Here is a 55,575-nt window from a genome sequence, read left to right as displayed (position 1 = left end):
CGGCACCACCTCCACTTCTCAAGGCGCTGCTCGACCGACCAATGCCTTGGACGGATCAGAGTCCCTCGGACCAGCTTCGCCTCCGTTTCATCTTGTGGCGTGAGACGCCGGAAGGAGGCCGCAAGGCGATCGAGTTCGGCACTGAAGACCCGGCAGCCATTCCGGCGCTTCAGTGGGGCGATATCGTTGAATCGGCTGTCGCCCCCGCAGGCGATACATCCCCGCCGGTTAGGATGCGGCCAGGTGGAGCCCCCATCCATTCCGCCTCATGGTTGCTCCGGAAGGATTTGGCTTTCGGGATCACAGTTGAGCAAGGCAGCGAGAACCGAAACTATCGAGTCAATGGTGCCCGTCTTGCTGATGATCCTTCGGGGGATGAGTTACCTTATGTCGGGGCCCGCGCACTGGCGGCGATAGCCACCTATCGGGACGAACCGTGGCGATCCGACGACCACGTTCTGGTCAGGCGGACGGATTGGCCGGAAATCAAGCTGCCCTTGAATGCGGACGGACGCGACTTCCCGCTCGAAGCCGGCGACCATGTGAAGCTCGTGATTCGCGAGCAGGCGGAGGACATGGAGAACGAGGCACGCATGGAGCGTGTCCGTGTGGTATCTCCTGGGTCGCGGTTCAAACGGGACTTCCGCTTTCCTTCCCGTTGGAACACCGGGTGGTCCCAAGCCGACGCGGTTCCCACGCTACTCCAACTGCTTGTCGAGCTTGAGGGCTCGAATCAGAAAACACTGAAGGATGCTCCTGCAGATCCCACGCTACTCGCGCCTTGGCTCTGCGAGCTGCAGCAAGAGCGCAAGGTGATACTCAGCACCTTCTCTCATCCTGACCTCAGCCGCATCGTTATTCATCGGCTCAAGGATGTCGGCAGCGACGAGAAGATTTCCGTGGATCTCACAGCTGCCTTGGAGGCCGCCAACGATTCACTGTCGGTCGAAGTCGCCCGCAACTTCGACGTGGCTTTGAAAGCGGGGGATATCGTCGAGATCCCCGTCCGTTCGCCCTTGCCTGAAGAGCCATGGAAAGGCTTCGGTCCGCGCGAGCAGCTACTCTTCTCAAAGGCGCTGGATGCGCAGATCCAATACATCGATCAGGAGAACCAACTCTCGGTGCGGCAGATCCGTTATCAGCCGCCCCGCTATGTCCAAGCGGGAGCAAGTTGGATTCCGCTGCCTCCGCAGGAAGGCACCTCGACGTTCATCGCCGAAGGAGCCTTGGGGATCGACGCCGATGTCAAAACAACCGCGGGGAGCGGGAGTTCTTGGGATGGCCCGACTCGCAACCTTTTCCTCAAAGATGGTTTGAAGATCCAGTGGAGCGGCAACACATCGCTTGAGCTGCCGAGCACCCGATGAAGGGAAAAAGACATTCCGCGAAGCTCCCGCTGTGGCCTTGGCTGGCGGTGATTCTACCGCTGGTTGTGCTTGTAGCGCTAGCGGTCATGGGAACCCGTGCTCAGATGAAAGCGGCTTGGGCAGATGCGCGGGGAGAGGCCGAGCGTATGGCCCCCATCCTTGCCGGGGCGCTCGCCAAGGATCTGCAAGCGCAGATGACGACCATCCCTATCTATCCCGACCCGCCGGTTCCCGGAGAAGCATCGGAGCTCGATGCGATTCTCGATGGCGAAGATCTTACCGCTCTTGAGAAGCTAAGAGACGATCCGAATGCAGGGATATCGCCGGGAGGAATTCCGCGGCGAGCTTTGGCAGCATTGCGAATTCAGACTCTGGATCGGCATCGCCAGAAGCAGGATCTTCTTGAGCAGATTCTGGTGAAGGAGGCTCCATCAGTCATCACGCGTGCTGCTTTCAGCAAGCGCCTTCTGGTTCTTGGCCGGAACACGTGGCACGAGCATGAAGCTGTGAGGCAACTTGCAAGAAAGGCGCATAACCCGGAAGGCAAGTGGTTTGAACCTGCGCCCGAGCTTGGGACCCAGATCGTCTTCGTGAAGGTCGGCGGCAGATACGCCAGCTATCTTAGGCCAGGCGCAGCGCCTCTCGTAGCGACTGAACATAAACTCGGCCTACCACGTTGGGCCTTCAGTTACATCTTTGCGGAAAAGTCGCGCTGGCCCTCGCTCGCTACTGCTCCTGTTCCCCTCGGCGATGGGCTCACACTGGGAATTTACGCCTACGGCTTCGGAGATCAGCTCGAAGCACCGATCCGTCGACAGCAGCGATGGACATTCCTCACTCTTGGACTCGCAGCCGCCACCGTTCTGGGGGCCCTTGCTGTTATGCAGCGGAGCCTGCGCCGCGAGCGCCAGCTAAACGACATGAAGAGCCAGTTCGTCGCGAGTGTTTCGCATGAACTTCGTGCACCGGTGGCCTCGATCCGATTGATGGCGGATGCCCTGGAAGCCGGGAAGGTGGCACCGGAGACGGCGAAAGAATTCCATCGCCTGATCGCCCGGGAGGGAGCACGACTTTCGACCTTGGTCGGCAACGTGCTCGATCACTCACGGATCGAGCGAGGGCTGCGGCAGTGGAAGCTTGAACCCTCCGATCTGGAATCCTTGGTAGCGGACACGGTTCTGCTCATGGAGCCTCTCGCGAAGGAGAAGAACATCAGCCTTGAAACCCGGCTTGCGCCCGTGGAAGCCAAAGTTGATGCCGGAGCGATTCAACAGGCATTGGTCAACCTGCTCGACAACGCGATCAAGTTCTCGCCGGCAGACAGCCAGGTCGAGGTCTCGCTTTACGAGGATGGGCCGAGATTCCAACTTCGCGTGAAGGACGAAGGAACCGGCATTCCGAAGCACGAACACAAGCGGATCTTCGAACGTTTTTACCGCCCGGGCGATGAACTCCGCCGCGAGACACAGGGCAGCGGCATCGGGCTGAGCCTGGTGAAGTCCATCGCCGAAGCCCATGACGGCTCGGTTGACCTCGAGAGCGAGCCGGGCAAGGGAAGCACCTTCATCCTCCACCTCCCCCGATGAGACTTCTGGTGATCGAAGACGAGGCGCCGATGCGCACCGCATTGGTCGAGACACTCCGCGCCGAGGGCTACCGGGTCACTTCCGCTCCGGATGGGATCTCCGGACTTGAACTCGCCTGCACCGAAGGTTTCGACCTTATCCTGTTGGACGTGATGATGCCCGGCCTCGATGGCTTCGCATTGTGCCGTGAGCTGCGCAAGCGTGGCCGTGACAGCGCCGTGCTCATGCTAACGGCCAAGGGTCAGGTGGAAGACCGCGTCAACGGACTCGACAGCGGAGCGGATGATTACCTCGTCAAACCCTTCAGTCTCGACGAGCTCCTCGCCCGGATCCGGGCACTGCTACGCCGGAAGGATCGCGAGAGCACGATAAGCGACGAGTTCAGCTTGGGGAACGCGAGGATCGATCTCTCCAAGCGCCTGCTGGTTCGCGACGGCACAACGCTGGAGCTTTCCGAGAAGGAAGCTGGAATGCTGCGCCTTCTCGCGTCTCATCCGGGAGAGACTGTAAGCCGCGAGAGATTCCTGGATGTCGTCTGGGGTTACCATGCCTATCCCAGCACGCGGACCGTGGACAACTTCATCGCCGCGCTGCGGACCAAGCTGGAAGACGATCCCGCACGGCCACGATACCTCGTAACCGTGCGAGGGACCGGTTACCGCTTGGAGCCTTGAGCTCGCTTAGAATGTCCAAACCAGATCAGCGTGACGCGATCTTCCATGATGCCGTCGCCTTTATCCTTGAGCGGGATTTCGTAGGCCAAGCCCGCATCGATATCATCGGCAAGCCGGGAACGAAACCCGACCGCCGCCGTCACGAAATCCCGGTTCTGCGAGGCATTCGATGATCCGAAGTCCAGCAGATCCATCCCCTCGAAAGTGGCCACGACAGGGACCGCGCCGCCCGCCTGGCTGAAGAAGGGCCCCAATGGTCGAGTTTACGAAATCCGGCAGCCGCTGGTAGATGGCGATGGGGTGAATATGGGTTGTCGGCAGAGCCAGATCGAAAAGCGTGGGATTGCTGATCGGACGCCGGGCATTGGAGAAGCCTCCTGTCGAAGCAGGCGATTCGGTCACGATGGTCCCGGCCTGCGCCGCGGAGAGGGAAACGAGAGCGGCAATGACCGCGGAATTGATGGTGATCATGGCGTCTTCAAGGATCGCCACCATGATGCCGGAGCATCGAATCACGCGCTAAGCGCTGCTCCGCTCAAGCTGCGCAGATCCTGCGGGAATCGCCATAGATGGTTAGACCACAGCCAAGCGCAGGTCCGCGATGAACTGACGGAACTCGATTTCCTTCTTCATCTCATCCACCTGCCGTAGGAGAAAGGAGGGGTGCACCGTGAGGATCACGCGGGACGCGAGATGCGGAGCTTCGATCAAGCCATGCATCTTGGACACTTGAACGCCCGGCCCGAGGAGAGACCGTGCGGCAGTGTTCCCGAGGAGAACCAGAACCTGAGGTGCCAGCCTTGAAAGCTCCGCGAGGAGCCATGGCTTGCAAGCTTCGATCTCCCCGGCACCGGGTTTCTGGTGGAGGCGGATCTTTCCACGAGGAGTCCACTTGAAGTGCTTCACGGCATTCGTGAGATAGGCGGAACCCCGATCGATTCCTGCCTCGGCAAGTGCGCGATCGAGAAGCTGACCCGCCGGCCCGACGAAGGGCTTTCCTTCGAGATCCTCACGATCACCCGGTTGCTCACCGACGATCATGATCCGGGCATCGCCGGGACCGACACCGGGAACGCCGCAGGTCGCATTGTTCCACAAGGCGCAGCGGCGGCAAGCGGTCACCATCTTCGCGATCTCATCAAGGGAATCTGGTTCGGCTTCGCGGGGCGGCAGGGAGATCTCCCGCAAGTGGGATAGATAGGCATTGCGCGGCTCGGGACGCACGTCCCGCCCCTCCTCCTCGATCATTCCCTGGGTACGGACCGCGCTCCCGCGTGCCAACTCCTGAATCAGGCCCGCCTCCGGCAAATTCTTCCAATAGCGTTTGGGCATCTCCGCCTGCATGGCTTTCATCTTGAGCCGGGCCGGATTGAAGATGCTGCGATAATAGGTACGCCAGATCTCCTCCATGAGGTCCGGGTCGTCGCAGGGATCTTTCTCCACACCGGGACTGAAACGCATCTCTCCACCGATCCAGTGGGCGCAGCCCTTGGGAGTGAAGATCGACCAGTCCATATTCGCGAAGCGCTTCCGGAAAAAGGGCACGCCGGGCTCCACGATGAAGTGATCCGGCTCGAAACATGCGACGAAGCGTTCGCGCCGCTCTTCGTTCTCGCCTGCTTTCCGAAAGCGTACGAAGGCATGCATCTTGTGAATCTCCCGGCGCACGTTCTTCGCCATCAACCTTGCCCGCGCGACATCTGGATCGCTGGCGATTTCGAGAAGACTGCGCTCGCCCAAGCACGCAATTCTCCAGAGCAAGCGATAGAGCAAGGCCCAGCGCCGCGCATCCGAATGGCAAGCAACCTCTCGTGCGAGATCGAGGAAAGCGGGCGGGACCGGTCGAACCGAAACCGTGACCGGGGCGGTCTCTTCAAAGCCGAAGAGCGAGCCGTTCTCTTCCGCCTCCCACAGCACCTCGCCGGGCGGCACACCTTCGCCAAGCAAGCCCCGGGCAGCCTTCCGCCACGACTCGAAACCATTTCCCGGGTCAACCCTACGCACGACCGAAGAGTTCGAGTTGCTCGGGCTTCGGCGCGAAACGCGCCAGCAAGCGATCGCTATCGAGATGATAGCGGGCCGGGTGATGATCCGCCGTGATCACGAAGGGCCGCACCTTATCCAGCGAGACGCGCAAGCGGGCGAGATCCTCCAGCCGCAAATTCTTGTGACGGCGAATCACCAGAAGTCGATCAACATTCTTCACCCCCAAACCCGGGATACGGAGAAGCCGGTCACGGGAAGCACGCTGGAGATCCAAGGGGAATTCCTCCCGGTTTCTCAAGGCCCAGGCCAGCTTGGGATCCATGTGGAGATCCAGATGGGGATGATCCGCGGGGACGATCTCCGATTTACTAAAGCCATAGTAGCGCATCATCCAATCCGCTTGGTAAAGGCGATGTTCGCGGAGCAGAGGCGGGGCAGCGGCAGGGAGGATCGAGGACGGCTCGGGAATCGGGCTGAAAGCCGAGTAGTAGACCCGCTTCAGGCGATAGGAACGGTAGAGCTCGTCCGAGCGCGCTAGGAAATCGGCATCGGTCGAAGCATCGGCACCCACGATAACCTGCGTGCTCTGCCCGGTGGCATGGCGCAACTTGCGGTCGCCCGTCCGCTTCCGTTCCGCCGCATCTTCCAGCTTCACGCGGATGCGCCCCATGGCCTGCTTCGTCCGTCCCAGATTCTTCTCGGGTGCAAGTGTTTCCAGACTTTCCTGGGTGGGCAGTTCGAGATTGATGCTGATCCGGTCCGCATAGCAGGCCGCTTGCTCGATCAGTTCCGCAGACGCCTCGGGAATGGTTTTGAGATGAATGTAGCCCCGGAAGTCATGTTCCTCCCGCAGGGTGCGGGCGACATTCACCACCTGCTCCATGGTGTGATCGGCGCTGCGGATGATTCCCGAGCTGAGGAAGAGGCCTTCGATGTAATTCCTCTTATAGAAATCGAGTGTGAGCTTCACTGCCTCCTCCGCCGTAAAGGCCGCGCGGCGGACATTGCTCGAACGTCGATTGATGCAGTAGTGGCAATCGTAAAGGCAGCGGTTCGTCAGAAGAATCTTGAGCAGGGAGATGCAGCGGCCATCCGGCGCATAGCTGTGGCAGATGCCCGCGCCGCCTGCGGAGCCAACTCCCCTACCACCGGTAGAATCCCGGCGATTCGCCCCGGAACTTGCGCACGAGGCGTCATACTTCGCCGCATCCGCTAGAATCGCCAGTTTTTCGCCAAGCTTCATACCGTTCACCCGAACAGTATATTGCCTAGTTGAGCTTGGCCACCGGATTCTAGCCGCATCTTTGCGGCACCCGCTCAGATCCCAATTTCGTCCATCGCCTCATCCTCTTCCGCCAGGCGCGCAGCACGGGCGCGCTCGCTCTTGCAAAGCGCATAGACCCCGACCGCAAGCAGGCCCACGATGGCAGCTCCGGCCACCACACCCGCAGCTTGCCGGGGAGCGCTAGAGCCGATCGAGCGGAGGTGTTGCGCCGCATAGCTGCGCCCGTCCAGAAGGCCCTGACGGGCGGTGCCGGCCAGCTCACGCGCCCCCTTCGGCAAGGTGTAACGGGTGGTATAGGTGAGCAGCTTGGTGACATCCCCGCGGAGAAGGGAGATGTCCTCCCTCACTCGTGAAAGAAGTTTCGAGGCACCGGGATCTTGAAATGGATTGCTCATAGCGGTCGGGCGTCTATCGCGCATCGCGAGCTAACAACTACATCGATGCGGGCGCAAGTTTGCCGTTGTTGCAAAGCGCTCAAGAATCGATCACCGAATCGAAGGCCCGCACGGCCAGCTTTACCTCCGACAAGGCATCCGAGAGAACTTCCCGGTGCTCTTCAAGAGTATGTTCATCCTCCAAGGCCGCTTGGAGGGTTCGGGCCAGCTCTTGTTCCCCTCGCACGCACTCGGCAAGGATCGCATCGGCATCCTGGCCCGTCATCTTCTCGCGAAGGCGGATCCACCAGCGATGGATTCCCGCTTCCACACTGCCTTCTTCGTCCGGTTTTGTGCCCTGTTGTTCGATCAGGGCAGCCACCTTGGAGGCAATCAGGTCGCGGCGCTGCGCGATCAAGCTGAAGGTTTCGGACAAGCCGGTGGATTGCACCAGCTTGGAAGCTTCAAGGTAGCCATCGCGCGAATCGACGTAGCGCGTGAGAACTTCTTGGAGGCGAACGGAATCGGAAGTGTGAAGCGGGATGGTATCCATCCCTTCCCTTTCGCATCCTTGATGCCAGAGAGGCCAGCTCGTGCGCAGGTCTGCCATTCAGCTACTTAGCCGCGGGAAACCTTCGCGAGAGGAGGTCCGAAAAAGCACCCCTCGCACCCCGCCCATGCATTTCGCCTGACCGTCGGGCGCTTACTCCCCGCCGGTGATCGTGGCGAGATCGATGATTTTTCGAAGCGAGATCTGCCGCTCGAAAGGATGAGGCAGTTCCCGCTCAAAATCGAGTTGGTAGGAGTTGTTCCGACCGGCTTTCACGATGTGGAGGAATTCTGAGCGACCGAGGGAGCCGATCAAAAGACGGACCGAACGCTCCGTGAGATCCATGTCCCGCGCCAGATCGACAAGCCGCATGCGTGGATTGCGGGCAAGATGGATCAACGCGTGCCCGTGCCGACTAAGCAGGGCCCATGGGCGTGGTGCAGAGTTCATAGGAAGCAACTTAGCCGAACCTCAAATAAAGGTGAATAAAAAAACCGGAAATAAATTTTTGCTTTCCGCGAAATGCAGGGAACCGTTCCTCATACCGGAAGAAAAATACCGGTTAAAACCTACGTATGATTACCGACCAACAGATCCCGAAGATTGAGGAGTTCCGCTCGTGGCCGGCACTGGCCTTTTATGTGGATGCCCTCTCGCGAATGAGCCGGGGCAAGGTAACCTGTAGCTCCGGCGATCCCGCTCCCGCCGACCTCTGCGCGGCGGAAGCATGGTCGCTTTCGCTTCCGAAGAACGACGGTGCATGGCTGATCCGTGTGGATCGCCCGAAAGATCCGGAGGGGCCCTTGGCTTGGCGCGAGCCCGCGCTCATTCGGATGCTGTCCGCAATGCAGGAAAATCTCGGCGGCCCCCGCACCATCAACCACTGGCCAGCCGCAGTAAGAGCAACTTGGCAACTGGTGACCGGTCACCCTTGTCGACCCATGACCTTGGCCGAAGTGGCCTCATGTGTAGGCCTTTCTGCAGGCTATCTTGGCGAACAGTTTGAAAAAATCACCGGCAGCAGCTTCAAGCGGATACTGCGCGACGAGCGCATGGCGCGGGCTTGCGAGATGCTGGAAGATTCCGGCCAGCGCATCGCCGAGATTGCAGCCAAAATGGGCGGACTTTCGCTGTCCCAATTCAACCGGAGCTTCGTGGCGGCGACCGGGATCAGCCCCACCGAATGGCGGCGCAACTACGCGGTGAGGAAACCGGCGGAATACGGCCCGACGCCGGAGACCTCGTGAACACAGCGGATTTACTGCGATAGAAAAAGCCAACCACCTCCCGGCTTCCCTTCAATCGTTCGCTCCGGGAATCTTGAGCGGGAACACCGCGTTATCCGCCACCTCATTCTTCAGCACGCCGACAGCCTTCCCGATCAATTCCGGTTTTTCTTTTGCGAGATCCTTGGTTTCGCCTCGGTCCGCCGGGATATCGTAGATTTCCCAATCGCCTGGCTTCTTGGTGAGAAGTCCCCTGCGAAGAACCTTGTAGTCGCCGATGCGGACAACCACTTGCCCGCCGTATTCAGCGAAGGTCCAAACCATCGGCTTCTGACGTTTTGCAGAGGCCTCTCCTTTGAGGATCGGGAGCAGGTTTTCGCCATCCAGTGCGGCTGCAGGCTCGGTGCCGGTGGCAGCGCACAGTGTTGGGAACCAATCGGCGAAGTAGCCGGGAACATCCGATGAAGTCCCGGGCTTCAGCTTCCCGGGGTAGCGGACGACGGTAGGTACGCGCAATCCACCTTCGTAGACGCTGCCCTTGAAGCCGCGGAGACCGGCGGTGCTGTTGAAGAAATCGACGTCCGCTCCACCGATATTGAAAGGCGATTTCTTATTGTTCTTGTGGGTGGTGCCATTATCGCTGGTGAAGACGATCAAGGTCCGCTCGTCCACCCCGGCCTTCTTGAGAGCAGCCATCACTCGACCCACATGGGAATCGAGATCCGAGATCATGGCAGCATAGGCAGCCCGTGGCCGTGGATGCGGGAGATAACCGGACTCCCCGAGATAAGGCTGTTGATCCCACTCCTTGGGAAATCTCTCCACCGAGTCCTTGGGCGGGTGCATGGCCACATGGGGCTCGATGAAGGCAAGGTAGAGAAAGAAGGGCTGATCCTTCTTCTCGGCGATGAATTTCTCCGCCTCGTCGATCATCAGCTTCGGAGCATAGTTCTCGCCAAGGTAATCCTCCATTCTGGCCTCGCTCACCGGCTTCACGTGCCCGGGGATCGGCTTGGCATTGATCTCCACCTTCTCCGCATTCCGCCAGAGGTATTTCGGGAAGTAGCTGTGGGCGATGGCCTGGCAGTTGTAGCCGAAGAAAAGATCGAAGCCGTGCTTGTTCGGATCGCCGGTGCTACCAACCGGGCCGAGTCCCCATTTGCCGATCGCAGCGGTGGCGTAGCCGGCTTTCTTGAAAAGCTCAGGCATCAGGACGGTATCCGCTTTGATCGGATGCTGGCCCTCTTCGAACTGCGGGAAGGAGACCTTGGCCTGACGATTGCCGCGGATGTCCGCGTGCCCGAGGTGCTTGCCGCTCATGAGCACGCAACGCGAAGGAGCACAGGTGGGGGCGCCGCTATAAAATTGCGTGAGCTTCACCCCCTCCGTTGCGAGGCGGTCGATATTTGGCGTGGGGATCTTCTTCTGTCCGAAGCAACCAACCTCACCGTAGCCAAGGTCATCCGCGAGGATGAAGACGACGTTTGGCTTTTCGGCAGCGGAAGCCAGGGAGCAGAATAAGGCGACAAACGCTACTTTTGAAGCCAATTTAAGATGATCCAGCACGCAAACACTACGACCCGGAACCTTGCCTCTTTCAAGGCCGAAAAACCATGGGGCGCCTTGCATGGGCTCCTGCATCCTGCTACACGTCGAAGAACTGGAGGGATAGCCATGCTTGATCGTCTGATTCCGCTTATCGTCGTATTCGCTGCAGCTCCGATCCACGGGGCCGAATTACCAACTGAACTGAAGGTGCTCAGCTATGATGAACAGGTGGAGGCCTTGAAGTCGGAGTCTTCCAAAACCTTGGTTCACTTCTCCGCCAAGAAGATGCCGGAGCCGACGCCAGCCGAGATCCGGGAATATGAAAAGAAAGCCATCCCGGTAGAGGTGAAGCTCACACGGGGCTCCGAGTCCGGGCTGATGCCGCTTGCTCCCAATTGGACACTGACGCCGAAGCACGACAGGGGGATCATCAACCGATCCTTGGATCGTCGCTGAGATCGACAGCCCTCAGCTTTCGATCGGGATCGCTGCGGCAAACGTGATCAGGGCGGAAAGCTGGGTATTGAAATTGTGGATCTCCGCACGCGGGGCTTCCTGCCATTCCAACGGGTAGAGCCCCTCTTCCGGACGGCTCTTCAAAATCGCGGCCACGCTGGAGGACAGCACCTTCTCCAAACCCTCCGCCACCTCGAGGTGCGCATTCTTCCTTCGCAGGGACTTGGCGAGAATACCGAAGTAACGGCAGCAGATGCCCTTGAACATTCCGACATCCCAGCCGTCGGTACTAAGCTTCTCGTACAAGACACCATCCTCGCGGACGACACCGGTCTTGGAGAGAATCGTGACGGCTACCGCAGCCGCCTCGTCGAGGTACTCGCTCTTACCCGTGGCGGCGTGGAGAGCCTCCAAGCCACCGACATACGCTCCTTGGTTGTAGGTCCAATAGTCACCGACATGGCCCGGCCGGTCGACAATCCCCGAGCCGTCGTAGAGCTTCGCCTCCTTTTCCCAAGCGAGGGTCTTCAGCGCCCAGTCGAGGAAGGCCTGCTGCTTGGTCACGCGGAAGAGCCGCGCCGATAGCACAACGAAGAGGCTGTTGGTGATGGCATTCGGGTCGCGCTTGTCGGCATCCTCCGCCCAAGACACGCCGCCTTCCTTGCGCCAGTTGTTCGCCATGTGCTCGTGGATAGCGCGAGCGGTGCGGAGATAGCGCGGATCCTTCGTGCGTTCGTGAAACTTGAGCCACGCGATGCCCCACCAGGCGGAATCGTCGAGGTACTCGTTGCGGAACTCGGTATCGTGAACGCGCTTGGGATCGAGGCGCTTCATCCTACGGCGCAGCTTTTCCTCGTCTTGATTCGCCCACTTGCCAGCCTTCTTAAGGCCCGCGGCGATCTCCGGAAGACGGCTGCCTCTCAGGACATTACCCGCGTGCAGCTCGCGCAGACGGGCGTCATAGATATCCGTGCCGGTGAGATCCATGTAATCGACCATGGCCTCCACCGCATTCGCGCAGGACCACCATGGCGGATTGATGCTGCCATCGAAGTGTCCGCGGAGATCCTTGCCGGGGCGGTCGAGCCAATTGGCGATCTCCGGCACCCAGAAGATCTCGTCTATTTTCGCCATTCCCTCCCGGAACAACTTCGCGAGCTCTTGCTTGCCGGTCTTCTCATTTGCTCTTGAGAAAACGGGGAGAAATGCGCTTGCCGAGAGCAGCTGGAGGAATCGGGCACGGGTGATCATCGCCGTGAGGAAACGGAAATCAGCACGGAGAGAGAATGAAAAAGGCGCACGATTTCCGGCTCAGATGCCTTCCACCTTCACCGCCTTGCCCTCGCGTATCGACTTGTAGATCGCCTCGATCGCCAGCAAGTCCTTCAGGCCCTGCTCACCGGAAGGCGCGAAGGGCTTGTTCGCGAGGATCGCCTCCGAGAAGGCATCCATCTCCACCTCGAAGTGGTCGGTCGCGGGGAACTCGATTTTTACCTCCGGTCTTGAGGTCCACCCCTTCAATCCGTCGTAGCTGTAGGCAGGATCCATGCCGAAGCGACCCTTCTCACAGGTGGCCGTAAAGTAGTTCGCCCCGTTGAACCCGTAGGTGGTCATCACGGAGGCAATCACGCCGGAGGGGAACTTCATCGACCAGGAAATCGTCTCGTCCACCTCGGCGAACTTCACCGGATCGGTCTTCGTTTCTTGCGCCGCGATCTCCACCGGCTCCTCGCCCGCAATGTAGCGGCAAGCCTGCAGAGCATAGATTCCCACATCCATGAGGGCACCGCCGCCGGCCAGGTTCTTACGCAGGCGCCATTGGGTGGGATCACCGATCTGGAAGCCGAAGCCGGCCTCGATGAACTTCAGCGCGCCGAAGGTCTTCTCGCGGGCTAGCCGCATGCACTCCCGATGGTGCGGCTCGAACTGGCAGCGATAGCCGACACCAAGCATCTTCCCCGCCTGCTTCATGGCGGCGATCATGCGGCGGCATTCGTCGGCCGTGTTCGCCATCGGCTTCTCGCAGAAGACATGCTTCCCGGCTTTTGCGCCGCGGACTACGAATTCCTCGTGCATCGAATTCGGCAGCACGATGTAGATGACATCCACGTCCGGGTTCTCCGCGATCTTGTCGAAAGTCTCGTAATTGTAGATGTGCGAATCCGGGATGGCATACTTGGCTTTCCATTGCTCGGCCTTGGCGGGCGTGCCGGTCACGATGGCGGAGAGCCTGGAGTGCTTCGCCTTCGCAAGCGCGGGAGCAATCTGATGTGTGCTCAGGGAACCGAGACCGACAAGCGCCCAGCCGAGCTTCTTCCCGCCCTCCTCCTGGGCACGGGCTCCGGAGGCGAAGGCGGCAGCGGTGGCGCCAAGGGTGGCGAGAAAGGGACGGCGTTGCATGGGTTTGTTAGAGATCGTCGGTCTGAAACGTGTTGTTCGGGTCAAATCGATCACTCTGCAGCCCTTTCTTGAACCAACGCATGCGCTGGGCGGAGCTGCCATGGGTGAAGGAATCCGGCACCACGGTGCCCTGAGCCTGCCGCTGCAGGGTATCATCCCCGATCTGGTTTGCCGCCCGCAGTGCTTCCTCCAGATCTCCCTCCTCGAGGAAGTCGAACTTCTGCTGTCCCTTCCGCGCCCACATGCCCGCCAGGAAATCCGCCTGTAGCTCCAGCCTTACCGAAAGATCGTTGCCCTCCACCTCGCTGGAACGCTGGCGCATCTGCTGCACTTTTCCGGAGATGCCCAAAAGATTCTGCACGTGATGGCCGACCTCGTGGGCAACGACATAGGCTTGCGCGAAATCACCCGGAGCCCCGAAGCGTTCGCTCAGTTCATCGAAGAAGGAGAGATCGATGTACACCGTGCGGTCCGCAGGACAGTAGAAGGGGCCCATCTGGGCACCCGCGAAGCCGCAGCCGCTCTGAACCTTGCTGGTGAAGAGCACCAACCGGGGTTCCTCATACCTCTTCCCCATTCTCGCGAATTCCTCATGCCAGATCGTCTCGGTGTCCTTCAGCACCGTCGCGACGAAAGCCTTGGCCCGTTCCTCCCCCGGCGAGGCTGGCGCTTCCACCGCGGAGCCTCCACCGCCTGTCTGCTGCAGGAGCTGCATGGGATCTCCGCCGAGAAGCCAGACGATCAACAGAAGCACAAGCGTGCCGAGACCACCGCCCAAAGCCATCCGCCCCCCACCGCCACCACGGCGGTCCTCCACATTGCCACTCTGCTCACGTCCTTCCCAGCGCATGACTCTTCTCCGGTTTCGACGCTAACACTGCGCCGATCCCGGCACGGCGGCAACATCGAATCGATGCCGAAGGCACAACCGCAGATTTGCTACCGCGTGTATCGGCGCTACTTTGCGAGTCGGGTTTTGCCCGGGCCTGCCGTTCCGCGGCGGGGTCATGCCACACTCAATTGTCCGACACTGAAAAAACCTCCGGAGCTCACCCGATACTTATCTAGCCATGAATACCGCCAAAACCCATCTAAGCCGGCGCGGGGCCATGAAGCTTGGCATCGCGGCAGGAGCCGGTGTCAGCCTGAGCCAATTCGCACTGCACGCCGAGGAAGCCGGAGCGCTGCCACTCATCACCCGGGCTATCCCCGGTTCGGGGAAGAAAATCCCCGTGATCGGCCTTGGCACCAACCAATATGGCGTAAGCACCGAGGAGGAACTCGCACCCCGCCGCGACGTGCTCCGCCAGTTCCCGAAGCTCGGGCTGAGCCTCGTCGATACTGCCCCGGGCTACGGCAAATCGGAGGAGGTCCTCGGCAAGCTGGTGACCGAGCTCGGCATTCGGGACCAACTCTTCTTCGCCACGAAGGTCACTACTGACGACGGCGACGAGGCCAAAGGCATCGCCATGCTTGAAGAGTCTTTCAAGCGGCTTCAGACCAAGCATATCGAGCTGATCCAAGTGCACAGCCTGCGCGGCTGGAAGACGCTTCTGCCAATCCTGCGGGAGTGGAAGAAAGAAGGCCGCATCAGCTACTACGGCGTCACCACCTCGGAGGACAATCAGTACGATGATCTGGCGAAGATCCTCGAAACAGAGGAGCTGGATTTCGTACAGTTCGACTATTCGGTGGGTAACCGGAATGCGGAAGAGAAGATCCTCCCTCTGGTCGCGGAGAAGAAGATCGCCGCCCTGGTCAACATGCCTTTCGGAGGACGCAGGGGACCACACATCATCGCCAAGACTGCGGGCAAAGCCCTACCGGATTTCGCCAAGGAGATCGATGCGAGCAGTTGGGCACAGATTCTCCTGAAATATGTCGTCTCTCATCCAGCCGTCACCGCGGCAATCCCCGGCACCACCAAACTGAAGCATCTGCAAGACAATGCCGCCGCCGCCCGTGGCGCGCTGCCGGACGCGGGGATGCGCAAGAGGATCGAAGAGGCCTTCGCCGCTCTCTGAACCAGCGGTGCCATGAATGGAACCTTCTCCCGCCTCATCCGACGTACGGTGGACGTGAAGGAGCAGGAGTTTGCCGCCCTGCTCTGGTCGGCCGCCTACTTCTTCTTCGTCCTCTGCGCCTACTACGTTCTCCGGCCGATTCGCGACGAGGCCGGCGTTGCGGGCGGAGTGGAGAATCTGCCTTGGCTCTTCACCGGCACCTTGGTAGGCATGCTTCTGGTGCACCCGATCTTCGCCTCTCTGGTAAGTCGGCTTCCGCGTAGACGCTTCGTCCCCCTCACCTACCGCTTCTTCATCCTCCATCTGGGGATCTTCTACGTTCTTTACAGGTTCACTGATCCCGCAAAGGACGTCTGGATCGGGCGGGTGTTCTTCATCTGGGGCAGCATCTTCAATCTCTTCGTCGTCTCGGTCTTCTGGTCCTTCATGACCGACATTTTCCGATCCGGGCAGAGCAAACGGCTCTTCGGGATGGTCGCGGTGGGCGGCACCATCGGCGCCATCACCGGATCATCCATCACCTCCGCCCTCGCTGCCCCCCTCGGTCCGGTCAATCTGCTCTTGGTCTCGGCACTACTTCTGGAGCTCGCCTGTTTTGCTTCCAAGGCCCTCGAACGCCACGAAGCCGCACTTGCCACCGCAGCCGATGAGGAAGACATCGGCGAAGCAAAGGGCAGCAGCGACGAGCTTATCGGTGGCAGCTTCTTTGACGGCATCAAGAGCGTCGTCGCCTCCCCCTACCTTCTCGGGATCTCGGGGCTAATGCTGTTCTTCACCATCTCGTCCACCTTCATCTATTTCCAACAAGCGGACATCATCTCGCAAGTGTTCGGGGATGATCGCACGGCCAGGACGAAGCTCTTCGCCAATCGGGATCTGGCGGTGAACGTGTTGACCTTGCTCACACAGCTGTTCCTCACCGGGCGAGTCGTCCGATGGTTCGGCATCGGTGTGGCCCTGGCATTCGTCCCGGCATTGGGTATCGCGGGCTTCGCGCTGCTCGGAGCATCCCCGGTTCTCAGCGTGGTATTGATCTTTGATGTTCTCCGCCGCGCCGCGAACTTCGCGATCCAACGCCCCGCTCGCGAGGCCCTCTACACCGTGCTACCACGGAGCGATAAGTACAAGGCGAAGAACTTCAACGATACCTTCGTCTACCGCGCGGGAGATCAGATCGGCGCATGGTCCTATCCCGCGATGGGGGCCCTGGGACTGAGCATGTCCGGCCTCTCCTACAGCATGATCCCGCTATCGATCCTATGGCTGGCCCTCGCGCTGTGGCTCGGCCGCAAGTATCTCCGGCTCCACCGTTCTCCCGCTCCCGGGCACGAGTCCACCTGACGAGATTCGTCACCGGAGTTCTACAAGAAAAAGCCCGGCCGCACTTTCGCACGACCGGGCTTTTGAATTCTTGCCTGGATTAGGCGATCACGCTCATGCGCTCTCGACCGCTTCCTCCGTCTCGCGGGCTTCCGGCACGAAGATCGGCTCGGGCTCCTCGACGGTGAACTCGATGTCCGAGTCGCGGTGTGTCTCGAATCCGGAGCCGGCCGGGATGAGGTGACCCATGATCACGTTCTCCTTGAAGCCGGTGAGGTAGTCCACCTTGCCGAGCGTCGCCGCTTCCGTCAGCACGCGGGTAGTGTCCTGGAAGGACGCCGCGGAGATGAAGGAGTCGGTTTCGAGCGAGGCCTTGGTGATGCCGAGCAGCACCGGTTCCGCTTCCGCCGGCTTACCACCGCTGGCGACGATGCCGTCGTTGATGCGGTTGAAGGCCGAGCGGTCGATCTGGTCACCCCAGAGGAGCTGATCGGCGTCGCCGGGATCGGTGATCTTCACCTTGCGCAGCATCTGACGGATGATGATCTCGATGTGCTTGTCGTTAATTTCCACGCCTTGGACGCGGTAAACGGACTGCACCTCGTTCACCAAGTGCTCCTGGAGTTCCTGAGCACCGCAAGCCTCGAGGAGATCTTCCGGAGACACGGGGCCTTCGGTGATCTGATCGCCGCGCTTCACGCGGTCGCCATCCGTCACGATGATGTGACGGCCCATCGGGACGAGGTGTTCCACCTGCTCGCCGGAGTCGGCATCGGTGACGATGACCTTCTTCTTGCCGCGGACGGTGCCGCCGAAGGAGATCTCGCCGTCGATCTTCGCGATCACGCAGGCATCCTTCGGCTTGCGGGCTTCGAAGAGCTCGGCAACGCGCGGCAGACCACCGGTGATGTCCTTGGTGCGGGCCACCTTGCGCGGGGTCTTGGCGAGCTGCGTGCCCCCCGTGACCACTTCGCCTTCCTTCACGGAAAGGTGAGCGCCGACCGGGATGGAGTAGGAAGCGCGGATCTCCTTGGTCTTCTCGTCCACGATCACCACCTGCGGGTGGAGGTCTTCCTTGTGCTCGGTGACCACCATGACCTTCTTGCCCGTTTCCTTGTCGGTCTCGTTGGTGACGGTGATGCCCGAGATCATGTCGCGGAATTCCACCTTACCCGGCTTCTCCGTAAGGATCGGCACGTTGTAGGGGTCCCAAGTCGCCACGGTGTCGGCCTTCTTCACGTCGTCGCCATCCTTGATCTCGATCACGGAGCCGATGACGATCATGTGGCTTTCCAGTTCCAAGCCGTCCTTGTCGCGGATGGAAACGGAACCGTTCTTGTTCAGAACGACCCACTTGCCTTCGGCGCTTTCGACCACGCGGAGGTCCTTGTAAACCACGCGTCCGGTGTTCTTCGCCTTGATGATCGGCTGCTTGAACGTTGCGGCAGCCACACCACCGACGTGGAAGGTACGCATCGTAAGCTGCGTGCCGGGCTCACCGATCGACTGGGCGGCGATGATACCGACCGCTTCACCGATCTTCACCGGCTTGCCGGTGGCAAGGTTCAGGCCGTAGCACTTCGCACAGCAACCGCGCTTGGCTTCGCAGGTCAGCACCGAGCGGATCTTGAGCTTCTCGTAGCCGATCCGCTCGACCGCCTTGGCTGCCTTCTCGTCCACGAGCTGGTCGTAATCGAGGGCGATCTCGCCGGTGACCGGATCCTTCACCTGCTCGCACGAGGTGCGGCCGTAGATACGGGTTGCAAGCGAGGCGGCTTCTTCGTCGCCGTCATAGATCGGAGCGACGGTGATGCCGCTGGCAGTGCCGCAGTCCTCAAGCGTGACGATCACGTCCTGGGCCACGTCCACGAGCTTGCGGGTCATGTAACCGGAGTCCGCCGTCTTGAGCGCGGTATCCGCCAGACCCTTACGGGCACCGTGAGTGGAGATGAAGTACTCCAGCACGGAGAGACCTTCGCGGAAGTTCGAGGTAATCGGACGCTCGATAATTTCACCGGAGGGCTTGGCCATGAGGCCGCGCATGCCGGAGAGCTGCTTGATCTGCGACTTGTTACCACGTGCACCGGAGTCCACCATCATGAACAGCGGGCTGGCGCCGGGCTTGCCATCGTTGAACTCGATCTTGCGATAGAGCGCGGAAGCAATGGTGTCCGTAGCGTGGGTCCAGATGTCGACGACCTTCTGGTAGCGCTCGCCATCGGTGATCACACCGTTGCGGTACTGCTTGGTGACTTTGTCCACCTGGGCATAGGCATCGGCGATGACGGCCGGCTTCTCTTCCGGCACGACCATGTCGACGATACCGATCGAGGTGCCGGAGCGGGTGGCTTCGCGGAAGCCAAGGCTCTTCAGGGCATCGAGCGTCTGCACGGTGCCCTTCTGGCCGGCCACTTGATAGCAGCGCCAGATGATATCCGACATCTGCTTCTTACCGATGGTGCGGTTGATGAAGCCCAGCCCGGCAGGCCAGATTTCATTGAAGCGGACACGGCCCGGAGTGGTTTCGAGGATCTTGTTCTCCTTGTCGCCGAAGACGGTGTCCTTGCCGATGTTGGGGTTGCGGATCCGGATCCACTGGTGATAGCCGACCTTGCGGGACGCGATCGCGAACTCCACTTCCGAGGAGTTCTCGAACAGCGGCAGGTGCTCCTGCTTCTCGCGGTCCTTCTGCGTGCGCACCGGTGCCCAGGTAAGGTAGTAGGCACCCAGAATGATGTCCTGCGACGGCGTCGTGATCGGGCGACCGGACGCGGGCGAGAAGATGTTGTTCGGCGCGAGCATCAGCTGGCGCGCTTCCATCTGGGCCTCGACCGAGAGCGGCACGTGCACGGCCATCTGGTCACCGTCGAAGTCGGCGTTGTAAGCCGTGCAGACGAGCGGGTGGACGCGGATTGCTTCACCTTCGATCAGCTTCGGTTCGAAAGCCTGGATCGAAAGACGGTGCAGCGTGGGTGCGCGGTTCAGGAAGACCGGGTGACCCTTGGTCACTTCGGCAAGGATGTCCCAGACCTCCGGGGTCTTGCGGTCGATCATCTTCTTGGCCGAGCGCACGGTGTGGCAGTAGCCAAGCTCCTTGAGGCGACGAATGATGAAGGGCTCGAACAAGGTAAGAGCCATCTTCTTCGGCAGACCGCACTGATTAAGAGTGAGGTCCGGACCGATCACGATCACGGAACGACCGGAGTAGTCCACGCGCTTGCCGAGCAGGTTCTGGCGGAAGCGGCCGCCTTTACCCTTGAGCATGTCGCTCAGGGACTTCAGCGGACGGTTGCCGGCACCCGTGACGGCACGACCGTGGCGGCCGTTGTCGAAGAGCGCGTCAACAGCCTCTTGCAGCATCCGCTTTTCGTTGCGGATGATGACCTCCGGCGTCTTGAGCTGGAGGAGGTTCTTGAGACGGTTGTTACGGTTGATGACGCGACGATAGAGGTCGTTCAGGTCGGAGGTCGCGAAGCGGCCGCCTTCCAGCGGGACCAGCGGACGCAGGTCCGGCGGGATCACGGGAAGCACGGTCTGGATCATCCATTCCGGGCGGGACTTCGATTGGGCGAAGCCCTGAGTGATCTTGAGACGCTTCGAGAGCTTCTTCTTGTTCTGCTTGGAGCGGGTGGTTTCCAGCTCCTGCTCAAGCTTCACGGCCAGATCGGCCAGATCCACTTGCGCGAGCAAATCTTGGATCGCCTCCGCACCCATCGAAGCGCGGAAGGAGGATTCACCGTAGGCATCTTCCGCATCGCGGAGTTCGTTCTCCGTAAGGAGTTGGCCGCGCTCGAGCGGGGTGTTACCCGGCTCGGTGACGACGTAGTCCTCGTAGTAGATCACGCGCTCCAAGTGGCGGGCGCTGATGTCCAGCACCAGGCCGATGCGCGAAGGCATGCACTTGTAGAACCAGATGTGCGAAACGGGCACGGCAAGTTCGATGTGGCCCATGCGCTCACGGCGCACGCGGCTCAGCGTCACTTCCACACCGCAACGGTCGCAGACCACGCCTTTGTGCTTGATGCGCTTGTACTTGCCGCAGGCGCACTCCCAGTCGCGGGTGGGTCCGAAGATCCGCTCGCAGAAGAGGCCGCCCTTCTCGGGCTTGAAAGTACGGTAGTTGATGGTCTCGGGGTTCTTCACTTCCCCCTTGGACCAGGACCGGATGGTGTCCGGGGAGGCCACGGTGATGGAGACCTGGTCAAAGGCCTCCGGCCGCTCGTCCACGCCGAAAAGTTCGCGAAGGTTGGTATCAACGTTCATGCTATCTAAGGCTTGTTAGGATGTCGGTTCGTGGTTCGGGCTATCAGAGGGTGAGATCGTCGAGCGAGAAGTCGTCCACTCCGCCGATGGACGGCACGCCGCCCGGCGTCGAGCCGCGGCGTCCGGGGCGGACGTCGAGACCGAGTGACTGCATCTCCTTGATGAGGACGTTGAAGGATTCCGGCGTGCCGGCTTCCAGGTTGTTGTCCCCCTTGACAATCGCTTCGTAAATACGGGTGCGTCCCTGCACGTCGTCGGATTTGACGGTGAGCAGTTCCTGAAGGGTATAGGCGGCGCCGTAGGCCTCGAGGGCCCAGACTTCCATTTCCCCGAAGCGCTGGCCACCGTACTGGGCCTTACCACCCAGCGGCTGCTGCGTGACGAGGCTATAGGGACCGACGGCACGGGCGTGGATCTTGTCCGCGACCAAGTGACCGAGCTTCAGCATGTAGATAATGCCGACCACGACCGGCTGGTGGAAAGGCTCGCCGGTGCGGCCGTCGAACAGGGTCGACTTACCTCCGGTGCTGCCATCCTTGCCGTCGCCGATCCAAGTGTAGCCATCGACCTTCTTGGCCTCCGACATGTACTCCCAGATCTTCGCTTCGGGGATACCGTCGAAGATCGGGGTGGCCACCTTGAAGCCGAGGGCCTTGGCAGCGACACCCAAGTGAGTCTCGAGCACCTGGCCCACGTTCATACGGGAAGGCACGCCGAGCGGGTTAAGTACGATGTCCACCGGAGTTCCGTCCGCAAGGAAGGGCATGTCTTCCTCGGGAACGATGGTGGCGACAACGCCCTTGTTACCGTGACGACCGGCCATCTTGTCACCGACGGACAGCTTTCGCTTGGCGGCGATGAAGACCTTCACTTCCTTGATGACGCCGGGATCGACGTCGTCACCGGCTTCCAGTTGGTCGAGCTTGCGCTCGCGCTCGGTGTCGAGCTCCTGGAAGCGTTGTTCGAAGGAACCGATGATCTCAAGGATCTTGTTCCGGATCGGGGACGGATCGATTTCGATGTGGTCGTGCACCGAGGCCAGCTTGCGCAGCAGGGTCTTGGTGATCTTGCGGTTCGCCGGGATGATGATCTCGCCGGTCTGGGCGTTCACGACATCAAGCGGGATCTTCTCGCCAAGCAGGATGTCCGAAAGCTTCTCCGTCAGATCGTCGGTGAGCTTGTCGGCCTTCTTCTTGTGCTCGTCGTTGATCTTCTTGAGCTGCTTCTTCAGCTCGACCGGATCCACCTTCTCGGCGCGCTTGCGGGCATTGCCGTGAGAGGAGACGCGGATGTCTTGGACGATACCGATGCAACCGGAGGGCACGCGCAGCGAGGTGTCCTTCACGTCCGCGGCCTTCTCACCGAAGATGGCGCGCAGCAGGCGCTCTTCCGGGGCGAGTTCGGTCTCGGACTTCGGCGTGATCTTGCCGACGAGGATGTCGCCCGGCTTCACCTCGGCACCGATGCGGATGATACCGTCGTGGTCGAGGTTCTTGAGCGCTTCTTCACCCACGTTCGGGATATCCCGGGTGATTTCTTCCGGACCCAGCTTGGTGTCGCGGGCGGCCACGTCGAATTCGGCGATGTGAATGGAGGTGTAGATGTCCTCCTTCTTCACTCGCTCGGAGATGACGATGGCATCCTCGAAGTTGTAGCCGTTCCAAGGCATGAAGGCGACCAGCACGTTGCGGCCGAGCGCGAGTTCGCCCTTCTCGGTGTTCGGTCCGTCCGCAAGGACGTCACCCTTCTTGATCTTCTGGCCCTTCTTGACGATCGGCTTCTGGTTGATGCAGGTGCCGGCGTTCGAGCGCATGAACTTCCGCAGCGGATAGGCCATGATGCCCTTGTCGAGATTGGTCTTCACCGACTCCGGGTCGGAGAGGAACTTCTCATCGGCCACGGGGAGCTTCCCGTCCGGGGTGGTGACGATCATTTCCGCGGTGGCCGCGGCAACGACGCCGTCCAGTTCGGAGACAACCACCGAGCGCGAGTCGCGGGCGGTTTTGCCTTCGAGACCGGTGCCGACATACGGCGAATCGGACACGAGAAGCGGCACGCCTTGGCGCTGCATGTTCGAACCCATCAGAGCGCGGTTGGCGTCGTCGTGTTCGAGGAAGGGAATCAGACCGGCAGCGATGGAGACCATCTGCTTCGGCGAGACGTCCATGTAGTTCACTTCGGTCGGACCGACTTCGATGAATTCGCCACCCACTTCACGGGCGGTGACCTTTTCGTTGAGGAACTTACCGTCCTTGTCGATCGGGTTGTTGGCCTGCGCGATGAGGAACTTCTCTTCCTGGTCGGCGCTAAGATATTCGATCTCCTTGGTGACCTTGCCGTTTTTGACCTTGCGGTATGGCGTTTCGATGAAGCCGAACTCGTTGATACGAGCGTAGGTACACATCGAGTTGATCAGACCGATGTTCGGACCTTCCGGGGTCTCGATCGGGCAGATACGGCCATAGTGGGACGGGTGAACGTCGCGGACTTCGAAGCCAGCGCGGTCGCGGTTCAGACCGCCAGGTCCGAGGGCGGAGAGACGGCGCTTGTGCGTCAGCTCGGCCAGCGGGTTGGTCTGGTCCATGAACTGGGAGAGCTGGGACCGGCCGAAGAAGTCACGCACGACGGCCGAAAGGGCCTTCGGGTTGATCAGCTTCTGCGGGGTCATGCCCTCGATGTTCACGTCGAACAGGGTCATGCGCTCCTTGACCAGACGCTCGGTGCGGGCGAGGCCCACGCGGCACTGATTGGAGAGAAGTTCGCCCACGGCACGGACGCGGCGGGAGCCAAGGTGATCGATATCATCGATCACGCCTTCCCCCTTCTTGAGCTTGAGCAGGTATTTCACGGCACCGAGGAAGTCCTCGGGGACCATGATGCGCTCGTCGGAGCTGACCTTGCTCTCCAGCTTGCTGTTGATCTTGTAACGACCGACGCGGGTCAGGTCGTACTTCTTCGGGTCGAAGAAGAGGCGCTTGAGCAGGGCGCGGGCGTTCGCGGCGGTCGGCGGATCGCCGGGGCGCAGCTTGCGGTAGATGTCCTTAAGGGCGCTATCCTCATCCTTCGCCGGGTCCTTGCGGAGCGACTTGAGCAGGATTTCGTCTTCGCGACCGTCGATCACTTCGATCTGCTTGTGGCCGAGTGCGATGAGCTGGCGGACGATGCCGATGGTGAGCGGCTCGTAGGCCTTCGCCACGACGAGCTCGCCATCGAGGATGTCCTCGAAGGGAACCTTGTGACCGAGCTCCTGCTCGTCCATCTCTTCCTTCAGCTTCAGGTTCTCGACGCCGTAGAAATTCGTCACGATGTCGCGGTCCGTCGGGTAGCCGAGGGCGCGCAGGAAAGTGGTCGCCAAGAACTTGCGGCGACGGCGGCGGCGGTCGAGATAAACGTAGAGCAGGTCGTTCGTATCGAACTGCACTTCCAACCAGGAACCGCGGTCCGGGATGATGCGGAAGGAGTGGAGGATTTTGCCGTTCAGGTGCTGCGAGGTTTCGAAGCAAATGCCCGGGGAGCGGTGGAGCTGCGACACAATGACGCGCTCTGCACCGTTGATGATGAAGGTACCACGACGGGTCATCATCGGGAGTTCGCCCATGTAGACGCGCTCCTTCTTGGTGCCGGTCTCATCCTTCAGCTTGAAAGTCACGTAGAGGGCGGCGGAGAAGCTTTCGCCGGAACGCAGGGCGTCGAGCGAAGTGATCTTCGGGTCCTCGATGTCGTAGGTGACGAAGTCGAGTTCGATCGCTTCGTCGTAACTCTTGATCGGGAAAACTTCGCGGAAGACGGCTTGGAGCCCCGAATCGGTGCGCTCGCCTGCCGGTACGTCCTTTTGCATGAACTCCTCGTAGGAGCGGCTCTGAACCTCGATCAGGTTCGGCGGTTCAATGACTTCCTCGATTTTCCCGAATTGGAGACGGTCGGCCATGGCTGGATATGGTGCTTGCAAGTTGAGCCCGGACCGCAAGCGGTGCCGGGCAGATGAGATTCAGAGGATGGAAAAATGGTCCGGGATCGGCGGAAACGGTCGCTTGATTTTGTGACGGCTTCCGCCGGTTCCGGAAAAGGCTTCGCGGCCGGGACACCGGCCGCGAAGCAAATCCGGTAAACTGGATTACTTGAGATCGACCTTGGCGCCGGCCTCTTCGAGCTTCTTCTTGGCAGCTTCGGCGGCGTCCTTGGAGACACCTTCGAGCACCTTGGCAGGAGCACTTTCGACGACCTTCTTCGCGTCCGCAAGGCCTAGGCCCGGCGAAACTTCGCGGACTGCCTTAATGACGGCGATCTTGTTGGCACCACCGTCGGTGATGACGACATCGAATTCGGTCTTCTCTTCGACGGCTTCAGCCGGGCCAGCAGCCACGGCAACGCCGACGGGAGCTGCGGCGGAAACGCCCCAGGTCTCTTCCAGCTTCTTCACGAGGTCGGCAGCTTCCAGAACGGTGAGCTTGCCGAGTTCTTCAACGAGTTGTTCGATATTGGCCATTGTATTTCTCCTTTGCGGTATCGTCGCGCCCGGAGGCTTCCGGACATTTGAGGGAGGCGGCCGCCACCCCGACGAGGAACCATTGTGGGTTCAGGCCGCGGCGGGAGACGCCGCGACCGTCTATTCAGATTGTTATCAGGCTTCGGCGGCGGGCTCCGCAGCGGCTTCGGCTGCGGGAGCTGCTTCTTCGGCCGGGGCTTCGTCCTTCTTGGAGTCCGCATCCGGGTTGAACTTCTTCTGGATGACGCGGGCGATCCGGGTGGAAGGCTCGAGGATCGTGGCAAGAAGCTGGGAAAGGATGGCTTCGCGGGACGGGATGTCGGCGATGACCTTCAGCTTGTCCGGGCCGAGGATGGCACCGTCGAGGATGCCGACCTTCAGTTCCGGCTTCTTGAACTCCTTCTCGAAGTTCTTGATGGCCTTGGCGGCAGCGAAGACCTCGCTGTCACCGGTGACGAAAGCGGTCTGGCCGACGAGGGACTCGCCGATGTCCGGGAGACCGGCTTCGGAGAGAGCCTTCTTGACGTAGGTGTTCTTGGCGACGTGGCACTCGGCACCGGCCGCACCGAGGCGGTTACGGAGTTCGGAGAACTGCGGAACCGTCATGCCGGTGTAATCCACCACGAGCACGTACGGCGAGGCGTTCACCTTTTCGAGCAGACCGTCGATGATGACTTTCTTGTCGGGATTCATGGTCGTGGAAAGGTTAGACGGACTTGGTGTAGACGCTGGATTCCAGCGCGATACCGGGGCACATGGAGGCGGCGAGCGTCACGCTGCGGACGAAGTTGCCCTTGGCGGAAGCCGGCTTGGCGCGGACGACGCTATCAATGAAAGCGCGGGCGTTCTCGAGGAGGGCTTCTTCAGAGAAGGAAGCCTTGCCGACAGCGCCGGAGACGTTGCCGTTCTTGTCGAGCTTGTAGTCGATACGACCGGCCTTCACTTCCTTGACGGCCTTGGCAACATCGTCGGTGACGGTGCCGGTCTTCGGGTTCGGCATGAGGCCGCGGGGACCAAGGACACGGGCGATCTTACGGACTTCGGTCATGGCGTCCGGCGTGGCGATGGCCACGTCGAAGTCGGTGAACCCGCCTTGGACCTTCTTGATGAGTTCCTCGAAACCGACGAACTCGGCGCCGGAGGCGGTGGCGGCCTCAGCGGCGGCACCGGCGGCGAAGACGGCGACGCGGACGTTCTTACCGGTGCCGTGCGGCAGTGCCACGGAACCACGAACCATCTGGTCGCTCTTGCGGGGATCCACGCCGAGGTGGAAGGAAACGGTGACGGTGGGGTCGAACTTCGGCGCCGGGAACTTCTTCACGGTGCCGACAGCTTCTTCCAAGCCGTAGGACTTGCCGGCCGGCACGAGGGCGGCGGCTTTCGTGTATCGCTTGCTGCGGGTCTTCATGTTTCTTTTTGCAGTGCTGGCGGACGCCCGGGGGCGCCCTCCTGCGGTTTCTTGCCCCGGCCGGAGCCAGAGCGGGAAAATTTACATTCCTTCGATCTCGAGGCCCATCTGGCGGGCGGTGCCGGCGAGAATGCGGGCAGCGGCTTCCGGGTCCTTGGTGTTGAGGTCGGGCATCTTGATGGCCACGACTTCCATGAGCTTCTCCTTGGTGATCTTGCCGACCTTGATCTTGTTGGCTTCCTTGGAACCGGAGGCGAGACCGGCGGCCTTCTTGAGCAAGTTGCCGGCGGGGGGCTTCTTGGTGATGAAGGTGAAGCTCTTGTCCTTGTAGACCGAGATCACAACCGGGAGCACGTCACCGGACTGGCTCTGGGTCTGGGCATTGAACTCCTTACAGAAGCCCATGATGTTCACACCGGCCTGACCGAGAGCCGGTCCGACGGGCGGGGACGGGTTAGCAGCTCCGGCGGGAATCTGGAGCTTGATGACTTTGACAACTTCCTTGGCCATGGTGGTAGAGGGATTGCGGGATCAGTGTTTTGAGAGCGAATCGGTCAGGCGCGTTCGACCTGCCAGTATTCAAGTTCGACCGGAGTGGAGCGACCGAAGATGGTAACCGAGACGCGCAGCTTGCCGCGCTCGGGATCGATTTCCTCGACGATGCCGTTCTGGCTCTGGAAGGGGCCATCGGCGACCTTGACGGTATCGCCGACTTCGAAACTGATGGCGGGGCGAGCGTGCTCCTCGCGCTCCTTGATCTGGGAAAGCATGCCGTCCACCTCGCTCTGGCGCATGGGGATGGGGCGGTCCTTGGTGCCGGCGAAGCCGATGACACCTTCCATCTCCTTGATGAAATACCAGGTCTTCTCGACGAGCTGGTTTTCCGGAGTGAGGAGATTCATGTTCACGATGATGTAGCCGGGGAAGAACTTCCGTTTGGTGGAGGTCTTCTTACCGCGGCGGATCTCGGAAACCATTTCGGTCGGGACCAGCACCTCGAAGATATAGTCTCCCATTTCTTCCGCTTCGCGCTGGCGGAGGATGCGCTCCTTGACTCGTCCTTCTTGTCCGGAAAGGACGTGGACGACGTACCACTGGTTTTCTGGAGACGGGGTTGGCATGACGGGATGGAAAAAGGCTGGCCGGGAAAAAGCGGGATCCGAAACGGGGCTCAGTGGCCCAGCTTCGTGATGAAGTTCAGGACGGTCGTGCAGATGAAGTCCCAGAACGACACGAATCCTGCCAAGAGGATCGTGGCGATGAGGACCACGACGGTCGAATCGACCAACTCCTTGTACTTCTTGAAACCCTTGACCTTGGGATCGGACTCCCAAGGCCAGCTGGCCTTGCGGAGTTCGCCTTTCACTTCGCCGACGAAACGTGAGACTTTTGCGAACATGCCGGGGTTACCTGAGAGGGAAAGAGTGATGAAGAAGATGGCACGGAAGGTGGGACTCGAACCCACAACCAACGGTTTTGGAGACCGCTACTCTACCAATTGAGCTACTTCCGTTTTATCTTCGTGACCGGTGGAGGCGATGGCGGGGCACCCCGGCAAAGTGCCGAAGTGCCCCGGAAATCGTCTCAGCCGGGCGTCGCGGGGCGACAGACTGAGGACCTTCCTAAGGGTTAGTCAAAGAATTTCGCTGACACGACCGGCACCCACGGTGCGGCCGCCTTCGCGGATAGCGAAGCGCATGGTCTGCTCCATGGCGATCGGTGTGATGAGCTCGACTTCGAGGTTCACGTTATCGCCAGGCATCACCATTTCGACACCTTCCGGCAGCTTGATGCTTCCGGTCACGTCGGTGGTGCGGAAGTAGAACTGCGGGCGGTAGTTCGAGAAGAACGGGGTGTGACGGCCACCTTCGTCCTTGGAGAGGACGTAGATTTCACCCTTGAACTTGCTGTGAGCCTTCACCGAACCCGGCTTGGCGATCACCTGACCGCGCTCGACCTGGTCCTTCTTGAGGCCGCGGATCAGGAGACCCACGTTGTCACCTGCACGACCTTCGTCGAGCAGCTTGCGGAACATTTCGATGTCGGTGACGGTGGTCTTCTGGGTATCGCGGATGCCCACGATCTCGATTTCCTCCATCTTCTTGATGATGCCGCGCTCGACACGACCGGTGCAGACCGTTCCGCGACCTTCGATCGAGAACACGTCTTCCACGGGCATGAGGAAGGGCTTGTCGATGGCGCGCTCCGGCTCCGGGATGTAGGAGTCGACGGCTTCCATCAGCTTGAGGATGTTCTCCTTGTGGGTGGCGTCGCCGTCGAGGGCCTGCTTGGCAGAGCCCATGACGATCGGGATCTCGTCGCCCGGGAATTCGTAGGTGGAGAGGAGGTCGCGGACTTCCATCTCAACGAGCTCGAGGAGCTCGGCGTCGTCGACGAGGTCAACCTTGTTCATGAACACCACGAGGGCGGGCACGCCGACCTGGCGGGCGAGAAGGATGTGCTCGCGGGTTTGCGGCATCGGGCCGTCGGCAGCGGACACCACGAGGATGCCACCGTCCATCTGGGCGGCGCCGGTGATCATGTTCTTCACATAGTCAGCGTGACCCGGACAGTCGACGTGAGCGTAGTGACGCTTGTCGGTCTCGTACTCAACGTGAGCGGTGTTGATGGTGATACCGCGCTCGCGCTCTTCCGGAGCGGCGTCGATGTCAGCATAGCTCTTCTTTTCTGCGAAACCTTTATCGGCCAGCGTGTTGGTGATCGCTGCGGTGAGGGTGGTCTTGCCGTGGTCAACGTGACCGATGGTTCCGATATTAACGTGCGGCTTGTTCCGCTTGAATGATTCTTTGGCCATGGTTGTGGTGGTTACGCTTTAAGACTTGGGCTGCTCTTCCGCTCTAGCGACCGCTGGAGCTCGTGGGGGGAATTGAACCCCCGACCTCATCCTTACCAAGGATGCGCTCTACCCCTGAGCTACACGAGCCTGACGGCTGATCTGATGCGATTTCCGGGTTCTTCCGGTGAGATCCGGGAGGCTGTGTCCTGAGACGAAGAAGCCCCTGCGAATCTCCCGTCGGTTCCGGGAAAAGCGGGGCGGAAGTTGAACAAAGCCGCCCATACTGTCAAAAAAAATATCGATTGGAAGAAGATTTATCGGAATTAGCCCTAAATTCCCTGAAATCCAATCACTTAAGAATGTTCCACAGGCTCTTCCGCGATCAGAAGCCGGTTAAATCGGGAAATCTCCCGGCAAGAACCGGTCGCCGGGTCGACATCGACGAGCGCTCCACAGAGACGCACCGGGCCGGAGGCGATGGGGAAACGGGTGGGCATGCCGGTGCGGAAGCGCCAGATCACGGATTCCGGAGCACGGCCGAGAACGGACTCCTCCGGTCCGCACATGCCGGCATCGGTAAGGGCTCCGGTGCCCCCGGCAAGAATCCGCTCATCGGCGGTCTGGACGTGGGTGTGGGTGCCGACGACTGCGGAAACCTTACCATCGAGTGCGCGGCACATGGCGATCTTCTCGCTGGTGGTCTCGGCGTGGAAATCGACGAAAATCACCTGCACCCCCTCCGCGCGGAGGCGGTCGGCTTCCGCCTCCGCCAGCAGGAAGGGATTCTCCAAGGGCGGATTCATGAAGGAACGGCCTTGAGCTTGAATGACTCCCACGCGACCCTTGGGTGTATCCAAGACGACCGAACCCTGCCCCGGAGTGTCCGCGGGATAGTTGATCGGGCGGAGCAGGCGCGGCTCCGTGGGGAAGTAATCGACGATCTCCGCCTGATCCCAGACGTGGTCGCCCGTGGTGATGACCGCGGCACCGGCGCGCAGCAGGTCAATGGCGATACGGGGTGTAATGCCACGGCCGCCGGCGGCGTTTTCGCCGTTCACGATGATGAAATCGAGGTTCAGCTCCTTGCGCAGGAGCGGCAAATGCTCGATCACGGCCTTGCGACCGGGTTCGCCAACGATGTCTCCGAGAAAAAGTATGCGAATCGACTCCATGAAACCGGGAGATTCCGGCCGCGGCGGCATCGCCACGGCCCGCGAGGCATATCGCTCCAGCCTTAGTACCGCCAAGCCAAATCCCCGATGAAGTCCCGCGCGCTGCCCTTCCTGATCCCGATTGTACTGGGCGCGGCCGTGATGCTGCTGGTGCTCCGGAAAGCGCCCCCCGGCCCGACCCCGGAAGACCCCGGGAGGACGGCGGGGAAGGCCACACTCTCGGACTTGGCAGGTAGCCCGGACTGGCTGGAAATCAACCGCTACCAATCGACCATCTCGCGCCGAAACTTCCTGCGGCTGATGGACGATGTTTTCACCGTTTCGCCCGCGTGGCGGGACTACTTCAAGGTGGGGGATCAGGCAGTCGAGATCCAGACCGCGCCGGGCGAAAGCTTCCAGCTGCGATTCGCACCGGAGGGAATCGAGTCCCCTGCCCCGCGCTACTGGCGGAGCTGCCTGGAGCTGCCCGCGGCCCCGGCGGACCAGCCGCTGGCGGGCCTGAAGATCGCGATCGATCCCGGCCACATCGGCGGGGACTGGGCGAAGATGGAGGAGCGCTGGTTCCAGATCCCGGGATCTCCGCCGGTGCAGGAGGGCGACATGACTCTGCAGGTGGCGAAGCTGATGAAGCCGAAGCTGGAGGCAATGGGCGCGATCGTGACGCTGGTGCGCGACAAGACCGAACCGGTGACGCCGCTGCGCCCGGAGATGCTGCGCGAGGAAGCCGGCAAGAGCAGCGCGGGCGGGGACATCGTGAGGCTATCCGAGAGGCTTTTCTACCGCACCGCGGAGATCCGTGCGCGCGCCAAGCTGGTGAACGAAACGATCCAGCCGGATCTGGTGCTGTGCCTGCACTTCAACGCGGATGCCTGGGGCAATCCCGCGGCACCAACGCTAGTGCCGAAGAATCACTTCCACATGATCCTGAACGGGGCTTACACGGACGACGAGGTCGGCCTGGCGGACCAGCGGCACGACCTGCTGCTAAAGCTGCTGCAGGGCATCCACACGGAGGAGGCGAACCTGGCCCAGGCGACGGCGACGGCCTTCGTGGAGCGCACCGCGATGCCGCCCTACATTTACTTCGGCGGGGTGGGCACGGCGAAGAACGTGCAGGGGAACCCCTATCTGTGGGCGCGCAATCTCCTGGCCAACCGCATCTATCACTGCCCGGTGCTCTACTATGAACCCTACGTGATGAACTCGCAGGAGGATCATGCGCGGATGATCGCGGGGGACTATGAAGGCCTGCGGGAGGTGGCGGGAAAGAACCGGCCCTCGATCTTCCGCGAGTATGCGGATGCGGCGGTGCTGGGGCTGCAGCGCTACTATACCTCCAACCGGGCGGTGGAGCGGTGAAGCGGGAAGTCCCGTCTTGGCGCTCGGGGAAAGAGCTGCTAGCTTGCAAGCATGGCTGTAGTCGCGGAGCACAAGAAAACCGTCGCCGATTTCATGGCGCTCGGGGAAGGCCCGCCCTACGCCCAGCTGATCGACGGCGAGATCATCATGGCCCCCTCCCCTTTCCGGAATCACCAACAACTGGTATTGAACTTGATCCTGGTCATCGGGAACCACTTGGAGTCCGGTGCAGATCCCGGGAAGTTATTTGTCGCCCCCTTTGACGTGCACCTGAGCGAGCACAACGTGCTCTGCCCGGATCTCTGCTTTTTCTCCGGGGAGCGGCTTGAACTTCTTTCCGAGCGAGGTGCGGAAGGAGCCCCGGACTTAGTGATCGAAGTGCTATCGCCATCCACCGCCCGGCGGGACCGCAAGGTAAAGCGGGAGATCTATGCTCGATATGGCGCGAAGGAGCTGTGGTTGGTAAGTCCGGATACCGAGACGATCGAGGTTTTCGATTTCTTCACGAAGCGTGACGAACCGGTAATGGTGCTGGAGAACGGGACCCATCCCGCGATCACTACCAAACTGCTTCCCGGGCTGGAGATTCCTTTGGGGAGAATCTTCCGGCGCTGATCTGCGGACACGGAGACCGGCTTCGGGGCCATTCCTGTCATATCACCAGATCAGGGGATAGGCAGCGCCGCCGATAAACGTTCTTCTGTGACCCATGCTGCTCCGCGCCGCTCTCCTCGCCCCGCTCTGTGCCCTGCCACTCCATGCCCAGGACGGAGGCCAGCTCTACACGCTCTACTGCTCCGCCTGCCACGGTGCCGATGGCAAGGGGGCAACGGGAGGAACCTTTCCACCGCTGGCCGGGAGCGATTGGGTGATGGGCGATGCGGCGCGGCCGGTGAAGATCGTGCTGCACGGCCTGCACGGCGAGGTGGAGGTGGACGGCCGGAAATTCAACCTGGAGATGCCACCGCAAGGCAGCGTGCTGCCGGACGACCAGATCGCGGCGATCCTGAGCTATGCGCGGACGAGCTGGGGCAACAAGGCGGAGGTGGTGACGGCGGAGTTCGTGAAGGCGACGCGAGAGGCCACGGCGGACCGGAAAGGGCCGTGGACCCAGGATGAGATCCTGAAGCTGCATCCCCTACCCGCGGCAAAGCCACCGATCGCGAACCTGATCTCACAGGTCTACAAAGGCGAGTGGCAGAAGCTGCCGGACTTCTCCACGCTCAAGGCGGAGAACATCGAGGAAGAGCACGATGGCAAGATCAGCATCAAGAAGGCCGGACATACGGATCTCTTCGGGATGGTGTGGGAAGGAGACCTGACTGCCCCCTACTCTGCGGACTATCTTTTCCGCATCGATGCCGACGACGGTGCGCGCGTGATCATCGACGGGAAGACGGTGGCGGAGGTGAACGGGACCGGGCCGATGGATGGCGGTCGCGGGAAAGAAGGCTCGATCAAGCTGGAGGCCGGTCCTCACAAAATCCGCGTGGAATACTTCGAGTATTACGGCAACGAGGGTATCGCGCTGGCGTGGCGGAATGCGAGCGTGCCGGGCTGGAAGAGCCTCTCCGACACCTCGGTGAAAGGCGGACGCGAACCGATCCCGCTGGTGCCGCTGAACGGGCGGGCCGTGGTCTACCGCAACTTCATCGAGGGAACCACGCCGCGTGGCATCGGCATCGGATTCCCGGGCAACGTGAACATGGCATACAGCGCGGACGATCTCGCGCCGGAGCTGATCTGGACCGGCTCGTTCATGGATGCCTCGCGGCACTGGACGGATCGCGGGCAAGGTAACCAGGCGCCGGCGGGCGAGAAGGTGGTGAAGCTGAGCGGGAGTCGGGCGCTGCCGGATAATGCGCGCTTCCGCGGCTACAAGCTGGATGCGGCAGGGAACCCGACCTTCTCGGTGCAGGTGGGAGCGCAGTTTTTGTTAGACACGTGGAAGCCTGCAGGTGCTACCGGAGAGCCGGCCCTAGCGCGCACGATCGCCGTGAATGGAGAGGGAGGCCCGATGGAGATCCTGATCGCGGAGAAGGCGGGGGTGAAGGAGGGGCCGGAGGGTTTCGAGCTGGGTGCGGTTCGCGTGAAGGCGGAGGGGGAAGGTCTCGTCAGTCGGGATGGGAAGGTCTTCGTGAAGGTTTCACCCGGAAAGCCGGCAACGGTTACCTACTCGTGGAAGTGATGGTCCAAGTGCGGAGACGCAAGGGTTTATCCCATCCTCCTCGCACCCCTTCAGGGTGCGCAGGTGGGTCGGGGTCTGACCCAGGGTTGCGCTTCGCTTCCCTTGGGCTTTCTCCTCGCCGCCCCTTTGGGGCTCTAGAGGAAGGAGAAGGTTGGCGCCGCGCTTACACCGGGCTGCCTCCTTTCCGTCGCCTGGGGGAGCAAATTTCGCGCTCCGCTTACCTCGGGGTGTCTGATGGCCACCCCGTTAGCTCTCGAAGGCGAGAGATGTGTCGTTAGAGACGACGATCGATGAGTTACAAAGTTTCAAGTGCCTTTTCCATGAACAGCCTACTCACCCACGCTTCCCTCTGCGGATTGATCGCCACCGGTCTGGTGACCGCGCTTCAGGCCCAGCAGCAATCCGACTTCTACATCCGGGAGGAGATCCCGCTACCACCGGGCGAGGTGATGGAGCTGGGCTCGATCGCGCTGATGCCGGAGCAGAAGATCGCGGTGACTTCGCGGCGCGGCGACCTGTGGATCTGCACGGGCGCGTATGGCTCCGATCTCTCGAAGGTGAACTGGTCGAAGTTCGCGGAGGGGCTGCACGAGCCGCTGGGAATGTTCTGGAAGGATGGCTGGCTGTATCTGACGCAGCGCCCGGAGATCACGCGGATCAAGGATAGCGACGGCGACGGCAAGGCCGATACCTTCGAGACGATCAACTCGGACTGGGGGATCAAGGGGGACTATCATGAATATATCTTCGGCTCCGATCCGGATAAGAACGGGGATATCTGGACGGTGCTGTGCCTGACGGGCTCCTTCACCGCGGAATCGCCGTATCGTGGCTGGGCGCTGAGGATCACGCCGAAGGGCGAGATGATCCCGACCTGCTCGGGAATCCGCTCGCCGGGGGGGATTGGCATGAATGCGGAGGGCGATGTCTTCTATACCGACAACCAAGGGCCGTGGAACGGCTCGTCCTCGCTGAAGTGGCTGAAGCCGGGTTCCTTCCAAGGCAATCCGCAGGGGAACAAGTTCTATGCGGATACGAAGGCGATCGGGCCGCGGCCGGTGGAGCCGAACGACAAGTCACGGATCCTGGCAGAGCGGAAGCGGATCCCGGAATTCGTGCCGCCGACAGTGGTATTCCCGCACGCGAAGGTGGGGCACTCACCCTCGGGGATCGTGGCGGACACGACGGGCGGGAAGTTCGGCCCCTGGGAGAAGCAGCTCTACGTGGGCGAGCAGACGAAATCCGAACTGCAGCGCGTGTGTCTGGAGAAGGTGAACGGGCTCTATCAGGGCGCGGTGTTCCATTTTCTGGAAGGCTTTGAAGCCGGGCTGGTGCCCGTGCGGCAGGCGGAGGACGGCACGGTATTCATCGGCGGGACGAACCGCGGTTGGGCATCGAGCGGGAGCAAGCCCTTCACCTTCGAGCGGGTGCGGTGGACGGGCAAGACGCCCTTCGAGATGCATACAATCTCGGCGCTGCGGGATGGCTTCGAGGTGAGCTTCACCGAGCCGGTGGATGCGGAGACGGCGGGCAAGCCGGAGTCCTATGCGCTGGATGCTTGGACCTACATCTATCAGGCGGAGTATGGCTCGCCGGAGGTGGATCACTTCAAGCCGAAGGTGATGGCTGCGGAAGTATCCGCGGACAAGATGAAGGTGCGGCTGAAGGTGAACGGGATGGTGCAGGGGCATGTGCACCATTTGAAGGCGGCAGGGGTGAAGGCGGCCTCCGGGGCGAAGCTATGGCATGACGAGGGGTGGTATACGCTGAACGAGATACCGAAGTGAGGGGCTAGTGGAGATAACAGGTCGAATTGGAATGGGGACAGCCTTGCCGAGGAGAGACCGGTATCACTACTGTCGGTGCATTGAACCTCCGCGCTTGGCTTGATCGGCGGCACCCCGTGCTGGAATACACCGCGCTGGCGGCCTCCGGGTTATTGTACGCCATCGCGCTGAAGTATTTCGTGTTCCCCGCGAAGGTGATCCTGACGGGCTTCGAGGGGGTGGCGGCGGCGCTGGCTTATTTCTTCAAGAGCGATTCGCTGTTCATGATCCTCTACGGGATCTCGCAGGCGATCCTGGTGGGATTCGCCTTCAAGAAGATCAGTAAAACCTTTGCGATCCGGACGGCGCTCTCGGTAGGGATGGTACTGGTGGCGCTGCCGCTGCTGCCGGAGATGAAGATGGCGGATGCGCATGACGAGCGGCTGATCCTGGTGCTCTTCGGCGGGATCTTGTCGGGACTGGCGAAGGCGCTGGCGCTGCGGCTGCGGGGCTCGACCGGGGACGAGGACATCCTGGGGGCGTGGTTCGCGATGAAGTATCTGAAGCCGGTGGGAAGCATCGCGGTGATTTCCGCGGCGATCTCCTGCGTCTTCGGTCTGGTGCTGGAATACTTCTCGTCCGGGAAGATCGAGCCGGTGATCAACACGCTGATGTATACGGCGATCTTCATCTTCACCGGGGCGGAGACGCTGAACAACTTCTTCCGGAAGTTCAAACTGGTGATGATCACGGCCTTCGGGAAAGAGCCGGACAAGATCGGGAGGGCGATCACGAAGGCGGCGCCGCACCGGACCTTCACGATCCAAGGCGGGACGGGCGGATACTCGGCGGAGCCGCTGCATCTGGTGCGGACGATCGTGACGCACGAGGAGCTGCCGGAGATTCTGGATGCGATCGAGCAGGATTGCCCGGAGGCCTTCCATATCCACCACGATATCGAGGGGGTGTCGCGGAGCTATTATATCAAGCCGATCGGTTGAGGCGGGGGCTTGAGCTTCTTTACATGATGCCGAGGCGGGGTGAGAAAGCGGCATGCCGATTCTCCTGCTCTGCGGCCATGGCTATCTGGGCCAAGCGATTTCCCGCGAGTTCCGCGAGGAAGGCTGGGAGGTGGTGGCGCTGTCGCTTTCAGGAGGAGATGGGACGCTTGCCTGCGATGTGTCCTCGGCGGAGGCGGTGGGAGGCTTGGACATCGCACCGGACTTGATCGTGCACTGCGCGGCATCGGGCCGGGGCGGGCCGGAGGCTTACCGTGCGGTGTATCGGGACGGGTGCCGGAATCTGCTAGAGGCGTTTCCGGGCGTGAGGCTGATCTTCACTTCGAGCAGCTCGGTCTATGCGCAGACGGATGGCTCGGAGGTGACGGAGGAGAGCGCGGCCATGCCGGATCGCGAGACGGGGATGATCCTGCGCGAGACGGAGGAGCTGGTGCTGGCTGCGGGGGGGGGCGTGGCACGGCTCTCCGGGATCTATGGGCCGGGCCGCAGCGTGATTCTGAAGAAGTTCCTGAACGGCGAGGCGGTGATCGAGGAGGATGGTCGGCGATTTTTGAACCAGATCCATCGCGATGATGCGGCGAGGGCGGTGCGGACGCTGGCTGAGGTGGAGGGGCCGGGGATCTACAATGTTTCCGATTCGGGGCCGATGAGCCAGAGGGCGTGCTATGAGGCGCTCGCCGACATCTTCGGGAGGGAGTTGCCGCCGAGCGGACCAAGGGATCCGAACCGGAAGCGGGGTTGGACGCACAAGCGGGTGTCGAATGCCAAGCTGCGGAAAATAGGATGGGAACCGGAGTTCCCATCCTTTCTGGACGCGGTGGTGTCGGTGGCCCCGACCTTGGAAGTCGAGGCGTGAGCCGAATTAACGGATGAAGCCGAGGCCGGAGATGCGCTCCTTGCTGTCGCGCTCGGTGACGGTGATCGTGATGGTACCGCCGCCGGAGTCGGCAGCGACCTCGGTCTTGAGATCGTCGTGATGGCTGACGCGCCAGTTCTCGAACTTGTCAGGGGAGCCGCCGGACTCACGGAAGGAGGTGGCGAACTGGGTGACGAAGGTGGTTTCGAGGTTCCGCTTCTCGGTTTCCGAGGGAAGCTGGGAGTAGGCGGCACCGATATTCTGGCCCATCGCGGTGAGAGTGGCCCAGTCGATCTTGTCGATGACGGCGGAATCACCCCGCGCGAGGGACTCGAAGGTGTTCTTGGCAAAGCTCATGTCGGCCTTGCTCTCGATCTTTTCAACCTGGTGCTCGGCCTTGTCGCACTGGGTGAGAGTGGCGAGGGAGAGCATGCCTGCGGCAATCCATAAGGGCTGTTTCATAACCCCTTCCCATTCGCAAGGGGCATGCCCGGATCCCGATTGCTGATAATGAACGAGAAACGGAGATGCTCAAACCGTTAGATCGGGCAAATTGCAACCCTGCGTTTCAGGGGAGCATGATCGCGCGAACTGCGGGGCGCAGGGAGGCCGGGAAGTTCGGCTTGAAGTGGATGCGCTTGTCCCGGGTGATCCAAAAGCAACTCATTACCGGGAGACTATCGGCTTCAAAGAGCGCCCGGAGCTGCTTCATTTGCAGCATGCCGGGGTGGCCCTTGCGGACGCGCACGTGTTTGGCACGGACTTCGATCCAGTCGGTGGCGACTCTTTCGATGAACTCGGCCATGATGGAGAGAGGCTCTTAGAAGTGCGCGATGATCTTCTCGAATGCGGCTTCCGCGGTCATGCCGTGGAGCTTCATGAGGATGTCCGGCTTGCCGTGCTCGACGAACTCATCCGGCCAGCCGATGCGCTCGACGGGAGTGGTGATGCGGGCGTCGGAGAGGAGCTCGATGACGCCGCAGCCGAAACCATTGTGGAGGACGTGGTCCTCGAAGGTGCAGACGACCTTGGCTTGCTTGGCGAGGCGCTCGATGACCGAGGTGTCGAGAGGCTTGATGAAGCGCGGGTTGACTAGGGAGACGGAAAGGCCGCGCTCTTCAAGCATGGCCTTGGTCTTCTCCGCCATGGAGAAAAGGGTACCGAGACCCAGGAGAAGAACATCCGTGCCTTCCGCGACGACCACCGACTTGCCGAGTTCGATCGGCGTGACCGAGGCTTCGAGCGGGGTACCGTTGATCGGGCCGCGGGGATAACGGATGGCCGAGGGGCCGGCCTCGTAGGTAGACATCCACTTCAGCATCGCGATGAACTCCGCTTCATTCGCAGGCTGCATGTGAACCAAGCCGGGAACGGGGCGGAGGTAGCCGATATCGAAAAGGCCGTGGTGGGTCGGGCCGTCATCGCCGGAGAGACCGCCACGGTCCATGCAGAGGCGGACGGGCAGTCCCTGCAGCGCCATGTCATGGATGATCATGTCATAGGCGCGCTGCATGAAGGTGGAGTAGATGGCGAGGAAGGGCTTGAAACCCTTCGTGGCCATGCCGCAAGCGAAGAGCGCGGCGTGTTCTTCCGCGATGCCCACGTCATAGTAGCGGGCGGGAAGCTCCTTCTTGAAGATCTCCAGCTTGGTGCCGCCGGGCATGGCGGCGGTGATGGCGACGACCTTTTCGTCCGCCTTGGCCATGTCGGTCACGGTGCGGCCGAAGATGTCCGAGCAAGTCGGAGTCGCCGAGACATCGGTGGAGCCGTCCTCGATCTTGTAGGCGCCGAGGCCGTGGAACTTGCCGGGATTGTCGAGGGCCGGCTGATAGCCGCGGCCCTTCTCCGTGATGATGTGGAGGACGACCGGCTCGTTGAGCGTCTTGAGGTGCTCGAAGGTGCGGACCAATAGCGGCAGATCGTGACCGTCGATCGGGCCGTAGTAGCGCAGGCCGAACTTCTCGAAAAGCACGTTCGGGAAGAGCAGGTTCTTCGCGCCTTCCTCGACCTTGTGGGCGAGCTTGCGGACGGCCTTGCCGGCCACTTTCTCTACGAAATCCGCGGCGGTGTTGCGGACGCTGGCGTAGGTCGAGTGGGTCTGGAGGGCGTTGAAATAGCGGGCGATGGCGCCGACGTTCTTGTCGATCGACCACTCGTTGTCGTTCAGCACGACGATGAAACGCTTGGTGGTTTCCGCGATGTTGTTGAGCGCCTCGAGGGTAGGGCCGCAAGTAAACGCGGCATCTCCGGCCACGGCGACGACATGGCTGTCTTCCTTCGCGAGATCGCGGGCGGCGGCCATGCCAAGGGCGGCGGAAAGAGCGGTGCCGGCGTGGCCCGCGCCGTAGCTATCGTGCTCCGACTCGCTGCGGAGCAGGAAGCCGTTCAAGCCTTGGTAAGTGCGGATCGTGTGGATGCGGTCGGCACGGCCGGTGAGCATCTTGTGGACGTAACCCTGGTGGGCGACATCGAAGACGAACTGGTCCTCCGGCGTGGAGAAGACGCGGTGAAGCGCGACGGTGAGTTCGACGACGCCGAGATTCGGGCCGAGGTGACCGCCGGTCCGGGAAAGGCAGGTGATGAGCGAATGCCGGATCTCCGCGGCCAGCTTGATCAGATCGGCCTCCGGGAGATTTTTGACGTCTTCAGGCGAACGGATGGCGGCAAGCAAGGGGCCGAGGGCGGAATGCTCAGAAGAGGCGGATGTCGTCATCGTCGTCGTTATCGTCCGGGGTGCCGGGCTGGTGGCCGGCAGGTTCGTCGTCTTCGTCCGGAGAATCTTCATTCTCCCCGGCGGCCGCCGCGGCATCGGCAGCGGCTTGGGCGGAGATGGTTTGGAGGCGTTTCCGGGCGGAGGCGAGGACCGTCTCGCAGCGCGCGAGCAATTTCGAGCCCTTTTCGTAGCGGGCGACCAATTCCTCAAGAGGAAGTTGCTCTTCCTCCATGGCGGCGACGATTCCCTCCAGCTCGGCGAGGGCGGCTTCGAAGCTGGTTTCGCCCGTTTCGGCGGCTGCCGGATCGGCTTTTTTACGGGTAGCCATCAGCGCTGACCCTCCGGGGCGGTGGTTCGGCTGCCGTACCAGACGAACTCCCAAGTGAGAGGGCGCAGGACGTCATAGCGGCGGGCGATGGGCTCGAGCTTGCCGTCCATGGACATGATGGCGATGCCATTCCGCTGGGCGCTGCTGGCGGTGAGGGTGCTCACGTAGCCGTTGAAAACCAAGGATCCGAACTCGCCATACTGGCCCCGGACTGTCGATGGGATACCCGAATCGAAGGAGCTCGGAGTGATGAGGATGCCAGTGAAGGGAGTGCCAAGACGGGCGGCCGTGTCTTCCAATTTCTCGAAACCACGACGGTTCTTGGGCAACCAGACGGAGGGCGTGTCCGTGTACCATGCGACCGCCCAAGGTTGGTCGGAGACGATCACGGGAGTCGGAACCTCACTGGTCTTGTCCTTCGGCTTGAAGTATTCCGGGAGATTCTTGCTCAGCAAGTCGGCGCGATAGCCCTCCCATGGAACGCCGCCCTTGCTGAGCCACATGCCGATCTTCACCTTGTTCGGGAGCGTGAGGAGCATGGGGGCGGCGGAAAGAACGATGAGCACCACGAAATGGGCGTTCCGCAGGAAGGGAGCCTGGGCCACGAAATCAAGCCGGGTCCAAAGGATGGAGATGAAGGCCAATCCATAGGCCGCCATGATCGGGGCAAAGAGAATATGGATCTGGTTCGGGTTGGTGGAGAGATCCCGATCAATCCCGAAAACGGCCATGCCGAGGGCGGCGAATGCCCACATGAGCAGGATCCCCCAGCGGAAATGGGCGATGGTTCGGCGCTTGAAGGGGTGGAGCAAGGAGATGAAGAACACCGGCGCGGCAAGAATACCGCCCAGGAAGGGCAGGAGGTCCGAAGCCTGCACCAAGGTCGTGCCGAGGATTTTCAACAGGAGACCATCCAAGGAAAGGGGCTCGCTCTGGAGGTCATGGTTTCTCATCACCATGGACTCCGCACCACCGGCGAGGCCATTATAGAAGACGTAGAAGCCGGTGCCGAAAGGCTGGCCCGTGATATCGTTTGCCCGGATCAGCGGGACGCTGATGGCCACCGCCAGCAGGCCGAGGGCGGCCAGAGCCACCACACCGCGCGGCCGGAAGACCACGGCGGCGAAGATCGCGAAGCCGAGAAAGATCCAGATTGCGATCCAATGGGCCAAGCACATCAGCACGAAGAAGGCCGTGCCGAGGATGGCCATGCCCAAGCTACTCCGACCTTCCTCCTGCGCCTCCATGGCGCGGTAGGTGAAATAGAGGCCGCAGGAAAAGAGCAGCATGAGCAGCATCTGCGGCAGGCCGCTCTGGGAAAACTGCCACATCAGGTCGCAGAGCATCATGAGCACCGCGGTGACGCCGGCTATCTTGGGATCGAATATCCTGCCTACCAGCAGGTAGCAGACCCCGATCGACATCAGAAAGAAGAGTGTCGAGACCAAGGCGACCACACGGTCCAAGGGATAGATCAACTCGCCGGTGCCCATCGGCCAAGCGTCGGGCTTGTCGGCCCCCACGAGCTTGAGCGCGGCCCCGAGGATCAAGGGGTTCAGCGGCGCATGATAGGTGTCCCGGAAATCGGTGAAGGCCACCGGGCCGCTGTTCTCCTTCTCCGCCTCATAATAGGCGAGCGGGCGGACCATCTTGGTCACAAAGCCATTGCCGCGGGCGATCTCCCGCCCGATGGCCGCCTGCTCCATGGCCTGCGGCGTATTCAGCCCCCGGAAAAGAGGCAGCAGGTTGAGCAGGGTGAAACTGATCAGAACCAGGAAAAACAAGATCCGGCGGATCATCACCGCCGTTTCAAAATGCGAGGTCGTGGGGCTGCTCATGTGGAATCGGTCGCGGGGCCTCGGCGAGCTTCAGTCTTCCTCCTCCTTCAGCTTGCGCTGGAGGGTTCGGCGGCTGATGCCGAGAAGTTCGGCAGCCCGCGTCCGGTTGCCTCCGGCTTGTGCCAGGGCGGAGCGGATGGCGCTAGTTTCGAGCGCATGCAAGTTGAATTCCCGGGGAGCGGCAAGGGTGATTTTACCCTCTGCCGGGACCGTCACGGGGAGAATCGCGAGGGGGGCATCTCCCGTCACGGAGGAGGGCAAATGATGCAGGTCGATCACCGGGTCATTGCTCATCACCACACCGTGCTCGATGGCGGTGCGGAGCTCGCGGACATTACCGGGCCACGGATAGGCACGGAGGCGGGAAAGTGCGGCATCGCTGAGAGGCTTCACCGGGCGACCGTTTTCCTCCGCGAACTCCTTCAGGAAGGCTCCGGCGAGGATCACGATGTCCTCCGCGCGCTCCCGCAACGGCGGCATTTCGATCCGCACGACATTCAAGCGGAAGTAAAGATCTTCCCGGAAATCCCCGCGCGCGACCATGGCCGAGAGATTCTTGTTGGTGGCGGCGACGAGGCGGACATCCACCTTCACCGGGGTATTCGAGCCGACCCGCTCGATGGTGCGCTCGGAAAGGGCGCGGAGGAGCTTCACTTGGATCGAGGCATCGATCTCACCGATCTCATCGAGGAAGAGGGTGCCGCCATCCGCCTGCTCGAAGCGGCCGATGCGGCGCTGGACCGCGCCGGTGAAGGCCCCCTTCTCGTGGCCGAAGAGCTCGCTTTCCAGAATCTGCGGGGCGAGAGCGGCGCAGTGGACGATCACCAGTTTCTCCGGCGGGCGGCCGCTGAGACGGTGGATTGCATGCGCCACCACCTCCTTCCCGGTACCTGATTCCCCTTCGATCAGCACGGTGGCGCGGGTGGGCGCGACCTGCCTGACCACATCGATCACGCGCTGGATGGCAGGCGACTTGCCTGCAAGGCGTTCCAGACCGGAGGAATCCGCGATTTGCGCGCGGAGCTGGGTGTTCTCCGTCTCCAGCTTGCGATTGCGCAGGGCGCGCTTCAGCAGCATTTCGACCTCGTCAAGATTCAGCGGCTTGGTGACGAAGTGCCAGGCCCCGCGGCGCATGGCCTCCACTGCGGTATCCACCGAGCCATAGGCCGTCATCATGATGGACACGGGCGGATTGGGCAGCTTCATCGCCTCGCTCAGAAGGTCCATACCGGAATCCCCGCCCATGCGGAGATCGGTGAGGAGGAGGTCGATAGGCTCGGACTTGAGGACTTGGAGTGCCTCCTTCGAATTCGAAGCGGTGAATACCTCGAACTCCTCCTCCAAGGCGGAGCGGAGGCCATCACGGGTGGCGCGTTCGTCGTCGGCGATCAGGAGAGTCGGAGTCATGAGGAAATGACGAATTCAGAATTTCCGAACGATGGAACCGGCATCTAGTGGCTGCTGGCTTCGATATCGATCACGCGGTCGGCTTCCAGCAAGCGGACCGGGCGCGGACCGCGGGGAAGATGGATGAGGATGCGGGTGCCGCTGCCGGGTTCGCTCTGGACCTCGATCTCGCCACCGTGCTCGCGGACGACGCGGCGAACGATCAGCAGGCCGAGGCCGGTGCCGGATTGCTTGGTAGTGCGGTAGGGTTCGAACAGGGAGCCCATCTGCTCCGGGGGGATGCCGGTGCCGTTGTCCTCGATGGTGAAGATGGCCTCGTATTCGTTCGCGCGGGCGCTCACGCGGATGATGCCGCCTGCCCCGCCGATGGCCTGATAGGCATTCCGGATCAGGTTGTAGAAGACCTGCTGGAACTGCCCTGAATCCACCTCCATGAGCGGAAAATCGGTAGCGAGGGAAAGCTCGACGGCGATGCCGCGGGTTTCGAGTTCCGGTTCGAGGAGCCGCAGCGCGTCGGAGAGCACCTTGGGCAGATCGCAGCGCTCGCGGTTCGGCGTGGTGGGGCGGATGGCCTGCAGGAACTGGCGGAGGATCGTATCGAGCCGCTTGATCTCGCTGCGGGCGGTTTCGAGATTTTCCTCCAGCGGCTTGCGGTCCCCGGGCGGCAGCTTCTTCAGCTTGCGGGCCATGAGCTGGAGATGGATGTCCAGCGAGTTCAGGGGATTCCCGATTTCATGGGCGACGCCGGCGGCAAGCAGGGTCAGGGCATTCAAGCGCTCGGACTCCAAGGTCTGCTCCGCCTCGGCGCGCGTCACGGTCAGGTCGCGGACGAGCATGACCCAGCCGAAATTGGTGCCCGGGGACTGCTCGTGTTTGATCGGCGAGAGATAGAAATTCAGGAAGCGGTTCTCCGGATAGAAGATCTCCAGATCCCGCGAGACCACCATGCCGGGCTTCACCAGCGAGGCCCAATCCAGTCCTGGGATGCGGGCGGTGATGAGGGTGCCTTGGGCAGCTTCCGGATTCAGGCCGAAGAAGCGGCAGGCGGCCCCGTTGATGAAGGAGATCTCCCCTTCCCCATCCAGCACGATGACGCCCTCGTGAAGCGCCTCGAAGACCTGCTCCAGGAAACCCTTCTCCCGCACCAGACGGTCGAGAAGTTGGCGTGCTTCCGCCGGATCGATCCGGTCGATGCGGGCGAGGATTTTGTCAAGGAAGCCGGGTTTCAAAGAGAAGGCAGAGTTTGCTAGTTGTCGGTTTCAAGTGTTCAGAAGAGCCATGGAAAACGCCATGGTCGTTCTTTGCACTTTCCCGGATATCGAGCAGGCGCGACAGATTGGCGCAGCCTTGGTGGAAAGGCAAGTGGCGGCCTGCGTCAATCTTCTGCCCGGCGTGGAATCCATCTACCGCTGGGAGGGGAAGGTGGAGCAGGCGAGCGAGGTGATGGGGATCATCAAGACCACCTGCTACCCGGAGTTGGAGGCCGCGATCCGTGAGCTGCATCCGTATGAGGTGCCGGAAATTCTGGCGCTCCCCATCGCGGCAGGATCCACGGGCTATCTGGAATGGCTGGTGGCGAGTTGCCGGGGCTGAGACAAGATTGAGGATCCATGCCTATCGTCCGCGACAACGCCATGCAGTCGATCTTCGCGGTGGCGCACTGCGTGGTGATTTTGGCCGGGTCGATGTTCGTGGCAGCGGCCCCGCGAGTCAGGAGAGGCGAAGGGCCTTGGGAGATCCTCATGCTGCGCGACTGGGGCTTCCTGCTACTGCTGATCCCTGCGGCGTGGGTTGTGGGGACGATCTGGCTGGAGCGGCACCGCTCGGATTGGTTCACGAAACGGTGGACGGTGCTGAGTGGGCTTCTGGTGCTACTTTCACTGGTGAGCTTGATGATTCATGCTTTCTCCCGCGCCAGTTTCGGATAGATTGAGACGGTCCATGAAGCGCAAGACGATGCTGCTCACCTTGAGCTTGATCGCGGTCCTCGCGGCGGGCGCTTCATTGCACTACCTCAGGAACGGCGGTGACGTTTATCACACCCGGGAACGGAGGGCCGCGAAGGATGCGATGATCCAGTCGATCCGCGCCGACCTCGCCGCGGCTCCGACGCCTGCACAGCCCGGTGACGGCGAATGGTATGATGGCGAAGCGATCTTCAATGAAGACGGCTCGTGGCTGGCTTATCGTTCCCGCTGCCACAAGCAGGATCCGAAGGTCTATGACCTCTTTATCGCGAAGGGATCAGACGGCAAATGGTACTACTCCAGCTATCACTTCTGCATCGATGCAATGGTTCTAGGCTCAAACGACCAAGCTGCGTCGCTGGACGAATTCAAGCGGAGCTACTCTCTGATGGAGTTCGATGGAGAATCGGACGATGCCTTGGCCAAAACCTGGCCGAACCGCTAGTGGCCTAGACCAAACCGAGTTCTTTCAGGCGGGCTTGCAGCATCTCGACCGAGGACCAAGGTAGGATCGGCGAGTTCTTGCGCTCGTCGGGCGGGTTCTGCTCAAGCTGATCGGACCATCCGCCGCAACCTGTTAGAGGAAGCAAGGGGCGGCGATGGAGCCATGCGAGGCAGACTTCCGAAATGGTGCCGGCGCGGCCGCCAATGACGATGCAGGCATCTCCGGCGAGGGCCATGAGGAGATTCCGGGCATCCCCCATGCCGCAGGGGATGAGCACGGTGCAGGGCCAGTTCTCCGTCTTTATATCGTCCGAAGGGATGATGCTGACGACCTCGCCTCCGGCAGCGAGCGCGCTCTCCGCAGCGACGCGGGTGGCCGGGCTGCCGCAGCCGCTGACTACGGTGATGCCGAGCCTGGCCAACAAAGTGCCTGCGGCGGCGGCCAATTCGAAGGCGGGCGAGCCGGGCTCGGCGCTGCCGAGGACGCAGACTTGAGGACGGCGGGGCGACATGGCGGATACGGAGTTCGGCAGGGGCATTCTAACAAGAACAGACGGCCCTGCCCGCGGTCTATTCAGGGAAAAGCGCTAGCGCTCGATCGTGAAGCCCTTCACGCCTTCAAGCGGCGGGATGTTCTTCACGTGCATGCCCTTGATGTTATGGGCCAGCGGGGACTCCTCCGCGATTTCCTTGAGGAAGGCTTCGACCTCGTCGCGCTCGCCCATGACCTCCAGTTCGACGGTGCCGTCGACGAGATTCTTGACCGTGCCGCAGACCTCGAAGCCCTTGGCAATGTCCTTGGTGGTATAGCGGAAACCCACGCCTTGCACGCGGCCCTCGAAGATGACGCGTCGGGCAATCACGGGGCGGAGGATGCGCTGTAGGTGGATACCCCATCAAGGAACATTTGAACCGAGACGAGGATGAGCAGGAGGCCCATGAGGCGCTCAAGAGCACGGGTTCCTTTCGTCCCAAGCAAGCGGAGCAGTGCAGGCGAGAAGTAAAGGATGACAGCGGAGACCAGCCATGCGGCGCTCACCGCGAGGGCGATCGAGCCGATCTGGAGAGGATACTTGGTCGCGGTGAGGAAGATCAGCGCGATGCTGGAAGGGCCGGCCATGAGCGGCACGGCCAGAGGCACGATGAAGGGCTCTTCATCCCCTGACTCCCCGAGCATCGAACGGGTGGGAAAGACCATGCCCAGGGCGATGAGGAAAAGCAGGATGCCGCCGGAGATGCTAAGCGTGGCGGGCCTGACGCCGAGGAAAGCGAGGAGGTATTTCCCCACGAAGAGGAAGCCCAGCAGGATCACGAGGGCGAAGATCAGCTCACGGGCAAGCACGCGGCGACGGCGGTCTTCCGGGATCTTGGCCAGAACGGAATGGAAGATCGCCGCATTCCCGAAGGGATCGAGAACGAGGAAGAGGGTGACGGCGAGGGCTAGGAGGTCCATCGGCCAGCCGATCAGACCAGCCGCCCGAGGCAAGGTCAACGGTCGTGCCGCGGATCCGGATCGCCGCGCTGCGGGATGGAGCTGGAGCCGCGGGCGGCATCCTTCAGCTTGCGCGAGGTATTCCGCTCGATGGCGATGGTCATGTGCTTGCCCTGAATCTCATGGGTTTCCCCGATGTAGGAGAGATCGGTGATCTCAAGATGCGTCCAGCGCCAGCGCAGGACACGCAGATCGCCATCGTCCACAATGACTTTCTTCTCGGCATCGCCGCGACGGAGGGTCGCCACGAACTCGCGCGGGATACGCCCGCGGTCGTCCTGAAAGCTGAGTTCCACACTCAGGGGGCCGAGATAGAGGCCGAGGCAGGCGGCGGCGAGGAAGATCCAGACGAGACGTGCCGGGAGCCATGATCGCCGCGGCGGGATGAGCTCCGGCTCGGAGGCTTTCTGCACCAGTGGTGAGTCGACCTCGAGATCCGGCTCTTCACCTTCGGGAGGATTGAATGGCCCGTCCTCGCCATATCCCGGCGGCAGCGGAGGTGGATCGAAGCTCATGGCTTTCCCCTTTCCGCGTTGTTGCGAAGTTTTTCCTCGATGAGGTTCACGGTCTTTCTGACGGCGGCATCCCTCAAATCTTCACGGGGGGTCGTTTTTATATCGAGCCAAAGCTTCATCTTTGTCCCGGAGATCGCGTGGGTGGACGGGGGATAGCGGGAATCCGTCACCGTCAGGGTATCCCAACGCCCGCGAAGGATCTTCAGCTCGTCCCTCTCGATGTGGACTGTCTTCGTCCGCTCTCCTTTGGCTAAAACCACTTGGACATTATAAGGACTGCTCCAGCCCTTCTGGCGGATGCGGATGTCCGTTCGCCCGAAATGCAGTGCCGTCAGCATTGCGGCGGACCCGAGGATGACCATGACAAGCGCCACCAGCTTGGTCTCCGCACGAGAGCCTGCCGCTCGCCGGGATTCAATCCAGCCACCGCTTCGGCAAGTCCTGCGGCGGCTTCGACGGGCATTGCTCAGGGGATAAAGGATTTCGCAATCTCTTGCGAGGTCGCATTCACGAAGCGGACCACATCCGGCGCAGGCCGGGCGACGGCGATGAAGCGGGCCTCCGGGGTTTCGGTGATCACGCCCGCCTCGGGATCATTCTCGGTGCCGGCCATCGCAGAGACCATCGAGCGAGCGGCTTCCGAGAAGGCATCGGCGGACTTCTCCGAATCCAGCCGGAGATCCCATACCAAATGGAGATCGGTGTCACTGGTGGCGAAGAGACGATAGCGGTCTCCGCGCCAGCTATCGGCGATGGGGGCTGACTCCGGGCCCAGCGGCTCAAGCCACAGGTTCAGGCCGAGCATGCCGGCGGATTCCTCGACGAGCTGGTTTCCGGGGGTAACCGGGAGTGCGGGCGGATCCGGCTTCTCGATTTCCTCCCCGGCCGGGAAGTAGGCAGCGGTGAATTCGGGCGGACGCTTGAGGCCGGAGAGGATCTCCTCCTGATCCATCAGGCGGCTGGCAAGGCGGATGCCCAGCGAGGAGGGAAAGGTGGCGAGTCCCCGGACATAGGCGGGCAGGGAATCCAAGAGGCCGCGCACGCCTTGGTCTTCCTGCGCGCCGGTGAAGCCGGTGGCGAGGGCCTGACGGGCGAGGAAGCGGCTTTCGATCGCGATGGCGGTGCCATGGTGAAGGGCTTCCCGGGAGTTCGCGATCTCATCGCCGGGCCAGCCGGTGCCGGGCGGGTAGTTCTGGTGGATGAGGATGCGCACCAAGCTGCGGACCACCGCGGCTTGATCCGGGATGGATTGCGGGTCGAAGCGGTTGGTCACCCAGCCCTCGCCGCTCTCTTCATCGAACCAGGAGCGGGCGCCCTCGGACTTGGTGAGGGCGAACTGCGGGGCGAAGCGGTCCTCGGCACCAAGCAGGCCCATGAGCTTCCATGCCTGCTCGCGGGAGTCGAGGCCATGAGTGTCGTAGCGGGACTCGATGGTGGCTTGGACGCGGCCGCGCAGTTCCTCCACCGCGATCTGGTGGATGACCGGGCTGCTGCGGAAGTTCAAGCCGAGCGCTTGCTCGACGAAGGTGATGAGTTCGGGCTCGACCTTGAAATCGCCGCCGCCCTGCGCGAGCGAGCGCAGGCTCTCATTCTCGCGCTTCAGCAGCGCGACTTCGTCTTCCAAGGCGATGATGCGCGCGGAGGACTCGTCATCGCCCTGCGCGGGCGCGGCGGACTTCCAGTGCAGGGCTTGCATCCACCCGGCGGCACCGACAGCCGCGCCGAGGAGACACGGCAGGAGAGTTTGCGGTCGCATGCGAAAGACCGATCACTTCCCGATCTTCTGGCCCTTCGGATTCGCCGTGTCCTTGCCGGGCAGCGGGTGTCCTTCGAAGGGGTCGAACTGCAGGCCGGAGGGACCGAAGACGTCTTCCGCCATCTTGCCGGGGACCAGGTTGATGGCGATCGGCGCGTTGCGGTTGCCGCGGGCGTCGTAGGTGTAAATGAAGCGGCGGATCGGCATCTCCTCGCCGGTCTGCGGGTCCTTGCGGGTCACGCGGGCATCGAACATCTGCTCCTCCAGCAGCTTGCCGAAGGTCAGGCCCGGGCGCTTGTCGTAGCCGTAGCGGGATTTGAAAAGACGGGTGCCCTTGCCATCGAAGATGTCGCAGGTGAGCGGATGACCCTGCGGGGTGAGGCGATACACGGTGGTGGTGAGCAGCGTGCCGTTCGCGTTCTTGAGCTTCTTGGTGATGGTGCGCTCGTCCGGCGGGCGGGAGAATTCCTCGTAGGAGCCGTCCTTGTTCCGCTTCACGCTGGCGTAGGGGCCCTTGACCTCCAAGCCGGGCACGGCGGCGGCGGCGACTCCCGCGAGCAGGAGCGTGGTGGCAAGCAGGGTTTTGAAGTTCATGGCGCGGAGATTATGACTTGGCGGTAGCGGCGGCAAGTGGCCATTTCCCACCCGGCATGTGGTGGCAAACGGCGCGTTCGCGGATGGATCTGACCCGGCAGGGAAAAATCATGGGGATTCTGAATGTGACCCCGGATTCCTTTTCGGACGGCGGACGGCATGCCGGGGTGGAGGCTGCCCTGAAGCATGCTCGCACGATGATTAGGGACGGCGCGGAGATCATCGATGTGGGCGGAGAATCGACCCGACCCGGCGCGCCGGAGGTGGCCATCGCGGAAGAGATCGCCCGCACCCGGCCGGTGATCGACGCGCTGCGAGCGGAGTGGGACGGGTGCATTTCGATCGATACCTCGAAGGCAGCGGTCGCGGAGGCAGCACTGCTGGCCGGGGCAGATGTAGTGAACGACGTGAGCGGCCTGACCGCGGATCCGGAGATGGTCCGGGTCTGCGCGGCGAGCGGTTGCGGCGTGGTGGTGATGCACATGCAGGGCGACCCGCGGACGATGCAGGTGGCACCGCACTATGAAGATGTGGTGGCGGAGGTCCGGGAGTTTTTCGAAGAGCGTCTCGCCACCTTGGAGCGGGGGGGTATCCGGCGGGAGGCGATTTGCTTCGATCCGGGAATCGGCTTCGGGAAGACGATCCGGCACAATCTCAAGCTCCTGCGGGACATCGGTAGCCTCACCGTGGGCGGTCGCCCTGTGTTGCTCGGCGTCTCGCGGAAGTCTTTTATCGGAAAGGCCTTGGGCAGCGACGACCTGGCTGACCGGGCTTGGCCGACGGTGGCGATCACCGCTTCCACCCGGGAGGCCGGGGTGATGATCCACCGGGTGCACGAGGTGAAGCCAAACCACCAGGCACTGCGGATGGCGGAGGCAATCTTGCAGGGCGTGAATTTTCCCGAATAATCCAAGAGTGCCCGCGTCCAAGCGGGGAAATCACGATCATCGATGAAAGCGCTCCTCCTCAAGACAGCCGCCCTTTTGGTGGCAGTGACCGGAACTTCCTGCATGACCACCTATGATGCCTACGGGCGCCCGGTGCAGAGCGTGGATCCGGGTGCAGCGGCAGCCGGTATCGCGGCAGCCGGACTGATCGGCTATGCGGTGGGACATCACAATCACCACCACCACGGCGGCTATTATCCGGGCTACTACGCTCCCTACTGCTACTGAGGGACGAATTTCGCCTGCGGGCCGAAAGGAAATGACAGCTTGCTGGTGGAGGGGGTAGTATCCGTGGCGCAATGGCGTGGGAGCAGCTAAGAGATCACTGGCGGGACGGGGTCGAAATTCTGATCCTGGCCGTCGCGATCTATCAGATTTACCGCGCCTTCCGGGCCACCCGCGGCGCGCGTATTCTGGTCGGACTGGTGGTGATCTTGGTTTCGGTCACGCTGATCCTCTCCCAGTTCGAGTTCCAAGTAATCTGGTGGCTGGTGCAGCGGGCGGCGATCCTACTGCTGTTCTCGCTGCCGATCATCTTCCAGCCGGAGCTGCGCAACGCCCTCTCCAAGCTGGGGAGCAGCCGGCTCTTCAATTTCAGCAACAAGAGCCAGCTCGACTTCCTGGAGGTCTTCGAGGACTCGGTGGTGATGTTGTCCAAAAAGCGCATCGGCGCGCTCTTCGCGATCGAGCGGGACATCGACCTGAAGCCCTTCGAGGAGACCGGAGTGAGGCTCAACGCGGATTTCTCCCCGGAGCTGGCGATGACGATTTTCTTCCCGAAGACGCCGCTGCATGACGGCGGCATGGTGATCGCTGACAAGAAGATGTCCGCCGCAGCCTGCGTCTTCCCCGTGAGCCAGCGGGAACTGAGCGACCGCTCGATCGGCCTGCGCCACCGCGCGGCGATCGGGGTGACGGAGGAAACCGACTGCGTGGCGGTGATCGTGAGCGAGGAAACCGGCGCGATTTCCATTTGCATCGAGGGCGTGCTGGAGCGGAATTTGGGCGAGGAAAAGTTCCGCGCGCGGATGGCCCAGATCTTCCTCGCGAACGACGACAAAAATGAAAAAGGCGCTCCGAAAGAACTGGATCCCGAAGATCGTGTCGCTGCTGCTCGCGATCGCGATCTGGTTTCTGATTAAGCGCCATCTGGAAGGCACCGGCGAGTATTATGCGCCGGGACAGCGGCCGCCGAAGGCTTACGTGGTGCCCGAGCAGGATCAGCCTTGACCGGCGGGATAGCTGCGGCCACGGCTGCGGCGTGAGTTACTTCGTCACCGGAACGGACACGGGAGTCGGCAAGACTAGGTTTTCCTGCCTGCTGGTGGAGGCCCTCCGGGCCGAGGGAATCGATGCCGCAGGCTTCAAGCCGGTGTGCTGCGGCGATCGCGACGACGCCGTCCATCTGGCAGCAGCTTCCGGCGGACTGACTCCGGACGAGGTGAATCCCGTGTGGTTGAAGGCGTCGGTGGCGCCCTTGGTCGCGGGCATGCTGGAGAACCGCCCGGTGGATCCGCAGGACCTGATCGCGAAGTATCGCAGCTTCGCCTGCGAGCATCGCCAGGTGATCGTGGAAGGAGCGGGCGGATGGCGCGTGCCGCTGGCGGATGGCTACGATATGGCAGACTTGGCGAAGGATCTCGGCCTGCCGGTGATCCTCGTGGTGGGAAACCGGCTCGGTGCCCTGAACCATACGATCCTGACGGTTGATTCGATCCGCGCGAAAGGTCTGACGATCGCCGGACTGGTCATGAATCATCTGGCGGACGAGCTGGATACCGCGGCGATCACGAACAAAGGGATGATCGAGCAGCTCACCGGCGTGCCGATCCTGGCAGAGATCATCCACGGGCAGGACTTCCTAGACGTGGAGCCGTTTTTGCAGGGATAGCGAAGGATTGGAACAGGAGGAAAGTGAGGGAAGGAAGCCTCTGGGCTTCCTCTCCATTTCCTCGGTTTTCTCCTGTTGGATCGGCAGCAGGGCTTTTGCCCGGATTTTTCCGCTGTCATCCGGGTCCGGCTGTGGTTTCTTCCCGCCGCGATGCCAACACTGACGACTCCCCTTCCCGACGCGACCGGCCACTTCGGACAGTTCGGCGGGATGTTCGTTCCGGAAACCCTGATGGCTCCCCTGCAGGAGCTGTCCACGGCCTACGACGAGGCCCGGAAGGATCCGGAATTCCAACGGGAACTGGACGACTTGCTCACGAATTACGTGGGCCGGCCGACTCCACTGTATTTCGCGGAGCGATGGACGGAAAAGCTGGGCGGCGCGAAGATTTACCTGAAGCGGGAAGACCTGCTGCACACGGGCGCTCACAAGATCAACAACGCGATCGGCCAGATCCTGCTGGCGAAGCGGCTCGGCAAGAAGCGGATCATCGCGGAGACCGGGGCCGGCCAGCACGGCGTGGCGACGGCGACGGTGTGCGCGCGTTTCGGCATGGACTGCGTGGTTTACATGGGTGCCGTTGACATGGAGCGTCAGGCCCTGAACGTGGCCCGCATGCGCCTGATGGGTGCCGAGGTCCGCGCGGTGACGGCGGGCCAAGCGACGCTGAAGGAAGCGGTGAACGAGGCCATGCGCGACTGGGTGGCCACGGTGGATCACACCCACTACATTCTCGGCTCGGCGCTGGGCTCGCATCCCTTCCCGATGATGGTCCGCGATTTCCACCGCGTGATCGGCTTGGAAGCCCGCGAGCAGATTCTGGCGAAGGAGGGCCGCTTGCCGGACCTGCTGGTGGCTTGTGTCGGAGGCGGATCGAATGCGATCGGCCTGTTCCATCCCTTCCTGCAGGACGAGGACGTCCGCATGGTGGGCGTGGAGGCTGGTGGTCTAGGCATTCTGCCGGAGAAGCACGCGGCGCGTTTCCAAGGCGGCAAGCTGGGCGTGCTGCAAGGCACGAAGACCTGGTTGCTGGCGAACGAGGACGGGCAGATCGAGCTGACGCATTCGGTTTCCGCAGGCCTCGATTATGCCGCCGTGGGGCCGGAACATGCCTACCTTCAAAACATCGGCCGGGTGGAATACACCTACGCGACGGACGACGAGGCGCTGTCCGCGTTCAAGGAACTGGCGCACACGGAGGGCATCCTGCCCGCGCTGGAGAGCTCGCATGCGATGGCCTACGTCTCGAAAATCGCGGGGAGCCTCCCGAAGGATTCCATCATCATCGCGAACCTTTCGGGGCGCGGGGATAAGGATGTGGAGCAGGCGGCGAAATATCTGCTGGGAGGGGTTTGACAAAGGAAAGGCGGGCCGCGCCCATGCGCAACCTCTTCGAGGTAGATATCTGCTCCGAATGCAACCCGGGGTAGCTCGTTCCTCGCAACCTGATCTTACTTTGAAAGCGCGGACACGGTTTCGGGGGTTAGCTGTGGTTGAGGGATTGTTCGTATTCCACGGGCGATTGATAGCCCAGCGAGCTGTGGAGGCGCACCGGGTTGTAAAAGGTTTCGAT

56 protein-coding genes and 2 tRNA genes (1 of these 58 only partly in view) are annotated in these 55,575 nt (G+C 61.7%); 22 read left to right on the top strand and 36 right to left on the bottom strand.

Translation table 11 applies throughout. The annotated features are described in order from the left end of the window. The 3 genes from OJ996_RS12480 to OJ996_RS12470 all read left to right on the top strand — a co-directional run. Positions 1–1,367: the 3' portion of an ankyrin repeat domain-containing protein gene (locus tag OJ996_RS12480; protein WP_264513925.1), read on the top strand. 1,717 nt of this gene lie to the left of the window's left edge; only the last 1,367 of its 3,084 coding nucleotides appear in the window; the start codon falls outside the window, past its left edge; it ends in the stop codon at positions 1,365–1,367. 86 nt (positions 1,368–1,453) lie between these two features. Continuing rightward, positions 1,454–2,953 carry a sensor histidine kinase gene (locus tag OJ996_RS12475; RefSeq protein ID WP_264513924.1) on the top strand — a complete coding sequence of 500 codons (1,500 nt, stop codon included), beginning with the start codon at positions 1,454–1,456 and terminating at the stop codon, positions 2,951–2,953. Further along, positions 2,950–3,627, top strand: coding sequence for a response regulator transcription factor (locus OJ996_RS12470; protein ID WP_264513923.1), 678 nt, complete (start codon positions 2,950–2,952; stop codon positions 3,625–3,627). Before OJ996_RS12475 ends, OJ996_RS12470 begins: the two co-directional genes overlap by 4 nt. Here OJ996_RS12470 and OJ996_RS12465 read toward each other — a convergent pair. From OJ996_RS12465 to OJ996_RS12440, 6 genes are all read right to left on the bottom strand, one after another. Then, entirely contained in the window at positions 3,609–3,821 is a 213-nt protein-coding gene (locus OJ996_RS12465) for a hypothetical protein (protein WP_264513922.1), read from the bottom strand. The two genes, OJ996_RS12470 and OJ996_RS12465, sit on opposite strands and share 19 nt — an antisense overlap. Before the next feature lie 379 nt (positions 3,822–4,200). Then, the gene (locus OJ996_RS12460; protein WP_264513920.1) at positions 4,201–5,631 is read right to left on the bottom strand and encodes a UdgX family uracil-DNA binding protein; all 1,431 of its coding nucleotides are present in this window, start codon (positions 5,629–5,631) and stop codon (positions 4,201–4,203) included. Next, on the bottom strand, positions 5,624–6,856 hold the full coding sequence (locus OJ996_RS12455; protein WP_264513919.1) for a putative DNA modification/repair radical SAM protein: 1,233 nt from the start codon (positions 6,854–6,856) through the stop codon (positions 5,624–5,626). The genes OJ996_RS12460 and OJ996_RS12455 overlap by 8 nt, the downstream gene beginning before the upstream one ends. 74 nt (positions 6,857–6,930) lie before the next feature. Continuing rightward, positions 6,931–7,293, bottom strand: a complete 363-nt coding sequence (locus OJ996_RS12450; protein ID WP_264513918.1) for a hypothetical protein — start codon at positions 7,291–7,293, stop codon at positions 6,931–6,933. Positions 7,294–7,372: 79 nt separating this feature from the next. Further along, entirely contained in the window at positions 7,373–7,825 is a 453-nt protein-coding gene (locus tag OJ996_RS12445; protein WP_264513917.1) for a PA2169 family four-helix-bundle protein, read from the bottom strand. Between the two features lie 150 nt (positions 7,826–7,975). Further along, positions 7,976–8,194: a hypothetical protein gene (locus tag OJ996_RS12440; protein WP_264513916.1), complete on the bottom strand. Its 219-nt coding sequence runs from the start codon at positions 8,192–8,194 to the stop codon at positions 7,976–7,978. 203 nt (positions 8,195–8,397) lie between these two features. Between OJ996_RS12440 and OJ996_RS12435 the strand changes: the two genes are divergently transcribed. Beyond that, the gene (locus OJ996_RS12435; RefSeq protein ID WP_264513915.1) at positions 8,398–9,069 is read left to right on the top strand and encodes a helix-turn-helix domain-containing protein; all 672 of its coding nucleotides are present in this window, start codon (positions 8,398–8,400) and stop codon (positions 9,067–9,069) included. A 51-nt stretch (positions 9,070–9,120) separates the two neighbouring features. Here OJ996_RS12435 and OJ996_RS12430 read toward each other — a convergent pair whose 3' ends face one another. Continuing rightward, positions 9,121–10,596: an arylsulfatase gene (locus OJ996_RS12430; protein ID WP_264513914.1), complete on the bottom strand. Its 1,476-nt coding sequence runs from the start codon at positions 10,594–10,596 to the stop codon at positions 9,121–9,123. Between the two features lie 6 nt (positions 10,597–10,602). On the opposite strand from OJ996_RS12430, the gene OJ996_RS12425 reads away from it, so the two are divergent. Further along, a complete protein-coding gene (locus OJ996_RS12425; protein ID WP_264513913.1) occupies positions 10,603–11,052 on the top strand; it encodes a hypothetical protein in 450 nt (149 codons plus the stop codon). Positions 11,053–11,064: 12 nt separating this feature from the next. On the opposite strand, the gene OJ996_RS12420 is transcribed toward OJ996_RS12425, so the two are convergent. From OJ996_RS12420 to ypfJ, 3 genes are read right to left on the bottom strand one after another with little or no spacing between them, the layout of a single operon-like run. Continuing rightward, positions 11,065–12,303 (bottom strand): glycoside hydrolase family 76 protein, encoded by a 1,239-nt coding sequence (locus OJ996_RS12420; RefSeq protein WP_264513912.1) that lies wholly within the window; start codon positions 12,301–12,303, stop codon positions 11,065–11,067. Positions 12,304–12,363: 60 nt separating this feature from the next. Next, on the bottom strand, positions 12,364–13,452 hold the full coding sequence (locus tag OJ996_RS12415) for a Gfo/Idh/MocA family protein (protein ID WP_264513911.1): 1,089 nt from the start codon (positions 13,450–13,452) through the stop codon (positions 12,364–12,366). A 7-nt stretch (positions 13,453–13,459) separates the two neighbouring features. After that, positions 13,460–14,302 (bottom strand): KPN_02809 family neutral zinc metallopeptidase, encoded by an 843-nt coding sequence (ypfJ, locus tag OJ996_RS12410; RefSeq protein WP_264513910.1) that lies wholly within the window; start codon positions 14,300–14,302, stop codon positions 13,460–13,462. A 220-nt stretch (positions 14,303–14,522) separates the two neighbouring features. Here ypfJ and OJ996_RS12405 point away from each other — a divergent pair, with 220 nt between their 5' ends. Further along, positions 14,523–15,476, top strand: coding sequence for an aldo/keto reductase (locus OJ996_RS12405; protein ID WP_264513908.1), 954 nt, complete (start codon positions 14,523–14,525; stop codon positions 15,474–15,476). Between the two features lie 12 nt (positions 15,477–15,488). Next, complete coding sequence (locus OJ996_RS12400) at positions 15,489–16,817, top strand: NTP/NDP exchange transporter (protein WP_264513907.1); 1,329 nt, start codon at positions 15,489–15,491, stop codon at positions 16,815–16,817. A 93-nt stretch (positions 16,818–16,910) separates the two neighbouring features. On the opposite strand, the gene rpoC is transcribed toward OJ996_RS12400, so the two are convergent. The 12 genes from rpoC to OJ996_RS12340 form a co-directional block, all read right to left on the bottom strand. Then, positions 16,911–21,059 carry a DNA-directed RNA polymerase subunit beta' gene (gene rpoC, locus OJ996_RS12395; RefSeq protein WP_264513906.1) on the bottom strand — a complete coding sequence of 1,383 codons (4,149 nt, stop codon included), beginning with the start codon at positions 21,057–21,059 and terminating at the stop codon, positions 16,911–16,913. 43 nt (positions 21,060–21,102) lie between these two features. Next, positions 21,103–24,987: a DNA-directed RNA polymerase subunit beta gene (rpoB, locus tag OJ996_RS12390; RefSeq protein ID WP_264513905.1), complete on the bottom strand. Its 3,885-nt coding sequence runs from the start codon at positions 24,985–24,987 to the stop codon at positions 21,103–21,105. Positions 24,988–25,173: 186 nt separating this feature from the next. Continuing rightward, on the bottom strand, positions 25,174–25,545 hold the full coding sequence (rplL, locus tag OJ996_RS12385; RefSeq protein ID WP_264513904.1) for a 50S ribosomal protein L7/L12: 372 nt from the start codon (positions 25,543–25,545) through the stop codon (positions 25,174–25,176). A 135-nt stretch (positions 25,546–25,680) separates the two neighbouring features. Continuing rightward, positions 25,681–26,238: a 50S ribosomal protein L10 gene (gene rplJ, locus OJ996_RS12380; RefSeq protein WP_264513903.1), complete on the bottom strand. Its 558-nt coding sequence runs from the start codon at positions 26,236–26,238 to the stop codon at positions 25,681–25,683. Between the two features lie 13 nt (positions 26,239–26,251). Beyond that, positions 26,252–26,953 (bottom strand): 50S ribosomal protein L1, encoded by a 702-nt coding sequence (rplA, locus tag OJ996_RS12375; protein ID WP_264513902.1) that lies wholly within the window; start codon positions 26,951–26,953, stop codon positions 26,252–26,254. Positions 26,954–27,034: 81 nt separating this feature from the next. After that, complete coding sequence (gene rplK, locus OJ996_RS12370) at positions 27,035–27,463, bottom strand: 50S ribosomal protein L11 (protein WP_264513901.1); 429 nt, start codon at positions 27,461–27,463, stop codon at positions 27,035–27,037. Between the two features lie 44 nt (positions 27,464–27,507). Beyond that, on the bottom strand, positions 27,508–28,074 hold the full coding sequence (gene nusG / locus OJ996_RS12365) for a transcription termination/antitermination protein NusG (RefSeq protein ID WP_264513900.1): 567 nt from the start codon (positions 28,072–28,074) through the stop codon (positions 27,508–27,510). A gap of 50 nt (positions 28,075–28,124) precedes the next feature. Then, a complete protein-coding gene (locus OJ996_RS12360) occupies positions 28,125–28,352 on the bottom strand; it encodes a preprotein translocase subunit SecE (RefSeq protein ID WP_264513899.1) in 228 nt (75 codons plus the stop codon). A 38-nt stretch (positions 28,353–28,390) separates the two neighbouring features. Continuing rightward, positions 28,391–28,466, bottom strand: a tRNA-Trp gene (locus tag OJ996_RS12355). Positions 28,467–28,586: 120 nt separating this feature from the next. Further along, on the bottom strand, positions 28,587–29,768 hold the full coding sequence (gene tuf, locus OJ996_RS12350) for an elongation factor Tu (RefSeq protein ID WP_264513898.1): 1,182 nt from the start codon (positions 29,766–29,768) through the stop codon (positions 28,587–28,589). A gap of 54 nt (positions 29,769–29,822) precedes the next feature. Next, positions 29,823–29,897, bottom strand: a tRNA-Thr gene (locus OJ996_RS12345). A 206-nt stretch (positions 29,898–30,103) separates the two neighbouring features. Next, the gene (locus tag OJ996_RS12340; protein WP_264513897.1) at positions 30,104–30,922 is read right to left on the bottom strand and encodes a TIGR00282 family metallophosphoesterase; all 819 of its coding nucleotides are present in this window, start codon (positions 30,920–30,922) and stop codon (positions 30,104–30,106) included. Between the two features lie 87 nt (positions 30,923–31,009). On the opposite strand from OJ996_RS12340, the gene OJ996_RS12335 reads away from it, so the two are divergent. The 6 genes from OJ996_RS12335 (at position 31,010) to OJ996_RS12310 (ending at position 38,110) form a co-directional block, all read left to right on the top strand. Next, a complete protein-coding gene (locus OJ996_RS12335; protein WP_264513896.1) occupies positions 31,010–32,281 on the top strand; it encodes an N-acetylmuramoyl-L-alanine amidase in 1,272 nt (423 codons plus the stop codon). A 51-nt stretch (positions 32,282–32,332) separates the two neighbouring features. After that, entirely contained in the window at positions 32,333–32,896 is a 564-nt protein-coding gene (locus OJ996_RS12330; protein ID WP_264513895.1) for a Uma2 family endonuclease, read from the top strand. A gap of 94 nt (positions 32,897–32,990) precedes the next feature. After that, entirely contained in the window at positions 32,991–34,469 is a 1,479-nt protein-coding gene (locus OJ996_RS12325) for a PA14 domain-containing protein (protein ID WP_264513894.1), read from the top strand. Positions 34,470–34,789: 320 nt separating this feature from the next. Continuing rightward, entirely contained in the window at positions 34,790–36,256 is a 1,467-nt protein-coding gene (locus tag OJ996_RS12320) for a DUF7133 domain-containing protein (RefSeq protein WP_264513893.1), read from the top strand. An 80-nt stretch (positions 36,257–36,336) separates the two neighbouring features. After that, entirely contained in the window at positions 36,337–37,236 is a 900-nt protein-coding gene (locus OJ996_RS12315; protein ID WP_264513892.1) for a YitT family protein, read from the top strand. A gap of 52 nt (positions 37,237–37,288) precedes the next feature. Further along, complete coding sequence (locus OJ996_RS12310) at positions 37,289–38,110, top strand: NAD-dependent epimerase/dehydratase family protein (protein ID WP_264513891.1); 822 nt, start codon at positions 37,289–37,291, stop codon at positions 38,108–38,110. A gap of 6 nt (positions 38,111–38,116) precedes the next feature. On the opposite strand, the gene OJ996_RS12305 is transcribed toward OJ996_RS12310, so the two are convergent. The 7 genes from OJ996_RS12305 to OJ996_RS12275 all read right to left on the bottom strand — a co-directional run bounded on the left by OJ996_RS12305 (position 38,117) and on the right by OJ996_RS12275 (position 45,625). Next, complete coding sequence (locus OJ996_RS12305) at positions 38,117–38,572, bottom strand: hypothetical protein (RefSeq protein WP_264513890.1); 456 nt, start codon at positions 38,570–38,572, stop codon at positions 38,117–38,119. A gap of 106 nt (positions 38,573–38,678) precedes the next feature. Then, a complete protein-coding gene (locus OJ996_RS12300) occupies positions 38,679–38,915 on the bottom strand; it encodes a hypothetical protein (protein ID WP_264513889.1) in 237 nt (78 codons plus the stop codon). A 15-nt stretch (positions 38,916–38,930) separates the two neighbouring features. Beyond that, positions 38,931–40,823 carry a 1-deoxy-D-xylulose-5-phosphate synthase gene (dxs, locus tag OJ996_RS12295; RefSeq protein WP_264513888.1) on the bottom strand — a complete coding sequence of 631 codons (1,893 nt, stop codon included), beginning with the start codon at positions 40,821–40,823 and terminating at the stop codon, positions 38,931–38,933. Further along, positions 40,801–41,151: an exodeoxyribonuclease VII small subunit gene (gene xseB, locus OJ996_RS12290; RefSeq protein WP_264513887.1), complete on the bottom strand. Its 351-nt coding sequence runs from the start codon at positions 41,149–41,151 to the stop codon at positions 40,801–40,803. The genes dxs and xseB overlap by 23 nt, the downstream gene beginning before the upstream one ends. Then, positions 41,151–42,989, bottom strand: a complete 1,839-nt coding sequence (locus OJ996_RS12285) for a glycosyltransferase family 39 protein (protein ID WP_264513886.1) — start codon at positions 42,987–42,989, stop codon at positions 41,151–41,153. Before OJ996_RS12285 ends, xseB begins: the two co-directional genes overlap by 1 nt. A gap of 30 nt (positions 42,990–43,019) precedes the next feature. Further along, complete coding sequence (locus OJ996_RS12280) at positions 43,020–44,396, bottom strand: sigma-54-dependent transcriptional regulator (RefSeq protein ID WP_264513885.1); 1,377 nt, start codon at positions 44,394–44,396, stop codon at positions 43,020–43,022. Positions 44,397–44,440: 44 nt separating this feature from the next. After that, on the bottom strand, positions 44,441–45,625 hold the full coding sequence (locus tag OJ996_RS12275) for a sensor histidine kinase (protein ID WP_264513884.1): 1,185 nt from the start codon (positions 45,623–45,625) through the stop codon (positions 44,441–44,443). A 49-nt stretch (positions 45,626–45,674) separates the two neighbouring features. Between OJ996_RS12275 and cutA the strand changes: the two genes are divergently transcribed. The 3 genes from cutA to OJ996_RS12260 are packed head-to-tail and all read left to right on the top strand — an operon-like array spanning position 45,675 to position 46,808. Next, the gene (gene cutA, locus OJ996_RS12270; RefSeq protein WP_264513883.1) at positions 45,675–45,989 is read left to right on the top strand and encodes a divalent-cation tolerance protein CutA; all 315 of its coding nucleotides are present in this window, start codon (positions 45,675–45,677) and stop codon (positions 45,987–45,989) included. Positions 45,990–46,006: 17 nt separating this feature from the next. Continuing rightward, complete coding sequence (locus tag OJ996_RS12265) at positions 46,007–46,324, top strand: hypothetical protein (RefSeq protein ID WP_264513882.1); 318 nt, start codon at positions 46,007–46,009, stop codon at positions 46,322–46,324. Between the two features lie 13 nt (positions 46,325–46,337). Next, complete coding sequence (locus OJ996_RS12260; protein WP_264513881.1) at positions 46,338–46,808, top strand: hypothetical protein; 471 nt, start codon at positions 46,338–46,340, stop codon at positions 46,806–46,808. Positions 46,809–46,812: 4 nt separating this feature from the next. Here the strand turns inward: OJ996_RS12260 and OJ996_RS12255 are convergent, their stop codons facing one another. The 7 genes from OJ996_RS12255 to OJ996_RS12225 all read right to left on the bottom strand — a co-directional run bounded on the left by OJ996_RS12255 (position 46,813) and on the right by OJ996_RS12225 (position 51,164). Further along, positions 46,813–47,319 (bottom strand): SLOG cluster 4 domain-containing protein, encoded by a 507-nt coding sequence (locus OJ996_RS12255; protein ID WP_264513880.1) that lies wholly within the window; start codon positions 47,317–47,319, stop codon positions 46,813–46,815. Positions 47,320–47,394: 75 nt separating this feature from the next. Then, positions 47,395–47,670 carry an acylphosphatase gene (locus tag OJ996_RS12250; RefSeq protein ID WP_264513879.1) on the bottom strand — a complete coding sequence of 92 codons (276 nt, stop codon included), beginning with the start codon at positions 47,668–47,670 and terminating at the stop codon, positions 47,395–47,397. Continuing rightward, positions 47,667–48,260: a MarC family protein gene (locus OJ996_RS12245; RefSeq protein ID WP_264513878.1), complete on the bottom strand. Its 594-nt coding sequence runs from the start codon at positions 48,258–48,260 to the stop codon at positions 47,667–47,669. The genes OJ996_RS12250 and OJ996_RS12245 overlap by 4 nt, the downstream gene beginning before the upstream one ends. A gap of 35 nt (positions 48,261–48,295) precedes the next feature. Continuing rightward, positions 48,296–48,814 (bottom strand): hypothetical protein, encoded by a 519-nt coding sequence (locus tag OJ996_RS12240; RefSeq protein ID WP_264513877.1) that lies wholly within the window; start codon positions 48,812–48,814, stop codon positions 48,296–48,298. After that, entirely contained in the window at positions 48,811–49,152 is a 342-nt protein-coding gene (locus tag OJ996_RS12235) for a hypothetical protein (RefSeq protein WP_264513876.1), read from the bottom strand. Before OJ996_RS12235 ends, OJ996_RS12240 begins: the two co-directional genes overlap by 4 nt. Before the next feature lie 128 nt (positions 49,153–49,280). Next, positions 49,281–50,570 (bottom strand): hypothetical protein, encoded by a 1,290-nt coding sequence (locus OJ996_RS12230; RefSeq protein WP_264513875.1) that lies wholly within the window; start codon positions 50,568–50,570, stop codon positions 49,281–49,283. A gap of 12 nt (positions 50,571–50,582) precedes the next feature. Next, a complete protein-coding gene (locus OJ996_RS12225) occupies positions 50,583–51,164 on the bottom strand; it encodes a hypothetical protein (protein ID WP_264513874.1) in 582 nt (193 codons plus the stop codon). Between the two features lie 56 nt (positions 51,165–51,220). Between OJ996_RS12225 and folP the strand changes: the two genes are divergently transcribed. From folP to trpB, 6 genes are all read left to right on the top strand, one after another. After that, on the top strand, positions 51,221–52,072 hold the full coding sequence (folP, locus tag OJ996_RS12220) for a dihydropteroate synthase (protein ID WP_264513873.1): 852 nt from the start codon (positions 51,221–51,223) through the stop codon (positions 52,070–52,072). 42 nt (positions 52,073–52,114) lie between these two features. Then, complete coding sequence (locus OJ996_RS12215; protein ID WP_264513872.1) at positions 52,115–52,339, top strand: hypothetical protein; 225 nt, start codon at positions 52,115–52,117, stop codon at positions 52,337–52,339. A 71-nt stretch (positions 52,340–52,410) separates the two neighbouring features. Then, positions 52,411–53,253: a diadenylate cyclase CdaA gene (cdaA, locus tag OJ996_RS12210; protein ID WP_264513871.1), complete on the top strand. Its 843-nt coding sequence runs from the start codon at positions 52,411–52,413 to the stop codon at positions 53,251–53,253. Continuing rightward, positions 53,213–53,341, top strand: a complete 129-nt coding sequence (locus tag OJ996_RS12205) for a hypothetical protein (protein ID WP_264513870.1) — start codon at positions 53,213–53,215, stop codon at positions 53,339–53,341. The genes cdaA and OJ996_RS12205 overlap by 41 nt, the downstream gene beginning before the upstream one ends. A 31-nt stretch (positions 53,342–53,372) precedes the next feature. Continuing rightward, positions 53,373–54,002, top strand: a complete 630-nt coding sequence (gene bioD, locus OJ996_RS12200; protein WP_264513869.1) for a dethiobiotin synthase — start codon at positions 53,373–53,375, stop codon at positions 54,000–54,002. A gap of 150 nt (positions 54,003–54,152) precedes the next feature. Continuing rightward, positions 54,153–55,358, top strand: coding sequence for a tryptophan synthase subunit beta (gene trpB, locus OJ996_RS12195; RefSeq protein WP_264513868.1), 1,206 nt, complete (start codon positions 54,153–54,155; stop codon positions 55,356–55,358). The last annotated feature ends 217 nt before the right edge of the window (positions 55,359–55,575 follow it).

The sequence above is a fragment of the Luteolibacter rhizosphaerae genome (assembly GCF_025950095.1).
GTDB classification, from domain to species: Bacteria; Verrucomicrobiota; Verrucomicrobiia; order Verrucomicrobiales; family Akkermansiaceae; genus Haloferula; species Haloferula rhizosphaerae.
The sequence above is the reverse complement of the archived record's forward strand: the minus strand, read 5'-3'. Positions and strand labels throughout refer to the sequence as shown.

Excerpts from the sequence above, each read along its gene's own strand:
- OJ996_RS12475 (WP_264513924.1), top strand. The coding sequence starts at position 1,454 with ATGGGAACCCGTGCTCAGATGAAAGCGGCTTGGGCAGATGCGCGGGGA.
- OJ996_RS12470 (WP_264513923.1), top strand. The coding sequence starts at position 2,950 with ATGAGACTTCTGGTGATCGAAGACGAGGCGCCGATGCGCACCGCATTG.
- OJ996_RS12465 (WP_264513922.1), bottom strand. The coding sequence starts at position 3,821 with ATGGATCTGCTGGACTTCGGATCATCGAATGCCTCGCAGAACCGGGAT.
- OJ996_RS12455 (WP_264513919.1), bottom strand. The coding sequence starts at position 6,856 with ATGAAGCTTGGCGAAAAACTGGCGATTCTAGCGGATGCGGCGAAGTAT.
- OJ996_RS12450 (WP_264513918.1), bottom strand. The coding sequence starts at position 7,293 with ATGAGCAATCCATTTCAAGATCCCGGTGCCTCGAAACTTCTTTCACGA.
- OJ996_RS12445 (WP_264513917.1), bottom strand. The coding sequence starts at position 7,825 with ATGGATACCATCCCGCTTCACACTTCCGATTCCGTTCGCCTCCAAGAA.
- OJ996_RS12440 (WP_264513916.1), bottom strand. The coding sequence starts at position 8,194 with ATGCGGCTTGTCGATCTGGCGCGGGACATGGATCTCACGGAGCGTTCG.
- OJ996_RS12435 (WP_264513915.1), top strand. The coding sequence starts at position 8,398 with ATGATTACCGACCAACAGATCCCGAAGATTGAGGAGTTCCGCTCGTGG.
- OJ996_RS12425 (WP_264513913.1), top strand. The coding sequence starts at position 10,603 with ATGATCCAGCACGCAAACACTACGACCCGGAACCTTGCCTCTTTCAAG.
- OJ996_RS12420 (WP_264513912.1), bottom strand. The coding sequence starts at position 12,303 with ATGATCACCCGTGCCCGATTCCTCCAGCTGCTCTCGGCAAGCGCATTT.
- OJ996_RS12415 (WP_264513911.1), bottom strand. The coding sequence starts at position 13,452 with ATGCAACGCCGTCCCTTTCTCGCCACCCTTGGCGCCACCGCTGCCGCC.
- ypfJ (WP_264513910.1), bottom strand. The coding sequence starts at position 14,302 with ATGCGCTGGGAAGGACGTGAGCAGAGTGGCAATGTGGAGGACCGCCGT.
- OJ996_RS12405 (WP_264513908.1), top strand. The coding sequence starts at position 14,523 with ATGAATACCGCCAAAACCCATCTAAGCCGGCGCGGGGCCATGAAGCTT.
- OJ996_RS12400 (WP_264513907.1), top strand. The coding sequence starts at position 15,489 with ATGAATGGAACCTTCTCCCGCCTCATCCGACGTACGGTGGACGTGAAG.
- rpoC (WP_264513906.1), bottom strand. The coding sequence starts at position 21,059 with ATGAACGTTGATACCAACCTTCGCGAACTTTTCGGCGTGGACGAGCGG.
- rpoB (WP_264513905.1), bottom strand. The coding sequence starts at position 24,987 with ATGGCCGACCGTCTCCAATTCGGGAAAATCGAGGAAGTCATTGAACCG.
- rplL (WP_264513904.1), bottom strand. The coding sequence starts at position 25,545 with ATGGCCAATATCGAACAACTCGTTGAAGAACTCGGCAAGCTCACCGTT.
- rplJ (WP_264513903.1), bottom strand. The coding sequence starts at position 26,238 with ATGAATCCCGACAAGAAAGTCATCATCGACGGTCTGCTCGAAAAGGTG.
- rplA (WP_264513902.1), bottom strand. The coding sequence starts at position 26,953 with ATGAAGACCCGCAGCAAGCGATACACGAAAGCCGCCGCCCTCGTGCCG.
- rplK (WP_264513901.1), bottom strand. The coding sequence starts at position 27,463 with ATGGCCAAGGAAGTTGTCAAAGTCATCAAGCTCCAGATTCCCGCCGGA.
- nusG (WP_264513900.1), bottom strand. The coding sequence starts at position 28,074 with ATGCCAACCCCGTCTCCAGAAAACCAGTGGTACGTCGTCCACGTCCTT.
- OJ996_RS12360 (WP_264513899.1), bottom strand. The coding sequence starts at position 28,352 with ATGTTCGCAAAAGTCTCACGTTTCGTCGGCGAAGTGAAAGGCGAACTC.
- tuf (WP_264513898.1), bottom strand. The coding sequence starts at position 29,768 with ATGGCCAAAGAATCATTCAAGCGGAACAAGCCGCACGTTAATATCGGA.
- OJ996_RS12340 (WP_264513897.1), bottom strand. The coding sequence starts at position 30,922 with ATGGAGTCGATTCGCATACTTTTTCTCGGAGACATCGTTGGCGAACCC.
- OJ996_RS12335 (WP_264513896.1), top strand. The coding sequence starts at position 31,010 with ATGAAGTCCCGCGCGCTGCCCTTCCTGATCCCGATTGTACTGGGCGCG.
- OJ996_RS12330 (WP_264513895.1), top strand. The coding sequence starts at position 32,333 with ATGGCTGTAGTCGCGGAGCACAAGAAAACCGTCGCCGATTTCATGGCG.
- OJ996_RS12325 (WP_264513894.1), top strand. The coding sequence starts at position 32,991 with ATGCTGCTCCGCGCCGCTCTCCTCGCCCCGCTCTGTGCCCTGCCACTC.
- OJ996_RS12320 (WP_264513893.1), top strand. The coding sequence starts at position 34,790 with ATGAACAGCCTACTCACCCACGCTTCCCTCTGCGGATTGATCGCCACC.
- OJ996_RS12310 (WP_264513891.1), top strand. The coding sequence starts at position 37,289 with ATGCCGATTCTCCTGCTCTGCGGCCATGGCTATCTGGGCCAAGCGATT.
- OJ996_RS12305 (WP_264513890.1), bottom strand. The coding sequence starts at position 38,572 with ATGAAACAGCCCTTATGGATTGCCGCAGGCATGCTCTCCCTCGCCACT.
- OJ996_RS12300 (WP_264513889.1), bottom strand. The coding sequence starts at position 38,915 with ATGGCCGAGTTCATCGAAAGAGTCGCCACCGACTGGATCGAAGTCCGT.
- dxs (WP_264513888.1), bottom strand. The coding sequence starts at position 40,823 with ATGACGACATCCGCCTCTTCTGAGCATTCCGCCCTCGGCCCCTTGCTT.
- xseB (WP_264513887.1), bottom strand. The coding sequence starts at position 41,151 with ATGGCTACCCGTAAAAAAGCCGATCCGGCAGCCGCCGAAACGGGCGAA.
- OJ996_RS12285 (WP_264513886.1), bottom strand. The coding sequence starts at position 42,989 with ATGAGCAGCCCCACGACCTCGCATTTTGAAACGGCGGTGATGATCCGC.
- OJ996_RS12280 (WP_264513885.1), bottom strand. The coding sequence starts at position 44,396 with ATGACTCCGACTCTCCTGATCGCCGACGACGAACGCGCCACCCGTGAT.
- cutA (WP_264513883.1), top strand. The coding sequence starts at position 45,675 with ATGGAAAACGCCATGGTCGTTCTTTGCACTTTCCCGGATATCGAGCAG.
- OJ996_RS12265 (WP_264513882.1), top strand. The coding sequence starts at position 46,007 with ATGCCTATCGTCCGCGACAACGCCATGCAGTCGATCTTCGCGGTGGCG.
- OJ996_RS12260 (WP_264513881.1), top strand. The coding sequence starts at position 46,338 with ATGAAGCGCAAGACGATGCTGCTCACCTTGAGCTTGATCGCGGTCCTC.
- OJ996_RS12255 (WP_264513880.1), bottom strand. The coding sequence starts at position 47,319 with ATGTCGCCCCGCCGTCCTCAAGTCTGCGTCCTCGGCAGCGCCGAGCCC.
- OJ996_RS12245 (WP_264513878.1), bottom strand. The coding sequence starts at position 48,260 with ATGGACCTCCTAGCCCTCGCCGTCACCCTCTTCCTCGTTCTCGATCCC.
- OJ996_RS12240 (WP_264513877.1), bottom strand. The coding sequence starts at position 48,814 with ATGAGCTTCGATCCACCTCCGCTGCCGCCGGGATATGGCGAGGACGGG.
- OJ996_RS12235 (WP_264513876.1), bottom strand. The coding sequence starts at position 49,152 with ATGCTGACGGCACTGCATTTCGGGCGAACGGACATCCGCATCCGCCAG.
- OJ996_RS12230 (WP_264513875.1), bottom strand. The coding sequence starts at position 50,570 with ATGCGACCGCAAACTCTCCTGCCGTGTCTCCTCGGCGCGGCTGTCGGT.
- OJ996_RS12225 (WP_264513874.1), bottom strand. The coding sequence starts at position 51,164 with ATGAACTTCAAAACCCTGCTTGCCACCACGCTCCTGCTCGCGGGAGTC.
- folP (WP_264513873.1), top strand. The coding sequence starts at position 51,221 with ATGTGGTGGCAAACGGCGCGTTCGCGGATGGATCTGACCCGGCAGGGA.
- OJ996_RS12215 (WP_264513872.1), top strand. The coding sequence starts at position 52,115 with ATGAAAGCGCTCCTCCTCAAGACAGCCGCCCTTTTGGTGGCAGTGACC.
- cdaA (WP_264513871.1), top strand. The coding sequence starts at position 52,411 with ATGGCGTGGGAGCAGCTAAGAGATCACTGGCGGGACGGGGTCGAAATT.
- trpB (WP_264513868.1), top strand. The coding sequence starts at position 54,153 with ATGCCAACACTGACGACTCCCCTTCCCGACGCGACCGGCCACTTCGGA.